The sequence below is a fragment of the Traorella sp. mt218 genome (assembly GCF_055420025.1).
This window is the reverse complement of the sequence record NZ_JBVAYM010000002.1, coordinates 1-57,671: the sequence shown is the minus strand read 5'-3', so window position 1 is coordinate 57,671 and position 57,671 is coordinate 1. Positions and strand designations below refer to the sequence as shown.

Annotated in this window: 60 protein-coding genes (1 of these 60 running past the window's edge); 11 read left to right on the top strand and 49 right to left on the bottom strand. The window is 35.8% G+C overall.

The genetic code is table 11. The annotated features are described in order from the left end of the window. The 9 genes from ACZYT3_RS01420 to ACZYT3_RS01380 form a co-directional block, all read right to left on the bottom strand. Positions 1–237, bottom strand: partial view of a ChbG/HpnK family deacetylase gene (locus ACZYT3_RS01420; RefSeq protein WP_464087414.1) — the start only. The gene continues 561 nt to the left of window position 1, outside the view; only the first 237 of its 798 coding nucleotides appear in the window; it begins with the start codon at positions 235–237; its stop codon lies off the left edge, out of view. Further along, positions 234–1,121 carry a hypothetical protein gene (locus ACZYT3_RS01415; protein ID WP_464087413.1) on the bottom strand — a complete coding sequence of 296 codons (888 nt, stop codon included), beginning with the start codon at positions 1,119–1,121 and terminating at the stop codon, positions 234–236. The genes ACZYT3_RS01420 and ACZYT3_RS01415 overlap by 4 nt, the downstream gene beginning before the upstream one ends. 2 nt (positions 1,122–1,123) lie before the next feature. Next, positions 1,124–1,939, bottom strand: coding sequence for a ChbG/HpnK family deacetylase (locus ACZYT3_RS01410; RefSeq protein WP_464087412.1), 816 nt, complete (start codon positions 1,937–1,939; stop codon positions 1,124–1,126). Between the two features lie 84 nt (positions 1,940–2,023). Then, entirely contained in the window at positions 2,024–2,842 is an 819-nt protein-coding gene (locus ACZYT3_RS01405) for a PTS system mannose/fructose/sorbose family transporter subunit IID (protein WP_464087411.1), read from the bottom strand. Continuing rightward, positions 2,842–3,093 (bottom strand): PTS sugar transporter subunit IIC, encoded by a 252-nt coding sequence (locus tag ACZYT3_RS01400; RefSeq protein WP_464087410.1) that lies wholly within the window; start codon positions 3,091–3,093, stop codon positions 2,842–2,844. Before ACZYT3_RS01400 ends, ACZYT3_RS01405 begins: the two co-directional genes overlap by 1 nt. After that, on the bottom strand, positions 3,093–3,653 hold the full coding sequence (locus ACZYT3_RS01395) for a PTS sugar transporter subunit IIC (protein WP_464087409.1): 561 nt from the start codon (positions 3,651–3,653) through the stop codon (positions 3,093–3,095). The genes ACZYT3_RS01400 and ACZYT3_RS01395 overlap by 1 nt, the downstream gene beginning before the upstream one ends. Before the next feature lie 21 nt (positions 3,654–3,674). Beyond that, on the bottom strand, positions 3,675–4,163 hold the full coding sequence (locus ACZYT3_RS01390) for a PTS sugar transporter subunit IIB (protein ID WP_464087408.1): 489 nt from the start codon (positions 4,161–4,163) through the stop codon (positions 3,675–3,677). Between the two features lie 16 nt (positions 4,164–4,179). Then, positions 4,180–4,590 carry a PTS sugar transporter subunit IIA gene (locus ACZYT3_RS01385; protein ID WP_294561420.1) on the bottom strand — a complete coding sequence of 137 codons (411 nt, stop codon included), beginning with the start codon at positions 4,588–4,590 and terminating at the stop codon, positions 4,180–4,182. A 112-nt stretch (positions 4,591–4,702) separates the two neighbouring features. Beyond that, positions 4,703–6,733, bottom strand: coding sequence for an HTH domain-containing protein (locus tag ACZYT3_RS01380; RefSeq protein WP_464087407.1), 2,031 nt, complete (start codon positions 6,731–6,733; stop codon positions 4,703–4,705). Positions 6,734–6,870: 137 nt separating this feature from the next. On the opposite strand from ACZYT3_RS01380, the gene ACZYT3_RS01375 reads away from it, so the two are divergent. Further along, positions 6,871–7,119, top strand: a complete 249-nt coding sequence (locus ACZYT3_RS01375; RefSeq protein WP_464087406.1) for a helix-turn-helix domain-containing protein — start codon at positions 6,871–6,873, stop codon at positions 7,117–7,119. 64 nt (positions 7,120–7,183) lie between these two features. On the opposite strand, the gene atpC is transcribed toward ACZYT3_RS01375, so the two are convergent. Genes atpC through upp form a run of 11 tightly spaced genes read right to left on the bottom strand, consistent with a single transcriptional unit; the run spans position 7,184 to position 14,556 of the window. Further along, entirely contained in the window at positions 7,184–7,576 is a 393-nt protein-coding gene (gene atpC, locus ACZYT3_RS01370) for an ATP synthase F1 subunit epsilon (protein WP_464087405.1), read from the bottom strand. A gap of 1 nt (position 7,577) precedes the next feature. Further along, the gene (gene atpD, locus ACZYT3_RS01365) at positions 7,578–8,981 is read right to left on the bottom strand and encodes a F0F1 ATP synthase subunit beta (RefSeq protein WP_294561417.1); all 1,404 of its coding nucleotides are present in this window, start codon (positions 8,979–8,981) and stop codon (positions 7,578–7,580) included. 14 nt (positions 8,982–8,995) lie between these two features. Next, positions 8,996–9,829 carry an ATP synthase F1 subunit gamma gene (gene atpG / locus ACZYT3_RS01360; RefSeq protein ID WP_464087404.1) on the bottom strand — a complete coding sequence of 278 codons (834 nt, stop codon included), beginning with the start codon at positions 9,827–9,829 and terminating at the stop codon, positions 8,996–8,998. A 2-nt stretch (positions 9,830–9,831) separates the two neighbouring features. Further along, positions 9,832–11,352, bottom strand: coding sequence for a F0F1 ATP synthase subunit alpha (atpA, locus tag ACZYT3_RS01355; protein WP_464087403.1), 1,521 nt, complete (start codon positions 11,350–11,352; stop codon positions 9,832–9,834). A 9-nt stretch (positions 11,353–11,361) separates the two neighbouring features. After that, entirely contained in the window at positions 11,362–11,889 is a 528-nt protein-coding gene (atpH, locus tag ACZYT3_RS01350; RefSeq protein ID WP_464087402.1) for an ATP synthase F1 subunit delta, read from the bottom strand. Between the two features lie 2 nt (positions 11,890–11,891). Continuing rightward, the gene (gene atpF / locus ACZYT3_RS01345; RefSeq protein ID WP_464087401.1) at positions 11,892–12,392 is read right to left on the bottom strand and encodes a F0F1 ATP synthase subunit B; all 501 of its coding nucleotides are present in this window, start codon (positions 12,390–12,392) and stop codon (positions 11,892–11,894) included. A gap of 18 nt (positions 12,393–12,410) precedes the next feature. Next, positions 12,411–12,659 carry an ATP synthase F0 subunit C gene (gene atpE / locus ACZYT3_RS01340; RefSeq protein WP_281627587.1) on the bottom strand — a complete coding sequence of 83 codons (249 nt, stop codon included), beginning with the start codon at positions 12,657–12,659 and terminating at the stop codon, positions 12,411–12,413. A gap of 24 nt (positions 12,660–12,683) precedes the next feature. After that, positions 12,684–13,400, bottom strand: a complete 717-nt coding sequence (locus tag ACZYT3_RS01335; RefSeq protein ID WP_464087400.1) for a F0F1 ATP synthase subunit A — start codon at positions 13,398–13,400, stop codon at positions 12,684–12,686. Positions 13,401–13,404: 4 nt separating this feature from the next. Beyond that, positions 13,405–13,758, bottom strand: a complete 354-nt coding sequence (locus ACZYT3_RS01330) for an ATP synthase subunit I (protein ID WP_294561411.1) — start codon at positions 13,756–13,758, stop codon at positions 13,405–13,407. Then, complete coding sequence (locus ACZYT3_RS01325; protein ID WP_464087399.1) at positions 13,748–13,936, bottom strand: hypothetical protein; 189 nt, start codon at positions 13,934–13,936, stop codon at positions 13,748–13,750. The genes ACZYT3_RS01330 and ACZYT3_RS01325 overlap by 11 nt, the downstream gene beginning before the upstream one ends. Beyond that, positions 13,936–14,556 (bottom strand): uracil phosphoribosyltransferase, encoded by a 621-nt coding sequence (gene upp, locus ACZYT3_RS01320; RefSeq protein WP_294561409.1) that lies wholly within the window; start codon positions 14,554–14,556, stop codon positions 13,936–13,938. The genes ACZYT3_RS01325 and upp overlap by 1 nt, the downstream gene beginning before the upstream one ends. Before the next feature lie 367 nt (positions 14,557–14,923). Between upp and ACZYT3_RS01315 the strand changes: the two genes are divergently transcribed. Further along, complete coding sequence (locus tag ACZYT3_RS01315; RefSeq protein ID WP_071440887.1) at positions 14,924–15,124, top strand: cold-shock protein; 201 nt, start codon at positions 14,924–14,926, stop codon at positions 15,122–15,124. A gap of 49 nt (positions 15,125–15,173) precedes the next feature. On the opposite strand, the gene glyA is transcribed toward ACZYT3_RS01315, so the two are convergent. The 10 genes from glyA to ACZYT3_RS01265 form a co-directional block, all read right to left on the bottom strand. After that, positions 15,174–16,400: a serine hydroxymethyltransferase gene (gene glyA, locus ACZYT3_RS01310; RefSeq protein WP_464087398.1), complete on the bottom strand. Its 1,227-nt coding sequence runs from the start codon at positions 16,398–16,400 to the stop codon at positions 15,174–15,176. Next, the gene (locus tag ACZYT3_RS01305; RefSeq protein WP_464087397.1) at positions 16,397–17,014 is read right to left on the bottom strand and encodes an L-threonylcarbamoyladenylate synthase; all 618 of its coding nucleotides are present in this window, start codon (positions 17,012–17,014) and stop codon (positions 16,397–16,399) included. Before ACZYT3_RS01305 ends, glyA begins: the two co-directional genes overlap by 4 nt. Positions 17,015–17,356: 342 nt before the next feature. Further along, positions 17,357–17,563 (bottom strand): DUF4177 domain-containing protein, encoded by a 207-nt coding sequence (locus tag ACZYT3_RS01300; protein ID WP_464087396.1) that lies wholly within the window; start codon positions 17,561–17,563, stop codon positions 17,357–17,359. A 65-nt stretch (positions 17,564–17,628) separates the two neighbouring features. Beyond that, complete coding sequence (locus ACZYT3_RS01295; protein ID WP_464087395.1) at positions 17,629–18,987, bottom strand: ABC transporter permease; 1,359 nt, start codon at positions 18,985–18,987, stop codon at positions 17,629–17,631. Then, positions 18,984–19,664, bottom strand: a complete 681-nt coding sequence (locus tag ACZYT3_RS01290; protein ID WP_464087394.1) for an ABC transporter ATP-binding protein — start codon at positions 19,662–19,664, stop codon at positions 18,984–18,986. Before ACZYT3_RS01290 ends, ACZYT3_RS01295 begins: the two co-directional genes overlap by 4 nt. A gap of 8 nt (positions 19,665–19,672) precedes the next feature. Further along, the gene (locus ACZYT3_RS01285; RefSeq protein ID WP_464087393.1) at positions 19,673–21,133 is read right to left on the bottom strand and encodes an ABC transporter permease; all 1,461 of its coding nucleotides are present in this window, start codon (positions 21,131–21,133) and stop codon (positions 19,673–19,675) included. A 21-nt stretch (positions 21,134–21,154) separates the two neighbouring features. Beyond that, positions 21,155–21,604 (bottom strand): hypothetical protein, encoded by a 450-nt coding sequence (locus ACZYT3_RS01280; RefSeq protein WP_294562163.1) that lies wholly within the window; start codon positions 21,602–21,604, stop codon positions 21,155–21,157. An 89-nt stretch (positions 21,605–21,693) separates the two neighbouring features. Then, entirely contained in the window at positions 21,694–23,244 is a 1,551-nt protein-coding gene (locus tag ACZYT3_RS01275; RefSeq protein ID WP_464087392.1) for an ABC transporter permease, read from the bottom strand. Then, entirely contained in the window at positions 23,241–23,951 is a 711-nt protein-coding gene (locus ACZYT3_RS01270) for a LytR/AlgR family response regulator transcription factor (RefSeq protein ID WP_294562166.1), read from the bottom strand. Before ACZYT3_RS01270 ends, ACZYT3_RS01275 begins: the two co-directional genes overlap by 4 nt. Before the next feature lie 22 nt (positions 23,952–23,973). Next, positions 23,974–25,236: a UDP-N-acetylglucosamine 1-carboxyvinyltransferase gene (locus ACZYT3_RS01265; protein WP_294562167.1), complete on the bottom strand. Its 1,263-nt coding sequence runs from the start codon at positions 25,234–25,236 to the stop codon at positions 23,974–23,976. 296 nt (positions 25,237–25,532) lie between these two features. Here ACZYT3_RS01265 and ACZYT3_RS01260 point away from each other — a divergent pair, with 296 nt between their 5' ends. From ACZYT3_RS01260 to ACZYT3_RS01245, 4 genes are all read left to right on the top strand, one after another. Beyond that, positions 25,533–27,017, top strand: a complete 1,485-nt coding sequence (locus ACZYT3_RS01260) for a DUF1846 domain-containing protein (RefSeq protein ID WP_294562168.1) — start codon at positions 25,533–25,535, stop codon at positions 27,015–27,017. Positions 27,018–27,087: 70 nt separating this feature from the next. Then, the gene (locus tag ACZYT3_RS01255) at positions 27,088–27,579 is read left to right on the top strand and encodes an Lrp/AsnC family transcriptional regulator (RefSeq protein ID WP_294562169.1); all 492 of its coding nucleotides are present in this window, start codon (positions 27,088–27,090) and stop codon (positions 27,577–27,579) included. Next, positions 27,579–28,742 carry an aminotransferase class I/II-fold pyridoxal phosphate-dependent enzyme gene (locus ACZYT3_RS01250; protein ID WP_294562171.1) on the top strand — a complete coding sequence of 388 codons (1,164 nt, stop codon included), beginning with the start codon at positions 27,579–27,581 and terminating at the stop codon, positions 28,740–28,742. The genes ACZYT3_RS01255 and ACZYT3_RS01250 overlap by 1 nt, the downstream gene beginning before the upstream one ends. Beyond that, entirely contained in the window at positions 28,739–29,191 is a 453-nt protein-coding gene (locus tag ACZYT3_RS01245; RefSeq protein WP_294562173.1) for a YbhB/YbcL family Raf kinase inhibitor-like protein, read from the top strand. Before ACZYT3_RS01250 ends, ACZYT3_RS01245 begins: the two co-directional genes overlap by 4 nt. Positions 29,192–29,197: 6 nt before the next feature. On the opposite strand, the gene ACZYT3_RS01240 is transcribed toward ACZYT3_RS01245, so the two are convergent. Then, entirely contained in the window at positions 29,198–30,571 is a 1,374-nt protein-coding gene (locus tag ACZYT3_RS01240; protein WP_464087391.1) for an MATE family efflux transporter, read from the bottom strand. A gap of 86 nt (positions 30,572–30,657) precedes the next feature. Next, on the bottom strand, positions 30,658–32,061 hold the full coding sequence (locus ACZYT3_RS01235) for a DEAD/DEAH box helicase (RefSeq protein ID WP_464087390.1): 1,404 nt from the start codon (positions 32,059–32,061) through the stop codon (positions 30,658–30,660). An 84-nt stretch (positions 32,062–32,145) separates the two neighbouring features. Between ACZYT3_RS01235 and ACZYT3_RS01230 the strand changes: the two genes are divergently transcribed. Both ACZYT3_RS01230 and ACZYT3_RS01225 read left to right on the top strand, forming a co-directional pair. Then, entirely contained in the window at positions 32,146–32,511 is a 366-nt protein-coding gene (locus tag ACZYT3_RS01230) for a Spx/MgsR family RNA polymerase-binding regulatory protein (protein WP_464087389.1), read from the top strand. Further along, positions 32,495–32,872: a metal-dependent transcriptional regulator gene (locus ACZYT3_RS01225; RefSeq protein ID WP_294562177.1), complete on the top strand. Its 378-nt coding sequence runs from the start codon at positions 32,495–32,497 to the stop codon at positions 32,870–32,872. The genes ACZYT3_RS01230 and ACZYT3_RS01225 overlap by 17 nt, the downstream gene beginning before the upstream one ends. 63 nt (positions 32,873–32,935) lie before the next feature. Here ACZYT3_RS01225 and ACZYT3_RS01220 read toward each other — a convergent pair whose 3' ends face one another. The 5 genes from ACZYT3_RS01220 to bsh all read right to left on the bottom strand — a co-directional run bounded on the left by ACZYT3_RS01220 (position 32,936) and on the right by bsh (position 37,719). Then, the gene (locus tag ACZYT3_RS01220; protein WP_464087388.1) at positions 32,936–33,547 is read right to left on the bottom strand and encodes a gamma-glutamylcyclotransferase; all 612 of its coding nucleotides are present in this window, start codon (positions 33,545–33,547) and stop codon (positions 32,936–32,938) included. Between the two features lie 297 nt (positions 33,548–33,844). Next, positions 33,845–34,441, bottom strand: a complete 597-nt coding sequence (locus ACZYT3_RS01215; RefSeq protein ID WP_464087387.1) for a PDDEXK nuclease domain-containing protein — start codon at positions 34,439–34,441, stop codon at positions 33,845–33,847. After that, positions 34,431–34,874 (bottom strand): DUF1016 N-terminal domain-containing protein, encoded by a 444-nt coding sequence (locus ACZYT3_RS01210; RefSeq protein ID WP_464087386.1) that lies wholly within the window; start codon positions 34,872–34,874, stop codon positions 34,431–34,433. The genes ACZYT3_RS01215 and ACZYT3_RS01210 overlap by 11 nt, the downstream gene beginning before the upstream one ends. A gap of 390 nt (positions 34,875–35,264) precedes the next feature. Further along, positions 35,265–36,683: a deoxyguanosinetriphosphate triphosphohydrolase gene (locus ACZYT3_RS01205; protein ID WP_464087385.1), complete on the bottom strand. Its 1,419-nt coding sequence runs from the start codon at positions 36,681–36,683 to the stop codon at positions 35,265–35,267. A gap of 61 nt (positions 36,684–36,744) precedes the next feature. Continuing rightward, complete coding sequence (gene bsh, locus ACZYT3_RS01200; RefSeq protein ID WP_464087384.1) at positions 36,745–37,719, bottom strand: choloylglycine hydrolase; 975 nt, start codon at positions 37,717–37,719, stop codon at positions 36,745–36,747. A 295-nt stretch (positions 37,720–38,014) separates the two neighbouring features. On the opposite strand from bsh, the gene ACZYT3_RS01195 reads away from it, so the two are divergent. From ACZYT3_RS01195 to ACZYT3_RS01185, 3 genes are all read left to right on the top strand, one after another. After that, on the top strand, positions 38,015–39,991 hold the full coding sequence (locus tag ACZYT3_RS01195) for a DUF4910 domain-containing protein (RefSeq protein ID WP_464087383.1): 1,977 nt from the start codon (positions 38,015–38,017) through the stop codon (positions 39,989–39,991). Positions 39,992–40,101: 110 nt separating this feature from the next. Then, positions 40,102–40,554 (top strand): SWIM zinc finger family protein, encoded by a 453-nt coding sequence (locus tag ACZYT3_RS01190; RefSeq protein WP_464087382.1) that lies wholly within the window; start codon positions 40,102–40,104, stop codon positions 40,552–40,554. Positions 40,555–40,586: 32 nt separating this feature from the next. Beyond that, the gene (locus tag ACZYT3_RS01185) at positions 40,587–43,859 is read left to right on the top strand and encodes a UvrD-helicase domain-containing protein (protein WP_464087381.1); all 3,273 of its coding nucleotides are present in this window, start codon (positions 40,587–40,589) and stop codon (positions 43,857–43,859) included. A 54-nt stretch (positions 43,860–43,913) separates the two neighbouring features. Here ACZYT3_RS01185 and ACZYT3_RS01180 read toward each other — a convergent pair whose 3' ends face one another. From ACZYT3_RS01180 to ACZYT3_RS01125, 12 genes are all read right to left on the bottom strand, one after another. Continuing rightward, the gene (locus ACZYT3_RS01180; protein WP_464087380.1) at positions 43,914–44,579 is read right to left on the bottom strand and encodes a bifunctional 4-hydroxy-2-oxoglutarate aldolase/2-dehydro-3-deoxy-phosphogluconate aldolase; all 666 of its coding nucleotides are present in this window, start codon (positions 44,577–44,579) and stop codon (positions 43,914–43,916) included. Then, positions 44,576–45,631: a PTS fructose transporter subunit IIC gene (locus ACZYT3_RS01175; protein WP_464087379.1), complete on the bottom strand. Its 1,056-nt coding sequence runs from the start codon at positions 45,629–45,631 to the stop codon at positions 44,576–44,578. The genes ACZYT3_RS01180 and ACZYT3_RS01175 overlap by 4 nt, the downstream gene beginning before the upstream one ends. Before the next feature lies 1 nt (position 45,632). After that, positions 45,633–45,947, bottom strand: coding sequence for a PTS fructose transporter subunit IIB (locus ACZYT3_RS01170; RefSeq protein ID WP_464087378.1), 315 nt, complete (start codon positions 45,945–45,947; stop codon positions 45,633–45,635). After that, positions 45,944–46,408 (bottom strand): PTS sugar transporter subunit IIA, encoded by a 465-nt coding sequence (locus tag ACZYT3_RS01165; RefSeq protein WP_464087377.1) that lies wholly within the window; start codon positions 46,406–46,408, stop codon positions 45,944–45,946. Before ACZYT3_RS01165 ends, ACZYT3_RS01170 begins: the two co-directional genes overlap by 4 nt. A gap of 13 nt (positions 46,409–46,421) precedes the next feature. Further along, the gene (locus ACZYT3_RS01160; protein WP_464087376.1) at positions 46,422–48,320 is read right to left on the bottom strand and encodes a BglG family transcription antiterminator; all 1,899 of its coding nucleotides are present in this window, start codon (positions 48,318–48,320) and stop codon (positions 46,422–46,424) included. Between the two features lie 438 nt (positions 48,321–48,758). Beyond that, positions 48,759–49,742, bottom strand: coding sequence for an HNH endonuclease (locus ACZYT3_RS01155; RefSeq protein ID WP_464087375.1), 984 nt, complete (start codon positions 49,740–49,742; stop codon positions 48,759–48,761). A gap of 113 nt (positions 49,743–49,855) precedes the next feature. Continuing rightward, positions 49,856–51,049: an ATP-binding protein gene (locus tag ACZYT3_RS01150; protein WP_464087374.1), complete on the bottom strand. Its 1,194-nt coding sequence runs from the start codon at positions 51,047–51,049 to the stop codon at positions 49,856–49,858. A 142-nt stretch (positions 51,050–51,191) separates the two neighbouring features. Continuing rightward, on the bottom strand, positions 51,192–51,842 hold the full coding sequence (locus ACZYT3_RS01145; protein ID WP_464087373.1) for an HAD family hydrolase: 651 nt from the start codon (positions 51,840–51,842) through the stop codon (positions 51,192–51,194). A gap of 180 nt (positions 51,843–52,022) precedes the next feature. Beyond that, a complete protein-coding gene (locus tag ACZYT3_RS01140) occupies positions 52,023–52,499 on the bottom strand; it encodes an LURP-one-related/scramblase family protein (RefSeq protein WP_464087372.1) in 477 nt (158 codons plus the stop codon). A gap of 59 nt (positions 52,500–52,558) precedes the next feature. After that, positions 52,559–54,412 (bottom strand): tRNA uridine-5-carboxymethylaminomethyl(34) synthesis enzyme MnmG, encoded by a 1,854-nt coding sequence (gene mnmG / locus ACZYT3_RS01135; protein WP_464087371.1) that lies wholly within the window; start codon positions 54,410–54,412, stop codon positions 52,559–52,561. Between the two features lie 304 nt (positions 54,413–54,716). After that, a complete protein-coding gene (locus ACZYT3_RS01130; RefSeq protein ID WP_464087370.1) occupies positions 54,717–56,024 on the bottom strand; it encodes a cadherin-like beta sandwich domain-containing protein in 1,308 nt (435 codons plus the stop codon). A gap of 14 nt (positions 56,025–56,038) precedes the next feature. Then, a complete protein-coding gene (locus tag ACZYT3_RS01125; RefSeq protein WP_464087369.1) occupies positions 56,039–57,568 on the bottom strand; it encodes an N-acetylmuramoyl-L-alanine amidase in 1,530 nt (509 codons plus the stop codon). Between the last annotated feature and the right edge of the window lie 103 nt (positions 57,569–57,671).

Genomic DNA, 57,671 nt, shown 5'->3' with positions numbered 1-57,671 from the left:
ATCAACAAGATGAGGGGCCTCAGCAGGATCGCTTACCGGTGGTCCTGATACTATATTAAAATCAATACCGAAGCAAAAATCCGGTCTTTCTTTTACAAAAGTCGCAGCCCATGGTGCGATTGGCATATTTGTAAACATTCCTGTTGCGGTAATGATCCCATGATCGATCGCCTCAATAATTCCATAAGTCACACCTTTGGTAAATCCATAATCATCACCCTGTACTAATAATTTCATGAATCCTCCTCTATTAAACTTTTATATAATATCTCATAAATCATATTGACCTGTTCCATACTGATACGGTCATCTTTTTTTGTATCTACATAAAATTCATCATGATCCGCAGAAACAAGCAGATATGCATAAGGCATCAGACGTAAAACATTATCACAAGCTTCTGTCTTATCATATTTAACTGTCTGGAAATGATCTTTAAAACATGACTCTTTCTGAAGAGTGGCACATACGATTTTTTCACCTTTTGCCAGGGAATCTAAAATGATCACTTTCTTCTTTGAAAGGTCATGATCCTGAAGCAATTCTTTATAACCTTCATAAGAAGATACGGCATGATCCAAAAATACAAAAGCTGTTTTCCTTGGTTTTTCTTTCATCAGTTTATACATAATTGCGACAGAAGCGCTATTGCGATTCATATTCACCTTAGAAGCTTTATTTATAGACATATAGATCAACATCAAAGCAAAAACTCCCAGCATTAATACATATCCTATCTTCGTTGAAGTCGCTAACTGGTTCCAGCTAAATAAAAGCATCACTGTAATCACACAGGCAAGTATTAAAAGAATCAGATGTATCAAAAATTCCAATGTCTGGATCTGCTGATTTTTCTTTGAATGAAGCGGATAATAACGTGAAGCTGCAAAAAAGTTTCTCTGTGGTGTATCATAAGCTGTCATAAAAACAGTATCTGCATGTTGTAAGTCACCAATGATCAGATTGGTACATTCAAAAAAACGTGTTTTCATTTTTTCGCTTCGATAAGCAAGATTCAATTTTTTCGCATCTTCGATCATCATATCTATAAATGCCGTTTTTTGATTCCTGTTATAGCGAATAGGAATCATGATCGCATAACGCAATAATTCTTCTTTCATATTCATTTACGCAAAGCATTAAAATTCACGAGTTCAATATCATGTGCTTTGATCCATTCTCTGACTTGTGGGCTCGTTAAGACCTGTAAATCGCGACATCGCTGAATTGTCAGTGAAGTATGATCTAAGACATAGGCATCTAAATATCCCGGATGGAAGTGCATGACATTATATTCATAAGGACTTTCAAGAAGACCATAACCATTGCTATTAATGAAATCTTCAACTTTCTGTCCTTGTGGACTTTGTATCGCATTGATATAAAATTCACCTTTTTCACCATACACAAGTTCATGTGCATAATAAAAATCATCATTTTCTTCTTTCGTCGTCATACAGTGTAAATGATATTCTTCACTAACTTCATTAAAGGCTTTTTCAATATTTGGAGTAATTACTGAATGTCCCTCAAAATGAATTGGATATTCTCCTACCAGTTCCTTAAAACGGTTTAATTGCGCAATCGTTTCTTTTTTCGCATCTTCATAAGAAACAACTACCGTTCCTTTACATTTCGCCGCAGCATTAAAGCCAACCGGAGCCCATTGATAGGAGCGATAAAATTCACCCGTGTCATCAACCATTGACGGCACTTCTTCAGCTTTTGAAACAGGAAAGCCCTGTACAAAATTGGTATGCTGAGCCAGACAAAGACCAGGATATTCTTTTGCCAGATCAACGGCATGTTTGGCTGCTACCATATTGCTCATCAAAGATGCAACAGTTACGATACCTTCCTTATAAGCTTTAATCACACCATAGTTATAAGCTTCTGAAAAACCAAAATCATCTGCTACTACAATCAGTTTCTTTTTCATTTGAACCTCCATTTAAAACAAGACAGGAAGAAATGAAGAAAATTCAACGATTCTTCTTTTCTTCCTGTTCATACGCTTATTTCACTAGAATAATCCGATAAGTGCTCCCACTAAACCAATCACTAACGTGATAACGATAAGCCATGTAGGACGTACACCTTTGCGAATCAATGATACATACCAGAATAAGAGGCAAACACCTAAAAGTCCCGGGAAAATGGAATTGATTACATCACCGATAACAACAGATGTATCACCAATATTTAGCGTTAATGCCAAAGGTACGCTGACCATAGAAGCTGTCATGGCGCCTACCATGATAATACCTAAAATAGAAGCAGCTTTTGTAAAGGATGCCATCAAGCCTGAATTAAATACCATTTCAATGAATGAAGTACCATACGTATAACCCATTCTTACAAAAATGAATTTAAGGATCGACTGTGGAACACCATAAATCAAGATAAAGAGAACCGTACCTAAGATATTTCCCTGTGAACACAGACCAATACCTACACCGGCAGCAATGATACGCAAACAGTTGAAGAACAGTGAATCAAACATTCCCGCAGTAGGACCCATCAAAGCAGCTTTGATACTTTCGATCGTTTGTCCATCTACAGAATTATTTTCTTTATGTTCCTTTTCCATTGCCCATACCAGACCAGCTATAAATGAGAATGGAACCGCATGGGTATTAAAGAATTGCTGACTTCTTGCATATGCTTCTTTTTTACCTTCAGGATCATCTTTATAAATTTCTTCCAAAGCAGGGGCCAACGTATATGTCATACCATTAGCTTCCATCTGAACCATGTTTACTGCCATAAAAACAAAATGAGAACGCAATTGTACTTTTCTTAATATTTTTTTCTCTTCAGCTGATAATACTACCTTTTCCATTAGAAGAAATCCTCCTCATCATTATTTGCACTGACATTTCCTTCACTTACAAGTTTCGTAATCTTATTTTCCAGATCAAGCGAACGCTTTTCCTGTAAAAACAACGTTGCCGCAACAATAGCTCCTAAAATTGCAATAGCCAGCGTATCCATTGATAAGTAAGCCACTAAAACATAGCCTGCAAAGAAGAAATAACCAATTTCCTTTGACCAGATCATAGCCGTTAAGATTGCAAATCCTACAGCCAGCATCACATGGAGCTTGCAGCACTTAAACCTGTCATTACCCATGCCGGTAATGAAGCAATAAGATTCTCTAAACCTTCTACACCATAAGCAATTGCAAAAAACATGACAATTGATGGAATCATCGGGAAAAGAATATTAGCAATTTGTGCAACAATTTCAAATTTTTTTATATTTCCGCTAGTAGCCAGTTTCTTAAATAATGGCGCAAATGCAGCCTTTACAGGACTAAATAAATTATTAATGGAAATCATAATTGTGCCAATTGGTAAAGATAATGATATCGCTGTTTCCATATCAGCATTAGTTAATATTGTAAATGCGACAGCAATGATCGTTCCAGTAGCTGCATCCGCAGGGAGTGATCCTCCAATAGCAGAAATACCCATAAATACCGATTCCAAAGAAGCACCCATGATGATTCCTGTCTGAGGATCTCCCATCACAAGACCGGCAATTGGTGCAACAACAATTGGGCGAACAAGACACTGCCATGAAAGAATATAAGTATCTAACACATGAACAACCCAATAGACAAACGCAAGCTTAAAAGCAACTTCAACCATATCTTTTCCTCCTTTTTTGCTTTATTTAAATATCTTGGATATTGGCTCAGGAACATCATCTGGCACAACCTGGATATTACATTCAATACCCTTTTTAATAATTTCCCTGAATATATCAGCTTCTTCATCTGTACAGTACAATGTTGTCGTATATTTCTTTCTTACTGTTCCAGCCCCCTCGCTGATTCTTCCGTAATTACCAATATTCAGTCGCGTAACGCCTTCCACATTGTTCACAATTTCTAATAGATCTTTAGGATTTGCGACAATGATCAATATATCGTGATTAGCAGCCTTCGGATTTTTCATCAGTTCGATCACACCTGCTACACTTTTAATGGCTACCTTACATGTTCCTGGAGCTGCCATCATCAAAGACTTCTTCACGATATCGTTGCTAGCTGCCGCATCATTGGCAACAATGATCCGATCGACATTTAAAATACGTGACCATTTGATAACGATCTGTCCGTGGATCATACGCTCATCTAAACGAACCATTTTAATCATGCTCTCACCTCACTTTCTATAAAAAATCTTCATCTTCATCAGCTTCTTCCGTATTCAGTTCAACTAAACACATCATTTCTCTGCTCTGGGCTACGAGATTCGCTAATGATTCTTTCGTGACTTCTTCCTGCATCACGATTTCTAATAAAAATGCCAGATTAATTCCTGCAACCAGATACGTATTCTTTTTTGTCAGATATGTGTACATCGTCGAATTAACACTACCTCCATACAAATCTGACAATAATACGACCGTATCCTCATCAGTCACTGTTTCATAAAACTCATCAAGCTTTTGTTTCACTGATTGCTCATCTACATAAGCATCAAATACTGTCAGCTTTGAAGATTCTCCGGCTAATATATCCAAAGAACTTTTCATTCCACTAGCCAAATGGCCATGAGATGATAGAAAGATCTTCAGCATCACTTTCACCTCCTGCATCTATACAATACCATTTTTTCCAAAAATAAGTTTGTATTGTTTGTAATGCTTTAAAATGCAAAAATGAAAAATGCACCCTTTTGAGTGCATTTTCCTATCGGCGCCACCAGTTGAATTCCTGTTGGATCGCCATATTGAATATATGATTTAAACATCTTACTTTGTTTTCATATAGATCCTGAATCAATTGAGAATCATTCATCAGATAATTTAAAACACAATTGGATAATTTCATATCATTAACACTTATATCAGGGTCTATCGAAACCACTATAATATAATTGATATGCTGATTTTCCCATAAGCTCTTTTTGCTCGTTTTAAAGATTTCAATAAACTCTTTTTGTGTATAGTCATAATTACAAAATAAGACAACGATTTGATTTTTATTATCTAAATGAGAATATATCTTTTCTTTATCTTGCCAATCTTTAACTTGTTTTAATGGATCCTGACACAAAAGATGTGCGACACCATCAAAAGCTTCCTCTTTTCCAAGAACCGTGAAAGCAATATGCGTATTGGTAAATTTTACGATCTCCTCCATTCTTACGGTAGTAAATCCAAACTTAAATACATGATGGAATAAATAAGTGTGATCGTGTTTTTGATTAAAAGGGCGGTAAGGTGTGTAAGGAAGTGGATAATTATTCTCATAAAATTCTGTATCACAAATCACTAAATCATAATTCTCGAAATTAATTCTCCTAAGCTCATATTGATCAAAAATATCTACACATGAAATATAATTACTGTAACTGGATAATAGTTCTTCACTCATATGTTTTGCGATGATCAACCCACATACGGAAACACAGGCTAAACGTTGTTTTTGATAACTATACTTGATTCTTTGAAACATATATTCAAAGATGTTCGCAAATATCGTTACATAAAAATCATTGGTTTCAACTTGTAAAATGTTTTGAATATGATAAAGCAAGTTACGGGAAATTTCATTTGCAATCGGTGTAATATCTTCACTCACCGTTTCGACATAAGTAATAAGCTGGATCCTTCCTGACATTTTATAATGCTTCATCAAAACAATATTCATCAACACCGATATCAAGTCATTACGAAACAATTTATATAATTCTAACGCAAAAAGATTTTTACCAATCGTAGCCTGCATTCTTTTTTCAGCCTCATATAAAACACTTGTACTTTCTTCTAAAACTTTATAAAGCAACGGACTGAACGCATCTATTTTATTGATATTATAATCCCGATAAACAAGAAGTAATTTTGCAAAATGAATGATCTCATTTTCTGGTGGTTGTACCCATTTTTGAATGAGCGGATCTTTGAAAATATTTTTACTTAATGTATATTCATAGGTCTGTTTGATCTCTTCAGTTTCCTTCTCTTCTATATCCACATGATATCCCTTAGATATCCGGTCTTTTAGAAGCATGATATAAGTAGCCAATTTTTTAGTATTAACATCCTTAATTGATATTTTGCTTTCACGTAAAATTTTTAGAAAAGCATGTCGTAAATCAATGTAATTCTGTTTATTTTCATAAAACATTTTTTTAAATTTAGTAACAGTAAAGATTGCTGATGCTTTCAAAATATAATCCTGATTCGGCTGATTATAAAACGCTTCTACCATACATGCACGTAAATTGGCTTCTTTTCCTGATAATGAATAACCGACGACAGCCTCCGATTTTACTTCAATATCACAAGAATTAAAATAATCTTTTACCCATCTCATGACTTCTTGAAATGAATAATATGAATAATGAACACGATTTGCTATTTCGTCCAGCGTAATATTTTTTTCACTAAGCAATGTTTGAATTACAAATATCCTTTTATTAAACTCTCTCATATCATTAAAACGATAGATGAATATCAAACGATTTGTATATTTTACATAATTAATAAATTCACGTGCATCTAACGCATTCAAATAATAACCCTTTTTTTGTACTGACTTAATATTTGCGATATGCTCATCACTTAATTTTTTATCTAAAACTTTTATTTCTGATTTTACGGTTCTGACTGAACAAGAAGCATATTGAGCTAATTGTTCACTTGAAATCGGATTTTCTAAAGAGGCACTTATAAGATGATAGCATATGTATAACTGACGCGTACTTTCATATTTCATATTCCTATTTTCCTTTATTGTTATTTATTTATCCCATATTTATTAACTACGAAAAATTATACTCAATATATTAAGCATAGTCAATTGATTGAGTAGGCTAAAATATTACTATGCGTATCATATGGAGGGATAAATCAATGATTTCATACGATCCTTTTTATCAAACATTATTTAAACAAGGACGAACAGAATATGATCTGATATTTCATCATGGTATATCCAGTAATACCCTCTATCGCATGAAACAGGGAAAGCCTATTACAACAACAACCCTAGATACCTTATGCTTTGTTTTGAATTGTAATGTATCTGATATTATCAATTATATTCCTGATGAAACAAATGATATATCTGTGAAAATAACTAAAATAAATGATAATCATTAAATTAAATAAGAAAAATACGATTCTCTTTTCCAAATAATATGTTTGGTCAAGAGAATCGTTTATTTTATCCGTTTTTAATACGAATTCTATTCAACGCACGTTGTAAAGATACCTCAGCTCTTCGTATCGATGTATCAGCATCTTTCCTTTCAAGCCTTTTCCTTGCACGTTCAGCACTTTTCTTTGCGCGCTCCAAATCAATTTCTTCTTTACCTTCGATCGCATCCACCAATATATATGCCTGATTTTTATTGAAGTGAAGAATACCGCTGGATATCGCAAATTCCTTTTCATTTCCATCAACTGTCAAGGTCAGCCTTGAAATTTCAAGCATCGCAACAAGAGGCATATGATTAGGTAATAAGGTACATTCTCCATAGGCTGTATGTGCATGAAGCTTACTGGCTTCAAATGTATTATAACGTCCATTAGGCGTTACGATTTTCACCTGAATCATATCATTCACCTAAGCTTTTTGCTTTTTCTACAACTTCTTCAATAGAACCGACAAACATAAATGCCGCTTCCGGATAATCATCATACTCACCATTCAGCAGGGCTTTAAAAGAACGAACCGTATCCTCTTTGGTAACGTATCTTCCCTGCATTCCCGTAAACTGCTCACCTGCAAAGAATGGCTGGGATAAGAAATTACGTACACGACGTGCACGATTTACAATTTGCTTGTCTTCTTCGCTCAATTCATCCATGCCTAATATTGCTATGATATCCTGAAGCTCCTTATATTTCTGCAGCAGCTCTTGAACACCTCTTGCTACCTCATAATGCTCTTCACCTACGATCAGCGGATCAAGCATCCTGCTCGTAGAATCCAATCCGTCCACAGCCGGATAGATACCTAAAGCGGCAATCGAACGATCCAAGACGGTCTTCGCATCCAAATGACTAAAGGCCGTCGCAGGTGCCGGGTCAGTTAAATCATCAGCTGGTACATAGATAGCCTGTACAGAAGTAATCGAACCATTTTTTGTTGATGTGATCCTTTCCTGTAACTGTCCCATTTCTGTGGCCAGGGTCGGCTGATAACCAACAGCACTTGGCATTCTTCCCAAAAGAGCGCTCACTTCACTTCCGGCCTGGGTAAAGCGGAAGATATTATCAATAAACAAAAGAACATCCTGATGATTGACATCACGATAATATTCAGCCATCGTCAGTGCACTTAGCCCTACGCGCATTCTTGCTCCCGGAGATTCATTCATCTGTCCATAAACTAAAACCGTTTTATCCAAAACACCGGAATCCTTCATTTCATGATACAGATCATTTCCTTCACGAGTCCGTTCACCGACACCGGCAACTACCGATAAACCGCCATGCTTAATAGCAATATTATGAATCAGCTCCTGAATCAGGACGGTCTTGCCAACTCCGGCTCCTCCAAAAAGACCAATCTTGCCGCCTTTCGGGTATGGACACAGCAAATCGATCACTTTAATGCCTGTTTCGAATATTTCGGCTGTTGTCTGCTGTTCATCAAAACTTGGTGCTGGGCGATGGATCGGCATTTTCTTCACCGTTTCAGGTAAAGGTTCTCCCTCATCGATCACCTCACCTAATACATTGAACATTCTTCCTAATACTTCTTCACCAACCGGAACACTGATAGGAGCACCCGTATCGATCGCATCCATGCCTCTGACCAAACCATCGGTTCCGCCCATGGCAATACAGCGTACCCGATCATCACCGATATGCTGGGCTACTTCAACCACCAGTCTTGAAGAAGTATGTGTGTTTTCGATTTCAATTGCATTTAAAAGCGATGGCAGATGTCCCTCAAAATGAATATCAACGACAGGACCGATTACCTGAACGATTTTTCCAATATTTTTTGTCATAACGGCTCCTTTCCCTAAGTAGCACTGCCTGCGACGATTTCAGTAATTTCTTGTGTAATTGCTGCCTGCCGTGCCTGATTATACTGTAAAGTCAACGTATCCTTTAATTCCTGAGCATTATCTGACGCATTTTCCATGGATATCCTTCTGCTTGCCTGTTCACTGGTTTTTGTTTCCAGATAATAACTATAAAGAATGCTTTTCACTGCCATAGGAATAAGCTTTTCAAGAATTTCTTCTTCTTCCGGTTCAAAGATCGTATCGATCCTGTTCCCTTCCCTTTTCTTTTCCTCCACCGGAAGGATCTTCATCTTATGGGGAACAAAAGTCATTGGATTTTTAAATTCTGTATATATGACATGAATCGAGCTTACTTCATTATTCAGATACTTCTCCAACAATTGTTCCGCCAAAGAAGCGATATCTGAATAACAGTCATCTTCCAGCTGCACAAGTGTTTGCGTTACATGATAATTTTTATTTTTGATCCATCCCGCTCCGCGAGCACCTAACATGATAATTTCTTCATCTGACAAACATTCATTTTCTATCAGTTTAAATATATTGGCATTGAAGCTTCCGCATAAGCCCATATCACTCGTATAAATTATCGTGCACGGATGAGCGTCCTCTCTTTTTTTCAAATAAGGATGATCATTGTTATCCAGATCAGCAAGGATACTGTCTAACAGCTCCTTAAGCTCATTCGCATATTCTTTATTTTTGCTCATCCGCTCTTTTTGACGCTGATACTTGCTGGCAGCAACCAGCTGCATTGCTTTGGTAATCTTCTTCGTAGACTCGATCGAGCGAATTCTATTTTTAATAGCTAATTGTGAACCACTCATGATCACGCCTCAATTTCTGAAATAAAATCAGCAGTAAATGTATTAAGAACCTCTTTGATCATTCCATTCAGCTGATCATCAATTGATTCTTTATCAACGATTTCTTTTAAGATTTCCGGATGACGATCCTTCATCATTTTAAACATTTCTTTTTCATAACGATGTACATCTTTCACATCGATCTTCTTTAAATACCCATATTTAGCGGCAAATAATGATAAGATCTGTTCCTCAAGCGGCATCGGTTCATACTGTGGCTGCTTCAAAAGCTCCGTAAGCTTGATACCATGTTCCAGAATCTTTTTTGTCGAATCATCCAGATCGCTGCCAAATTTAGAAAAGGCCTGCATTTCATGATATTGAGCCAATTCAAGCTTCAGCGATCCGCTCACCTGTTTCATCGCTTTAACCTGGGCACTTCCACCGACACGCGATACTGATAGCCCGCTATCCACTGCCGGACGGATTCCTTCATTGAATAATTCGCTTTGCAGGAAGATCTGTCCATCTGTAATGGAGATGACATTGGTCGGAATATATGCCGAGATATCTCCTGCCTGCGTTTCAATGATCGGTAAGGCCGTCATAGACCCTGAACCATATTCATCGCTCATTTTAGCGGCTCTTTCAAGCAGCCTTGAATGAAGATAGAAAACATCTCCCGGATAAGCTTCTCTTCCCGGAGGACGCTTCAATAATAAAGATAATGTACGATAAGCGATCGCATGCTTGCTTAGATCATCATAAACGATGAGCACATCCTTCCCCTGCTCCATCCATTCCTCACCCATAGCACATCCGCTATAAGGCGCAATATACTGCAAAGGTGCCAATTCACTGGCTGTTGCACTGACGATCGTCGTATATTCAAGAGCCCCATGTTGTCTTAATTTTTCAACGATTTGCGCAACTGTGCTTGCTTTCTGTCCGATCGCTACATAAATACATTTTACATTCTTTCCCTTTTGATTCAAGATCGTATCGATTGCAATCGCTGTTTTCCCTGTTTGACGATCGCCGATGATCAGCTCCCGCTGTCCTTTGCCAATCGGAATCATTGAATCAATGATCTTAAGACCGGTCTGTAAAGGCTGATGAACTGATTTACGAGTCATGACACCTGGTGCTACACGCTCAATCGGTCTTGTTTTATCTGTATGAATCGCTTCTTTTCCATCAATCGGCTGTCCTAAAGCATTTACGACACGCCCAAGCAATGCATCACCTACCGGTACTTCCACGATCTTTCCGGTACGTTTCACGATATCACCCTCACTGATCAAGGTATCGCTTCCCATCAGAACCGCTCCGACATGGTCTTCTTCAAGATTAAGCACCATGCCATAGACTTCATGAGGGAACAACAGCAGCTCACCGGCCATCGCATGACTCAAGCCGTGAATCAAAGCAATGCCATCACCCACAGTTATGACACTACCCGTTTCACTTTCTTCTAATTGATCATCATAATGTAAGATCTGATCCTTAATGATCTTACTGATTTCTTCTACTTTTATGCTCATGTGTTCACCTCACCTTATTGATGCTGCTTTCATCTTCTTTAATCTATTGACTGCAGTATTGTCTAAAACCTCATCTTGAATGATGACTTTGATACCGGCCAGTAAAGAAGGATCGATCTTGTATTCACATTCAATGGAACATTTATACTTCTTTTCCAGCTTCTTCTTCAGCCTACTTTTTTCATCTTCATTTAATTCACCGGCACTATACACCATAGCCTGTATGATATTAAAATGATCGATATAGATCTGATCAAATTCATCACAGATCGCATGAATATAACGAAAACGGTTCTTATCGATCAAAACCTTAAGAAAATGAATCAATACAGGATCTAAATAATCCTCATACACCTTATCAATACATGCTTTCTTTTCCTGCTTGCTGATTTTTGGATGACATAAAAGCTGAATGAATTTCTCATCCGAGGTCTTTTTAATATCACGCATGATCAAACGATATTCATCACATTTGTCATTATCCTGTGCTATCTCAAATAAAGCCATTGCATATGCCTTTGCCACTGCATCCACCATAACTATTTATCCTCTTCGATAAACGCTTCGACATAGTTTTTCTGCGTTTCCTCATCAATTTCTTTTTCAAGTATCTTTTGAGCCGCCATAAACGCAACCTCTGTAATTTCCTCTTGAATTTTTTTCTTGGCATGATGCATTTCTGTTTCAATATCCTGTTGAGCTTTTTCCAGCTTCATCTTCGCATCAAGCCGGGCCTTCTCAACGATCTGATCTCTTTGTACATTTGCCTCTTCTCTTGCTTTATCTAAGATTGCATTTGCCTCATCTTTCGCATTTTTCAACTGCTGTGCATACTTCTGCTTATATGCTTCAGCCTCCTGCTCGCTCTTTTTAGCGCGATCCAATTCATCCTGAATCAGTTTTTTACGCTTATCCAAATATTCCAGTACATAGCGCCAAAAGTATTTCTTTGCAATCAGGCAAATCAAAAGAGTCGATATTAAAATGAGGATCATATCTGAGAAATTAAGCCGAAGATAATTTTCTATATTAATATTCATGATATCCTCACCGGCTGCTTATGCCTTTAAGAAAATAAGCAGTAAGGCAATGATCAACGCATAAATACCTGTTGTTTCTGATAACGCAATACCTAAGACCATCATATTACGGATCTTACCTTCTGCATCCGGGTTGCGTCCTACAGCTTCGCAAGCTTTGCTAGCTGCGATACCTTCACCGATTCCCGGCCCAAGTCCGGCAACCATGGCAATACCGGCACCTAAAACAGCCATACCGGCTACGAAATACTGATTAAATTCTCCCATCTTTTTTACCTCCTGTCGATGTGGTTACTCTTCCCCTAATTCCTGACCGAGGAAGAATGTTGCGATTGTAAAAAATATATACGTTTGAATAAATCCTGCAAATATATCAAAATATGCATGCAGGAAGGGCGTAACTGCAAGCAAGACGATGCCTAAACCATTTAAAATTGAATTTAACGCACTAAACAGTGAATATACAAGCCCCATAATGATCGTACCGCCTAAAAGATTTCCAAATAAGCGCAGGGAAAGCGATAAAGGCAATGTAAAATCTCCCAAAACATTTAATGGAAATAACGGCCAAAGCGGTTCACACCAGCCTTTGATTTTTCCCATAAGACCCTTTTCCTTTAAGCTTGTTGTCTGAATGATCAGCCACATGGTCAATGCTAATGTCACATTTACACTTAAATTACTTGTTGGGGGCTGAACTCCTAAAAGTCCGCTTAGATTGCTCATCAGCATCAAAATCATACAGGTTCCATAGAACCATAAATATTTTCTCGTATTCTTCCCAAGCGAATTTCCAACAATAAAGGTCAATAATCCCACTATCTGTTCAAAGACAAGTACCATGCCACCAGGCGCCTTGCTGATATCTGCTTTCTTAAATTTTCTTCCAGCTGCGACCAGCATAATACCTGCTGCTAAACAGATACCAAGCCAAACCAGCACACTGGTATGGATCGCTAATTCAAAGCCTGCCAAATGAATTACAATCCCATCGAAAGTTTCATACAAATTATCACCTCCCGCCATCGCGTATCGAATAAATGTAAACGCTTACTTTATGGCATATAAAACCTGCTAATATCCCTAACAGGTTAGCCCCCATATAATAGCTTAAAACAAACATACAGCCATAAAAGAAATATCTTAACATATAACTGAAAAAAGCAGAACGCATGCTACCTGTTTCCTGTACACGGAAGCCCCACTGAACGATCATATTAAAACCAATAAGACCGATCATACATCCGAGTCCGATTCCAATTGCAACGCTCTTATCCCAAAAAAGCAGTGACAGGAGCATGACTACAACAGTGATCCCAATTGAAAGTAAACCAACTTTTTTCAACATCCTTACTTTATTTTCCACAAGATAACTCCTTTACAAGCAGATATAAGCTCCCTAAGACAACATATAAAAGAAATAGGATCAGCAATAATGGCGACGTATTCAACAGATCATCTGCCTTCATGCCCAGCCAGATTGCCAATCCACTTCCAACAATAAGGCGGGACAGAAATCTATGAACCGCCTTAATTCCGTTCATTACTTCGTACCAAAAATACGATCACCTGCATCTCCAAGTCCCGGTACGATATATCCTACATCATTGAGCTTGTCATCTAATGCTGCCAGATAAATATCTACATCCGGATGCATATCCTCAACAGCACGAACGCCTTCCGGAACACCTACCAGACATACCAAACGGATATTACGCGCTCCCTGTTTCTTTACCATCGTAATTGCGGCATTGGCACTTCCACCGGTTGCCAGCATCGGATCGACGATCATAACGACCGCATCTTTCATGTTTTTTGGATATTTTGCGAAATATTCATGAGGCTCTAATGTTTCTTCATCACGATATAAACCAATATGAGCTACCTTTGCTGTCGGCACAAGATCCAAAATACCTGAAACCATACCCAATCCTGCTCTTAAGATCGGTACTAATACAATATCTTTTGATAAAGCTTTTGTAGTACAAGGACCCATCGGCGTTTCTACCTCGATCTTCTTAGTCGGAAAATCACGAGTGATTTCATAAGCCATAAGTCCTGCAATTTCATCAAGATTCTGTCTGAAATCCTTTGTAGACGTGTCTTTATCACGCATAATCGCCAGCTTGTGTGTAATCAACGGATGATCAAGTACTTTTAACATAATTCGTCTTCTCCTTCTTTCTGCGTTTAGTATATTCTACCATTTGTATAAGAATTTTCCAAGTAAATTCGCTGCTACCTTCATATATATCTATCAGGAATCGTAGAATAGACATGATCATTCATTTTTTTATTCATCATATCTTCATCAGATCTCTTGATTCAAAGTTACAATTATAAAAAATAAATGTGCATTGTTATTGACTTTGCCTTAGAGTGATGATAAAGTATGCATGTAACAAGCTAATAAATATCCATTCACATATGTAAATACGAGTCTGTATGTTTATTTAAAGGGTTAAAAATCGTGTTTCACATATGTTTTTTTATACCTCTAGACTTATTACAGAAATAGGAGGTACTTAACAATGAGTACAGGAACAGTTAAATGGTTCAATAGTGAAAAAGGATTTGGTTTTATTACGATGGAGGGTGCAAAAGATGTATTCGTACATTATTCATCAATTCAAAGCGACGGCTTTAAAACGCTTGAAGAAGGCGCAAAAGTGTCCTTTGATGTCGTAAAAGGAAACCAGGGAGATCAGGCAAAGAACGTCGTTCTTCTCTAATCTAATAGACATTAGAAATGCCGCAGCGTAAAAACTGCGGCTTTTTTTATTATTCAAAACGAATCGGATATTTCTCTGTACATTCAAGCACTTCTTGTTTGATTTTTGATAATTCTTCAAGATCATCTTTATGTTTGATTGCTCTTCCGATCCAATGCCCTAATTGTCTGAATTCTGCTTCTTTGAATCCACGTGTCGTCATGGCCGCACTTCCTAAACGAATCCCGCTCGTTACGAATGGTTTCTGTGTATCAAAAGGAATCGTATTTTTGTTGCAGGTAATACATACGCTATCTAACAACTTTTCCGCCTCTTTGCCGGTAACATTGAATGAAGACATGACATCAACTAAAAGAAGATGATTATCACTGCCGCCACTCACGATTCTGAACCCTTCTTCTTTTAGTGTTTCACATAATGCCTGACAGTTGCTGATGATTTGTTTCGCATATTCCTTAAATGACGGCTGCAGTGCTTCACCAAAACATACGGCCTTACCGGCAATTACATGCATCAATGGTCCACCCTGAATGCCCGGGAATAAATGTTTATCCAATTCCCTGGCATATTTTTCTTTACATAAGATGACACCACCACGAGGACCACGCAATGTTTTATGAGTCGTACTTGTTACAAAATCACTGTATGGAACCGGTGAAGGATGCAAGCCTGCCGCTACCAGTCCTGCAATATGAGCCATATCGACCATTAAATATGCGCCAACCTCATCAGCGATTTCTCTAAACTTCTTAAAATCGATGATCCTTGAATAAGCACTGGCCCCTGCCACGATCAGTTTTGGCTTTTCCTTCTTTGCGATTTCCAGTACCTCATCATAATCAATCATCTCTGTTTCCTTATTTACACCGTAGCTTACAAAACGATATAAAGTACCCGAGAAGTTCAAAGGATGGCCATGGGTAAGATGTCCTCCGCTTGAAAGATCCATGCCCAGCACCGTATCATTTGGCTCTAAAACAGTAAAATATACTGCCATATTGGCCTGACTTCCTGAATGCGGCTGGACATTCGCATGCTCTGCACCAAACAGCTCACATAAACGCTGACGGGCAATCTCTTCGACCTCATCCACATATTGACAGCCGCCATAATAACGTCGATGAGGATATCCTTCCGCATACTTATTTGTCAATACGCTTCCTACTGCTTCCAAGACATCATTTGAAACATAGTTTTCAGAAGCAATACACTCAATATTATGCAATTGACGCTGTTCTTCTTTTATGATCGCTTCTCTTATCTGCTGATCCTTCACTTTCTTCCCTCCCATTCTTTGATGATATCTTCCTGATCGATCGGTCCTTGACGAACAATTTTCAATTCATCACCTGTCGCATCGACGATCGTTGACGAAACGCTTCCTTTACATTCACCTTTGACGATCATATCAATTCGACCATCAAAATCTTTCTTCACATCATCAAAATAAACACCTGTCGGCTGTCCGGATAAATTCGCACTTGTCACCAACAGAGGCTTGCCAATACGTCTGATCATCTCTAAAATGAATGCATCATCCGGCATTCTAAGAGCAATCGTATCAAATCCGTTTGTAACCTCATCATTCACACATGCTTTTTTCTTGAGAATGATCGTAAAACCTCCGGGCATAAACGCTTCAATCAGCCTTTCTACCTTTTCATTGGTAAAGGCAACATGTTCCAGCTGCTCTTTACTTCCGATCATCATCGGAATCGGCTTTTCTTCAGGACGTCCCTTACTGAGCTTCAAACGCTTCAACGCCTCCAATTCATCATAAACAACACCCAGTCCATAAACGGTATCCGTAGGAAATGCTGCGACTCCTCCCATCTTTAAACATTCTACTGCCTGTTCGATCTCTTTTCTTTCTATAATTTTAGTTTCCATGTTTCTAGTGTATCACAAATAAAAAGAAGATTCACCGTTTATATGATTTTCATTTTTCTTTCATCAAATACTGATATCTACTCTTTTATACTGCTGTTGAGTCATATTTAATTTTTGTTGTTTTAATTTCATTGCTCGTTACTGTTTCATTTAATGCAAATTCCATAACTTCATCTCCTAATCCCAATACCCTAATATTTAAGATTTATCAATGTTAATTATCCTTATATTTAGGATATTCCTAACAATGTTATTGAAATGTTCTGATATAATCCGCATCAATACTAAGTTAGATACTTTTTATAAAATAAAGCCAAGACAGCTTTACTATATCTTGGCTTTTTATTCATCCCTTTCAAAAATAAGCGACATCGTTTCAATATCACCCGTTCCTCTTGTTTCCAAAGGTATATAACCCTTATATGACCAGCCATCCTCCACTCGTTCCTGAATGATCTTTTCAACATCTTTGAACTTATACTTCGTTCCTTTTTCAAAACCATATCCACATAATTCTGATTTAACCCGCACAAACATAAGCTTTTTCATTATCTGATCCTCCACTTTATAAATATTATAACATATTCACCCTCCAGCCCATCTTACTATATCCATTATTTTTTCATCAATATATCTTTCGGATCATATGTAATGATAACATGAAATGGATAAAACATTGCTACAATGATCGTACATACGCTCAGCCCATAAATAGAAAGAATATATTCATGATCGATCGATATCTCATACGATACATCCATTTGACTTTGATAATCCAAAAAAGAATGACTTACTCTTTCTCCTGCCTTTTTAGAGCTTACCAATGAACAGGATACGCTCAAAACAGTCACAAGCAAAAGCTCACAAAATAATTGTATCAAAATATTTCTCTTTTTTTCTCCAAGTACCAAATAGATACCGATTTCATGTATTCTCTCTTGTAATACATTGATCATGACGATGCACAAGATGATCGAGAAAGCAATGATACCCCCTATACAAAGATAATTTCCGAAATGATTCAATATCCTGATCGGCTCAGCCACAGAAAGATAGTCATCATCTGAAATGAGAAACTGTTCCTTTGGTTGCTGCATCAGCGAATCCTCCACTTGTTCAGATGCAATGACAGTTTCAGCTTCTTGTTTAAATGCTTCAAGATCATCACTGCTTTTCAAGCGAATGATGGGCACATCGATTGCCATCTGTTCTACTTCAAAAACATTTAATTCCTGTATCAGCTGATGTCTTCGCACAAATAGATCCCATAATGTTTGATTAGGGATGTACATTCTTCCTGGAACATCAGAAAAACCAACATTTACATGATCAAAAGCCTTATCTATTTTCTCAAATATACCTATAACTTTTAATGAATACTCTTCATCATAAACAACTACGCTCTCACATCGATCATTCTCATCACATATATTTTTATCAAATACTAATTTCATATGGATCGTATCACCTGCATGAATTTCTTGACCATTCACTCTAAAATCATTTGATACGATAACAACCCTTTCCCCATTCTCTAATTCTTCTTCTGTAAACTCTCTTCCCTCAATGATACGAATAATATTCTCTTTTACATCCGCCATAGGCGCATGACTCACACCATAACCATAACGAACCTGTCCATCTCTGTCATCCAGCAGCAACATATAAGAATAATTCCCATATGAAACATATGTGCTGTTTATCAATTTATGAACGATTCTTTCATATCGCTTAAAACACTCCCAATCCTGTTGAGTATCCATTGAAAAACCGGCATCATTAACTGCTTCATTTATATAGGTAGCCGTTGAACCCAACTGACTTTTCATCTCATATGCAAGCACTGATGAAACTTGTTTTAAAGAGATAGCCAGACCATATATATTGCCAAGAATAAATATGATCAAGAACAAAACGACTGTGTGACTTTTTTTTCGTGACAGATAAAGAAATGCGCGTTTTAATACTTTCATTCAATGACCTCAAAATTTTGAATATCGGTATTCAGCTTCAATACGATATCACTCTCACCTGCTATCTTCTCTGAATGTGTCACCATGATCACACACTTCTCCTGTTCATGTGCCAGCTCTTTAAAGATTTCAATGATCGTTTCGCTCGTCTTCCCATCCAGGTTCCCTGTCGGCTCATCTGCCAGGATCACCTTCACATCTGTGGAAATCGCCCGTGCGATTGCTACTCGCTGCTGCTCCCCTCCGCTTAACCGGTTGATCCTTCTTGTTGCCTTGCTCCCATCGATCCCGACACTTTCCAGTATCTCCAGCGCTCTTTCTTTCATATTTCCTTCCCAGTGATGATCACTGATCGACATCGCCACCATCACATTTTCTAAGGCATTCATATAAGGTATCAGATTATAGCTCTGAAACACGATCCCGATATCATTCCTTCGATATCGCTCATAGCCTACCTTTTCAATATTTTCACCGCAATATAAGATCTCTCCCTTTTCAGGCTTATCCAGTGCCGCTATCAAGGAAAGAAAGGTCGTCTTCCCGGATCCGCTGCTTCCCAGGATCGTATAAAACTTTCCCAGTTCAAACGACACGCTCACATCATTCAGGATGATCTTTCGTCCATCTCCATCCGGATAAGTAAAATATAAGTCTTTTGTTTCTACAATATTCATGGTGCCCCCTACATCAAATTATCATTCGGCTTTTGATTCACGATCAGCCATATAGATATCAAGCTTCCAAACAGACATTCACCCAAGATCATCAGCACACATGAAGCAAAACCACTATCATCTTGTATCACTACTTTCTTATAATCAAATCTTTCCGCAAGCCCATTAGGATCAACAACATAATCAGAATCTGTAAACTCAGTTTCATCTTCACGATCTATTTCAATAGTATGAATCACATTTGTGATGATCCATTGATTTATTCTTCTATAACTAAAACCTAAGCAAAGTATGACAAGACATCCAATCAATAATATTTCTCCGCAAAACTGCTTGATGATATTCCCTTTTTTCTCACCCAAGGATAAATATATACCGATTTCATGAGTTCTCTTTTTACTGTTCAGCCATATGAATAAGAAAACGATCATACTTATCAAAACAATTGAAATCATCATGATAAGATCTGCAAGATCACCGATTTGATTCATAGGCTCTAAGATACGTTCAGCTGTCTGTGCAGTAGAAACAAAATGATAAATATTCGAAATACTGCCAGCCTTCTTTAATTCATCTTCACAATACGCTTGAAATTCATCTAATAAAGAATAATTTTCAAGTTCAAAATAAGGTGCATAGATACCACATGGAAGAAAGTAATCATAACCCGTTACTTCCCAGCCATTCACTTCTTTTCGTATCTTCATCAGATCGTCGATCTTAAAATAATTTTCTAAATTCTTTCTGGCTTCCTTTGAATAAGATAAAACAACAGAATTTGGCACGTATATTCCATCAAAAATCATAATGTTAGTAAAATCAACTTCTTTTTTCACTTCATATTTACCAATGACAGTAAGTTCTATTTTCGGAAACTGAAAATCACCATGTAAATATTCACGTCTATCATTATAGAAAATGGTTATTTTGTCACCCAATTCAATCTCTGATCCATCCTGATATTGAAGTGTATTTCGAATGACAGCAACATTCCCTTCCATCAATTCCTCTTCTGTAAAGCTCCTTCCTTCTACAATTTCCAAATAGCCGGTTCTTTGATTTTGAAGCTGAATATTACTGCTTCCAATCAACCACGCTCCAAATCCGGAATCATCTGCATCAATCACACCGTCTACTTTCATGAGAGGTTGAAAATAAGAATAGCTGCTGTATTTTAACGTGTCACTTTGGCTGCATTTTTCAATCAATTGCTGATAATCATGAAAGATGCGATCATAATCTTCAGGCTGGCTATAATAGCCGTTTTTATTTAAGCTATTCTCCTCACCTTGAATGGTCGCAACAGCTCCAAGACTTTCTTTAAAAAGATTTTCTATCGATTTAGCACTATTTTTTAAAGACAAGCTTCCTAGTAAAACACTATTTAGTAAGAAAACCACCAGAAACAAGATCAAATATCGAAGCGGTTGTCTTATCATGCTTTTAAAAATTCTTTGATACCATTTCATAGCGGTCTCCTTTTTATTAAATTATTTTAAATTAAATTCAAAACCATAGGATTTTGTAGCAACTAAATATTTTACAGTAGTTCCTCTAGTATAATAAATATTTACCTCGCCAGTAACGTACACCGTTTTACTTGCCAAGTTAACATTCAGTTTAGGATTTCCATATGTTTCAACAACAAATGATCCTGCATAATATGGCTGAGCTTTTGCACTAAATGAATCATATGTAATATTACTACCACGAGTATGTTTTATATAATTCAAAGTTATTTTAATTCCTACACTACTAGTAGATTCACCACTATAAGAAACGCTATAATTTTGTGATTTAGTTTCTGACATTGGCTCATTTGTAACGATTACGAATGGTGTTACTTCACTTGCCTTTACATCTTGTAAGTAACCTCCTATTGGTAACAAGGCCATGGCCATAACCAAGCTTAATAATCCTGCAAATACTTTTTTCAACATATCTTATTCCCTCCTTTGTATCTGCATTTCCCTTTTCACCATTTATATAACATATTTCATGATAAAAAAAAGAACCGAAGCAAATTCGGTTACTTTTTATGCATATTCGGTATCAAAATCGTACAAATATATTTATCATTGAATGTTTCAAAAGTAATTTCACCCTTTATTTCCTGAATGATCTGTTTCATGCTGATAATACCGTAACCATGTTCATGTTGTGGTGATGCATTTTTGATAACTGTATTGAATGCTATGCTATTTATGATGATAAAGCGATAGTAAGGTTCAACATAACCAATATTAAGACTCACCTTTTTTCGCTGATCACAGTGAGTAAATGCATTGTCTAAGCCATTCGATAATAAAATATAAAGCTTTCGTTCAGAGATAGGAAGTTTTTGTACGGTAATCCCTGAATAGGTAAAATCGATGTTTTCTTTCTTAGCTCGAGTGACATAGTGATTGATAACCATATCAAGCGTATCATTTTGTGTATATGCCGGAACTTCTAATGTTTGAATATCTTCCTGATATTCAAGTAATAGTTTTAGTACCTTTTCTTTTTCATCATTTTTAACCAGTTGCGTGATTTGTGAAAAGAAATGCTTTAAATCATGTTTAAGCTTATGAATGTCCTGATGGATCATCAGTATATTTTGAACATTTTTTTCCTGCTCACTTAAGAGTTGAATTTGAAAATCTCGTTGATTTTTTCTGTTCATAAATATCACAAGAATTTCCATAAAGCTACCTATTCCTACACTTAAAAATAAGCATATACTAGATATAACCAGCTTTTGAGTGAGAGATTTGGTATTAAAATCAATGATACTATGCTGATGCTGATCCAAGCGTTCAATCATATAGTTAAAAAATATACTTGTTTGATAGTCATTTATTTTTTCTTTGATTAATTCATAATCTTTTTCACTTTGACATTCAAATATAGGAGATAAAATACCACATGGAATAAATTGTTCATATAGATCCTTATCCGGCTCAATCTGACTCATCCAAAGATCAGATATTTTCTTAATTGCTGAATCAGGCATATAAATACGATTGTTTCTTGAATATTCATAGCTTGTCGCATCATCTTCAATCCGATCATAAAAACCAATAATTTCTGCTTCTACATTCAGATCACCTCTGTAAGGTGCTTCTATCCGTATCCTATCTCCTAGTTTCAATTCATTTGAATCATTAGAAATAATTGCAACCAATTTTCCTTCATCCAATTCCTCCTGTGTAAACATCCTGCCTTCTGCCAACTCATGATTTCTTTCAAAATCATAGCGGGAGGCTCCAGTTAAATATTGTATATATCCTGCATCTACTTGCATATAATATGTAATAATACTTTTAGTAATCAAATCATTATTTGCAATGAAATCATAAAGGAATTGTACTTGATCAAATGTTTCTTCATATTCTTCTTGAGAAGGGTAGTTGGAAACTTTACTTAATGATCCTGTTCCGCCTTTTATTTCAAATTGAATCGTTGCTTCTTCATTCAGATAAATGTCGTATTCTTTTTTCTTTTCTTCTATTTGAGTATAAAAATCAAAAGATAGATATCCACTGATTCCCACAGATATGAGCGTTAAAACAAGAATAATTATTTTTAAAGTTTTCATTCGCTCACCTTCTTATTTAAATAGTTTATATAAGACTGCTTTGTTTTTTGATAGAATCGTTTGCTTATCTGTACTTTTTCATTATCTTTCATTATAAAATCTTGTTTATCTAAATATTTTACATAAGATAAATTCACTAAATAAGACTGATGACATTGAATGAATTGATTATGGTCAAATTCATGAATGATATTTTTTAAAGATTTATATTCTGATAATATTTTTTTATCGTTTAAATGGATTTCGATATGATGCCCTATCTTCTCAATATACATGATATTCCGGTATGGAATATCAAGTGTTAAATCTTTTGTACGATATTGATATTTTTGGCTGACAGATTGAAAATGCTGATCTAAACGCATTTGCGCAAAGCTCATGTCTTCTTCAAAGTGATCTTTACGCACAAAGAAAAAAACGCCAAATTTAAATGATTCAAATACAAGATCGTTTCGCTTGCTGTAAAGGATCAAAACTCCGTGGGGATGTTTCTTTCTTAAATCTCGCGCAACGTCTAAACCATTGATCTTTGGCATTTCTATATCAATCATATATAAATCATATTCATGATAAAAGGACTCATCGATATCTTGATAAGTAGTAACGCTGTATTTTAACTGACATGATGAAACATGATCAAAATAATCCTTCACCCGATTTAAATCATTCATCTCATCATCTAATACAGCTACTTTTACTTCTATCATACATATCCCCTGAATCTTATATCTATACCTCTTCTCTCCAAATATTTGCACCTAATGCTTTTAATTTACCATCTAAATTTTCATAGCCGCGATCGATATGATATATACTATGAATTTCTGTCAATCCCTGGGCAATCAGGCCGGCAATAACCAGACAAGCACCGCATCTCAAATCTGTTGCCTCTACAACAGCACCATAAAGTGGTGTCGGACCATTAATAAATGAAGAAGGATTTCGAACATCGATATCTGCTCCCATTTTATTCAGCTCATGACAATGTTTAAAGCGTTCCGGATAAATCGTTTCCGTAATGACGCTCTGTCCCCCTGCCTGTGTCAATAAAGCTGTCAAAGGCTGCTGGATGTCTGTCGCAAAGCCCGGATAAGGCAATGTCTTGACATCTACCGGCTGTAAAGCATTATTTGATTCACGGATCGTCACCGAATCAACATTGACATCCATATCGATACCAATTTCCTTCAGCTTGCTCAACAAAGCTTCCAAGTGAGTCGGAATGATATTTTCAATAGTCATCTCTTTCGCTGCCGCTGCCGCCAGAACAATATACGTAGCCGCTTCAATACGATCAGGAATGATTTCATGGAAGCATCCGCCAAGCTCCTCCACACCATCAATTGTAATCACATTGGTTCCCATTCCACGTATCTTTGCACCCATTCGATTTAAAAGTGTCGCAACATCAATAATTTCCGGCTCCTTCGCCGCATTTTCGATCGTTGTTCTGCCTTTCGCATAAACAGCTGCCATCATGATATTGATCGTAGCTCCTACGCTGGAAATATCTAAAAAGATCTTTGTTCCAATAAGTTCTTTTGCTTCGATGCGCATGATGCCATGATGATTTTCTACGGTCGCTCCTAAGGCCTCAAAGCCTTTCAGATGCTGGTCGATCGGACGAGGTCCTAAGTAACAGCCTCCTGGCATCTTCATTTCTACTTTTTTATATTTGCCAAGCAAGGCACCCATGAAATAATAACTGGCTCTTAATTTCCCGACCGTTTCAGAAACCATTGGTCGATTATGCATATGTGTCGGATCAATAATAAGATGATCATGAGCTTTAAATACCACATCTACACCCAAATCATTCAAAAGGATTGCCAGCGACTGTACATCACTGATAGATGGTACACCTACGATCGTAACCGGACCGCTTGATAATATGGCCGCAGGAATCAATGCCACAGTTGCATTCTTTGAACCGCTGATACGAACCGTACCCGATAATTTTTTTCCACCTTCTATTTTAATGACTTCTTCCATTTTGCCTCCTCATTGCTCCCATTTCCAGATATCTTTCCTTGATATCTTCATTATATATTATTTATCTTTGTATATCTAGTGATTATGTTTATAATATTTTTTTATAAAAGATGTAAAATCAATGCAATCATATCTTATATTCTGAATGAAATCATAAACGAATGCTTTTATTCAACATATTTTATTAAAAATCAGATCCAGGACAAAGATCAAACACCGCTCCAAATCAAAAGCTGGAAAAATAAATCTCCAAATCATGTAAATTTATGGTAGAATAAAAAAGTTGAGGTGATTATATGAAAGAGATTGGTTTTGATAATCAAAAATATTTAGAAATGCAAAGTGCTCATATCAAAGAGCGGATTTCATTGTTTGATAATAAATTATATCTAGAATTTGGCGGTAAATTATTTGACGATCATCATGCATCACGTGTTCTTCCGGGATTTCAGCCCGACAGTAAGCTGAAAATGCTGTTGACGCTTAAAGACCAGGTTGAGATTTTGATCGTTATCAATGCTTCAGATATTGAAAAAAATAAGGTAAGAAGTGATTTGGGTATCACTTATGATGATGAAACGCTTCGTCTTATTGATGCATTTAATGGCGTAGGACTTTATGTTGGTTGTGTGATCATTTCACAATACCAAAATCAGCCAAGTGTCGATGCTTTCATTTCCTATTTAAACCAGCTGGGCATCAAGACAGCCAAGCATTATCCGATCAGCGGTTATCCGAATAATGTAAAGCTTATTGTCAGTGAAGATGGATTTGGGAAAAACGATTATGTAGAAACGACCCATCCTTTGGTTGTCGTAACGGCACCGGGTCCGGGAAGCGGTAAGATGGCTACTTGCCTCTCACAGCTCTATCATGAAAACAAACGAGGAATCAAGGCCGGATATGCTAAGTATGAAACTTTTCCTATCTGGAATCTTCCGTTGAAGCATCCGGTCAATCTGGCTTATGAGGCAGCAACGGCCGATCTGAATGATATCAATATGATCGATCCTTTTCATTTGGAGGCCTATGGCGTAACGACCGTCAATTATAACCGTGATGTAGAAATATTCCCTGTTTTAAATACGATCCTTGAAAAGATCATGGGTGAATCTCCTTATAAATCACCGACTGATATGGGAGTGAACATGGCCGGAAACTGCATCATTAACGATGAAGTCTGTGTTCAGGCCTCTAAAGAGGAAATCGTCCGTCGTTATTACAGTGCTCTGGTGGATCATAAGATGGGGCTTACCGGTGAAGATACGGTTTCTAAAATTGAATTGGTCATGTCACAAGCAGAAACATCCATCGAAGATCGTAAATGTGTAAAAGCATGTCTGGAACGATTCCATGAAACAAACCAGCCTGCCTGCAGCATTGAATTGAACGATGGACAAATCATTACCGGCAAGACCACATCGCTTTTAGGAGCCGCCAGTGCCTGTATCTTAAATGCTTTGAAGGTGCTTGGAAAGATCGATCATGATATTTTTCTGATATCACCAAGCATCATCGAACCTATCCAAAAATTAAAAACAGAAAATCTCGGTAATAACAATCCGCGTCTTCATGTCGATGAGATCCTGATTGCGCTTGCCATTTCCGCAACGACCAATCCGTTGAGTCATACGGCCTTGAAGCAGCTGCCTAAATTAAAAGACGCCCAAGCTCATTCAAGTGTCATTCTCAGTGATGTTGACTTAAATATTTTTAGAAAATTAGGCATTAATCTGACATGCGAGCCTGTCTATCAAACTAAAAAACTGTATCACAAATAAATTGAAACCTAAAAAGGTTTCTTTTCTTTTAGGGTTTTGGTAAAATAAGAAAATAAAAAGAGGTGATTTTATGGAAGAGAGCATCTTGTTATCTTTGCTTGAGAAAAATGCTCGCAGAGAAGTGAGAGATCTGGCGGATATCCTTCAGGAAAGCGAAGAAAATATTTTAGAAACCATGACACAGCTGGAAAAGGAAAAAGTGATCAACGGTTATCATACTGTCATTAATTGGGAAAGGGCAAATGTCGATCGTGTCAGTGCTTTGATCGAGGTCAGCTGCCAGCCAGAAAGAGATTATGGATATGATCGTATTGCCAGTATGATTTATTCTTATAGCGAAGTTGAAACGATGTATCTGATGAGCGGGCGCAGTGAATTCATTGTTATGGTCGAAGGAAAGACAATGCAGGAGATTTCCAATTTTGTCGGTTCTAAACTTGCTGTTGTTGAAGGAGTTACGGGTACCAGTACAAATTTTGTATTGAAGAAATATAAAACGGCCGGCATCATTCTTTCAGATGATCAGGATGATGAGGATGACCGTATGGTCGTAACACCCTAATGTACGAAGAATTATTAAATAAACAGGTAAGAGAATTAAAGCCAAGTGGTATCCGTAAATTTTTCGATCTTGCTAATACAAAAGAAGGCGTTATTTCTCTTGGTGTAGGTGAGCCTGATTTCGCAACTCCGTGGAATATCTGTGAAGCTGCTATCTATTCAATCAAATCCAAAAAAACACATTATACAGCAAATGCCGGTCTTCTTTCATTACGTAAGGAAATCTGCAAATATCTGAAAAGACGCTTTGCACTTGAATATGACCCTAATAAGAATGTTCTTGTCAGCGTAGGCGGCAGTGAGGCAATCGATTTGTCATTAAGAGCCATTATTGAAAAAGGGGATGAGGTCATCTTGCTTCAGCCTTGTTATGTAGCTTATGAGCCTGCAGTTATCTTGGCGGGAGGAACACCTAAGTTCATCGAGCTAAAAAGCGAAAATGAATTTAAATTGACAAAGGAAGAGCTTTTAGCGGCCATTACCCCAAAGACAAAAGCCATCATCTTAAATTTTCCGTCAAACCCGACAGGCGGGGTCATGACAAAACAGGATTATGAACCATTGATCCCTATTTTAAAAGAGCACAACATCATCGTTATCTCCGATGAGATCTATGCTGAGCTCAGCTATGAAGAAAGACATTGTTCACCTGCTAATTTTGATGAAATCAAAGATCTCGTCATCTTAATCTCCGGTTTTTCAAAAGCTTTTGCGATGACAGGATGGCGTCTTGGTTATTTATGTGCAAATGAAACCTTCTTGCGAGAAATCTTAAAGATTCATCAGTATATCATCATGTGTGCCCCAACGGCCGCCCAATACGGTGCCATTGAAGGTCTTAAAAACAGTCAGAAATATGTAGATGAAATGGTGGAACAATATAAATTAAGAAGAAATTATATCGTCAGCGGATTTAATCGTATCGGTTTGCCAACACATCTGCCACAAGGAGCTTTTTATATCTTCCCTTGTATCAAAAAGACCGGGCTTACATCACTTGAATTTTGTGAAAAGCTATTAGAAGAAGAGAATGTTGCCTGTGTACCGGGAAGTGCTTTTGGTGAAGCCGGTGAAGGTTTTATACGAGTTTCTTATGCTTACAGTATTGATGAAATTAAGGTTGCTATTGAGAAAATCGGACATTTTATGGAGCAGTATTTATGAAAGTAACAAGTATTGGATTAAAAAACGGTGTCTTTGATGATAAATATGGAAAAAGAGGTCCTGAGATCTCAATTCCTTTTCAAATTGAAGATGCCCCTGAAAACACAAAAAGCTTTGCCTTTCTATTTGAAGACAAAGATGCTATTCCCGTATGCGGATTTAGCTTTATCCATTGGGTCGGCTGGAATCTGACAAGAAATGAAGTATATGAAGGTGAAAGTGAAACCGCCCATGATTTTATTTCCGGTTATCATTCCCGTTCTAAAGAAATGAAAGAACATTATGTAGGAATGGCTCCACCGGATAAAGATCATATTTATGAACTTCATGTTTATGCTTTAGATTGTATGATCGATCTGGATGAGCATCATTATTTCAATGATCTTTATTGGAAAATGGAAGGACATATTCTTGAAGAAGCTGTTTTAAAAGGTATTTATAAAGTATAAGCCTCGCTAGTTAGCGAGGCTTTCATCTAATTTGATTTTATGCGAAACCTTTCGAAAAACGAATATAAAGGTAATCATATGCGCAAGTGCCGTAATGATCCAGCTTACCGGATATGAAATATAAACCATCTCAATTGTATGGTAGAGATTAAATACAGTAGCTAACCAAAGGATACGCAGACCACAGGCTCCAACAAGAGATACGATCATCGGGAAAATCGAATATCCCAGACCTCTTAAAGATCCTACCATGACATCCATGATCCCACATAAGAAATACGTTTTCGATACATATCCTAAACGTACGATACCTGCCGCAATAACAGCCGGATCATCAGAATAGATAGATAACAGAATATCACCAAAATACCATGCTCCGATACCTAAAATCAAGCCTGTTATGATAACCAGCAGCTGACATGAAAACAGCGTCTGTTTAATTCTATCAAGACTTCTGGCTCCCATATTCTGACTGGTAAAGGTCAAGCATGACTGATAGAAGGCATTCATTCCTGTATAGACAAATCCTTCGATATTCTGGGCAGCACCATTACCTGCCATGATCGTCGAACCAAATGAATTGACAGATGCCTGAATCACAACATTGGACAATGAGAACACACAGCCTTGGATACCTGCCGGAAGTCCGATTTTCAAAATATCAATAAACTTTCTAAAATCAATATGCATTTCTTTAGGGTGAAGCTGTAATCCCCCTCTTTCATGCGTCAGACAGATAAATACCAGCGTTGCGGAAATGATCTGCGAAACAACCGTTGCAATACCGACACCCGCAACCCCTAAATGAAAAACGATGACCAATATCAGATTTAAAATGATATTAACAACGCCTGCCAACGCCAGATAATATAGCGGACGCTTCGTATCACCCTTTGCACGCAAAATGCTTGCACCATAGTTATAGATCAAAGAAGCTGTGATTCCTAAAAAATAGATACGTAAATATAATACCGCAAGATCAATGACATTATCAGGCGTATCCATCCATTCCAGCATAGGATGGGCAGCTGCAATCCCAAATACAGTCAAAATGACCCCTCCGATGATACTTAACATCATCGCTGTATGTACGGTCTTACTGATTTCCTCCTGTTCATCTGCTCCGATATGACGAGCCACCACAACATTCGCTCCAATAGAAAGACCAATAAAAATATTAACGATCAAATTGATCAAGGCTCCCGTTGAACTGACAGCAGCCAATGATTCATGACCATCAAACTTTCCTACAACGATGATATCTGCAGCATTAAACAAAAGCTGCAGCACCCCACTGGCAATCAGCGGCAAAGAAAACAATAATATTTTTGGCAAGAGCTTCCCCTCTGTCATGTCGATCCGATAATGATCGCCGGCCATTTTACCACCCCTTTACATATTATGTGTAAATATTTTACGATTTTCCTTTATGAAATTCAACCATCTGAAACAAAAAGAGCCAAAATTTATTTGGCTTTTTCTACAACGATCTTCTTATTTTTGATTTTCCGATTTTTTAAATCTTCCAATACCATTTCACCCTTGCCATTTAATATATCTACATAGCTTTGATGTTCCAATACTTCAATGACCCCAATATCTTCAAATGTCACATTTTTATTCTCAAGAATAGCTCCGACGATATCACCCGGACGTATTTTTTTATTTTTACCGCCTTTAAGATAAAGCTTGGTCACCTGTTCTTGAATCTTCTCTTCCTTTAAATGAACACGCTCACTCGTTTTCATTTCATAACTCATAGCAGCATCTGTCGCATAAGCTTCTATGAAATGAGCATCCAGCTCTTCTTCCATACGTTCGATATATTTCATCTGTGTATCCAAAACAAGCGTATATGACTCTCCTTTGCGGTCAACTCGACCGCTTCTGCCGATACGATGTATCAGATTCTCCGCTGTTGTAGGACAATCATAGTTATAAACATGTGAGTTTTTTTCGATGTCGATTCCTCGTGCCGCAACATCACTGGCAATCAGAAAACGAAACATTCCCTTTTTAAAATCCTGCATATTTAATAAACGTTCATCCTGGTCTAAACCGCCATGGATCATACAGCATGAATATCCCTTTTCATAAAAAGCATCAAAAACAGCTTCCACATTCTCACGAAAATTACAGAAAATAATAGCCTGTGAAGGTTTATGTGCATTTATGAGATGAAAAAGTGTTTCCAGTTTATTTTCCTTGGTCACTTTCACATAACATAAAGAAATATTGGTATTATATTCTTTTGCCTCTTTGATTTGAACTTCAACAGGATCATGAAGATATGTAGCTGCAATCATCCTTACATCATCATTCATCGTAGCACTGAAGAGGGCCATATTACATACAGGCAAAGACTGCAATATTTTCTCAAGATCCTCTAAGAAACCTAATTTAAAGCATTCATCAGCTTCATCAATGATGCAGGTATGGATCCTTGAAAGGTCAAGCGTCCCTCTTTCGATGTGATCGAGAATACGCCCAATCGTTCCACAAACCACATGCACCTTTTGTTTCAGGGCAATGATCTGTCCTTTGATTGGCTGTTGGCCAAATATCGGTAAAGCATTGATTCGCTTATAAGAGCCGATTGATTTAAATTCACCTGCCACCTGTTTTGCTAATTCCCTGGTAGGTGTTAATACCAGTACCTGTGGCTGATTAAGCATCCAATCGATCTTTTCAATTTCCGGTATGGCATAACTTGCAGTCTTTCCGCTTCCTGTCTTAGAGCGGACGATCACATCTTTTTTATCTAAAAGAAGGGGGATCACCTTTTCCTGAACAGGAAGAACCTCTTGATAATCTAATATATCTAAAGCCTTTAATATCTCATTACTTAAGCCTAATTCATTAAATTTCATATTTTCCTCCCTTTCTATTTTACCACATTAGCAAATTATTTTGAAAACAAGTGCAAATATTGTATAATAGATACAGGTGATTCTATGTACTTTATCAATTACAACAAATGTTCAACATGTCAAAAAGCAAAAAAGCATCTTGAAAGAATGGGTGTTGAATTCATTGACCGCCCTATCAAAGAAGGTGTGACCAAAGAGGAATTACAAGCATGGATTCCTTTATCAAATAAACCCATTCAGAAATTTTTTAATACGAGCGGCCAGCTTTATCGCAGCGGCAACTATAAGGAACGACTCCCTAAAATGAGCGATCATGAGAAAATTGAAGCTCTTACCAGTGATGGCATGTTGGTAAAACGCCCTTTGCTGGTGGGTGATGATTTTGTGCTTGTAGGATATAATGAAAAGGAATACGATGAAATAGGTGAGAAATATGGAAAAAAGCAGTGAAAGCTTAGAAATGTATCTTGAAACAATGTATTTATTAGACTTAACAGCCGGAAAGATACGTTGTGTGGATATTGCCAAACAGATGCATGTATCTAAACCAAGCGTCAATAAAGCTGTCAACGTGTTAAAGGAACAGGGTTATCTGACCCAGGAAACTTATGGCAATGTGCATTTGACAGAAGCCGGCCGTAACAAAGCTATGAAGATTTATGAAAGACATACGATCCTTTCATGTTATCTGGAGGAATTTTTAAACATTTCCCATGAAACAGCTGAAAATGATGCCTGCAAGATGGAGCATATCCTGAGTGAAGAAACGTTTGAAACCATCAAAAAAATTGTGAAAGAATCACAACAATAATCAATATACTTATGATATAAAAAGAGGAAAATGCTTATAATGCATCATTCCTCTTTTTTGCATCTATGTGTTAAGCGTCCACTTTCCTTTGATCTTCGATTCCAAATATTCATTTCCATCATCTATAAATTCATAAAAGCCACAAACAAGCTTCTTTCCCTCTATATCAACTATAATATTCTTATAAAGATATCCTTCCTCCAAGATATCAATTTCTTTTTTCGTATCATGACTTATTTTATAAATTTCACCAACAACCTCTTTTTGCAGATCATCTGTCGGTACAGCTCCCGGATAATCTTCAATTTCTAATAATCGATAACCACGAATGATTCCATCTCCGATATATTTACTCCCTTTTAAATAGAAATGATTACTTTCACCCTTCATCAAAGTTCCATATGTAAACAAATAATGATACTCTTTTAACTTCATTTTCTGTTCATGGGCCATCTGTTTGATTTCATATTCTCTTTTTCTGGCACTGATTTCATCCGGAAAGCTCTCATAATAAAAAATTTCGATAGGCTTATGTGCTTTGGTATATTTAGCACCCTTGCCACTTTGATGAATCTTAAATCTATTGATCAAATGAGTTGTCCAGCCACAATATAAAGAATGATCTTCACATCTTAGAAGATATACATAGCAGCCTTTTTCCTGAGGTATTTTCATTCTATGATTTTATCATAAAATCTATTATCCTTCTATTAAAAACTAATTTCATCATCACCAAACAACTCATACATATAAACCGTATGCTTATAATTGCTCCTATAATAATCGTATCATTTGTTCATAAAGAAGAATATCTTTTTTAGTTACTTTCTTATTATCATGATAATGTCCAAAAAACCAAATTTGATATTCGATCGTATTCTTTATCTCTTCTAAATAATCCGTTAGTATATCTCTTTTATACATAATGACACAATCATCCTTTGTCATATATAAATCATATTTTTCTTTTTACTATCCTTGTTCCAATTTTAATTTTGCATTTGAAATAGCTTCTGCCAGCTTTGCTTCTAATAATTCCTTTGGAGGCATTTTAGTCAAATACTGAACGACATGAATACTGTCTTGATTCAATTCAAGCAATTCAATTGTTTCCTGTGATTTTTCAGCACACAAAATTAATGCAATCGGACTTTCTTCACCTTCAATTCTTTCATATTTATTCAACCACCTAAGATACAATTCTACTTGCCCTTTATACTCTGGTTCAAATTCCCCTAATTTCAATTCTACTAAAACCAATCTTCTCAAATTTCTATGATAAAAAAGAAGATCGATATAATAGTCTTTACCATCTAAAATAAAATGTTTTTGCTTTGCCATAAAAGCAAAGTCAGTCCCCATTTCTAAAATGAATTTTTCTAACTCTGCTAAAATTGCATTTTCAAGATCTTTTTCATTAAAGGTATCTTGTAATTCCAAAAAATCTAAGACGACTGGATCTCTAAAAAATAAATCGACATTCATTTTATTATTTTCATACAATTCCTTTAACTCATTTTTTATTGTTATCTCAGGTTTTTTTGAAATCGCTGTTCTTTCAAAAAGCATTGATTTTTTTCTCTCTTAATACTCTTACATTCCACCCTTCTTTACAACACATAATTGCATAAAAATCTCTTTTCACATCATTTTCTATTGGCAGTAACTCTACGAAATGTGACCAAGTTAGTTTTTGAGATAAAGCATGGATTATATTGATATAGGTAAATTTTTGATAAAACTGTATCATTCTAAATACACTGGAACGCATATAGCCTCGACCATATTTTTGCGTTAGTTTTTTACTTATTTCATCTATAACATATTTTCCATATTCTGCTTTTTCATTTTTTAGAATTTCTGTTGTTATTCTTTGACCAATTTGCCAATATAAAAAAATCATATTAGAATTAACAGCTATACTTGCCTTTTCTTTACTATCTTCAATTAATAATGAAATATCTTTATATAAAATATCAATAGTTGTAGACATGATTTTCATATCAATATCTTCCTTTCAAATTGTTGCGACACGACGCGACATTCTCAATACTTCTCTCTACTATTTTATATGCACCAAATCTTCAAAATTCCCAATTTTTTTACATTTTTTATGAAATTATCATTATTTAAATAGCGATTGAATGATACATGATTCACCTTTAGCTAATTAAAGCTACTTTATTTCATAAATTTGTATATATGTACTTAATTAAGTGTTAAGATAAATATTGATCAGCTGTTTGTATAACTTTCATCTATACAATTATCAAATTTTTAATCTGATCCAACTGTATGATCCTACCCTTCTAATCTCTTCATCTCATAATTTAATGTAATGATAAGGCTTAAAAAAAGAATAAAAAAAGAGCGACTCTTTTGAATCACTCTTCTACATTCCTTTTAATTCTCGATATAATAAACGTGCATATCCATCTGTCATACCGGCAACATAATCAGCGGCCAACAAAAGCTTATCATAAATCTTTTCATGATCACTTTTATTTTGTACAGCATCATGATAATTTTCCAAATAATTCGATGAAAGCAAAGCTAAATACTTCTTTTGAATTTCATTTGGTTTATAGTAGTCAGAATCATAATGCAAAGCAGCATCCGTAAACTGATCTAAAAAGAAAGTCAGTATTTCATTTCCCATGATTTCAACACGTAGAATTGATTTGTCACAATAAACCTTACGATAAGCAAAGCTTTTTAACTCCTGTATGATCTTGCTTTCTGAGCTGCACAAGATAAGCTCCTGATCAAATTCACCGTTCATGATTTCATCATAATGATCAATAAAAGCATCTTTGACAGCAGTCACACAATATAATTGTTTGCTTGTCAGCCATTGAAAAATAGCCTGACGGTATGGATCATGTTCAACACCTTCATAAACTTTTTCTTTTTTGGCATTTTCGAGCTTATACTCTAATTGCTTCCTGCCATTCTCATCACCGCTTTTTTCAATCACGCTCATTAATTCATCATAAGTGTACATGCCTTTCTTATAACCATCTTCCAGATCTGCGAAAGTATAAGCCAGATCATCTGCGGCCTCTAAGATAAAGGTCAACGGATTACGGCAGCCAAACGTTCCTGTATTTTCTTTGATGGTTTGAAAAACATCTTTTTCACTTTCATAATACCCTACTTTTTTCGCAATTAATCTGCGATCTTTCTTTTCTTTTTCTTCTTCCTTCGCTTTTTCCAAAGAATTTACAGGATATTTGATGATCGTATCCAACACGCCGCTTGTTAAGTGCATGCCATATTTACCATTCAGGCGATGAAGCTTGGTAATGATACGAAGAGCCTGTGCATTTCCTTCATAATAATATAAGTCAAGCTTTTGCTGTTCACTGAGATATTCATTCAGCTTTTTACCATGATATTCGATCACCGGCAGATTCTTTTTGAACCACTCACGAATCGAGGATTCCCCAAAATGTCCAAAAGGAGGATTGCCGATATCATGAAGCAATGAAGCACAATTAAGTGTTTCCACAACATTGTGGACATTGATTTCATCCTGTTCTAACTTTTTATCTTGAATCTCGCTGCATATCTGCTTTCCGATCAGTTTCGCAAGAGAAGCTACTTCCAAAGAATGGGTCAATCTCGTACGTACGAAATCACTGCTGTCAAGGGGAAAGACCTGTGTTTTATCTTGAAGTCTTCTGAAAGATGCACTCGTAATGATACGATTGTAATCACTTTCCACTTCACTTCTTAAGTTCGTCAGCCTTTTACTTTTAGATTCAGGTATTCTTTTTTCACTTGTGATGTTCTTCCAATCCAATCTCATGATACATCTCCTTTAATCTTCTTTATTGTATCACATTTTTTATTTTATCTATATAGATTCGCTATTGCATATAACGAAACTGCTGATCATGAATCAAAGGATAACGAATGGCAGATGAACCTTCTAAATCTTCCTTTGACATTGAAATCACTGTAATCTGATTATTCTCATAAGTCTTATAGTAATAAATTCCTTTAGATAAATTAATACAGCATGAATAAACGGTGATATCATGATGCCCTTGAGGTGTGATGACACTTCCTTTGACCATGGCAACACCATCTAAGATATGAAAAAACTGCGATACATTAGCATTTTCACTTTTCTCAGATACTGCATTATTCAAAAGAAACGCTGCTTTCACAAAACGCGAAGCACTTGAAAAATCACCCGGTAATCCAATCGCGCCCATTCCTTGTGCATATGGCTGCAGCACTAATTTCTCACTAAAAACATTCTGTGCATTTTTAGAAGATAGATGCTGATAGTTATTGATATTCCATTGATGATATTCATATGGTGGATTATTCGTTAATACACCTATCTTATCTTCATAAATATGTAAACCATCCTCCATTGATTCAACGATCAGGCTGTCATGCTCATCACTGATCATCCAATGTAAAGGAGCTAACGGCAAATTTTCACTGAATGGAATATTCACCAGATTGATCTTTGATAAGTATTTCCTTGCTTCCTGTACGCTTGCACATTGGCCCAGTATCCATGGGATAAATTCAAAAGGAGCAATATTATCCGACTCTTCGGCCACTTCATGATAAACTGCATTGCCCGGAAAATTCAAGCCTGCCATGGCTAATCCTTTCTCATTGGCAGCTTCATAATATAAAGGAACATCATTTACAACTGTTGCCATTCCGATACAGGCATAATGATGATGAAGCGTTTCTTTCATTCTAAAAGACAACGGCATCTTTCTTGGAATGATGACCACTTCCTCATTGTAGGAGTATTCTAAATCCAGATTTCTTCCAAAATAACAATCACCATTTCTGTATATAATACTTGTACACATAACCATCTTCCTTTCTTTGTTAGTATGAGCTTGAACTTTTAAAATACACTCCTATTCGATGTACGTGATCGATATTATTCATAAAATGATACCTCAAACATTCATCTGTTATTCACAACATCGTAAGGTCTGTTTTATGTCCCCTATTATGGACTATTTATATATATCTATTATCATAGTATCTTTTTTTAATAAGATTTACAATATATATGGAATAATTATTTTTGTAACTTTTTACATTTATTGTAAATCGTTTTCAATTAAGCTATAATACTGCCATTAGGAAGGTGATCTTATGTTTTATGAAAATGTAACATTCATTAAAAACAATGTAAGTCAGAAAAGACTGTATCAGGGAGTGAAAGAAATCTCTTCTTATCATCGTATCCAGGCTTCCACAGGATTTAGAAAAGCAGCCCGGCATGCTTTAGAAATGCTTCAAGAAAGAGGAATCGAAAGTCGTATTCTGGAATTTGAAGCAAGAGCGGATCAATGGTATCTGGAGCAAAAGATGTTTCAGGAGTGGGATTGTAAAGAAGCTTATTTAGACTTATTAGGTGAAAACACACAACGCTTATGTGACTTCAGTGAGGAAAAATGTTCCATCATCCAGAAAAGCTATCCATGTGATTATCGCCAACATCCTTTAGATGTCGTATTAGTTGAGAAAAATGATGATGAATACTTAGCTTCCTTGGATTTAAAAGGAAAGATCATTTTTATTCATGAGATGCCGGCTCCTTATGTAGAGAGTGCTGTCAGGAAATATGGTGCTGTTGGCATTATTACTGATTTCATGCGCGAAGTCGAAGGCGTCCGTCACCGCTATGAAGCTTTTGATACATTTAATTATACTTCATTCTGGTGGAATCACCGGGAAGATGAGCCGCATACATTTGGCTTTGTCTTATCGCCACGTTTAGGTGATAAGTTAAGAGCCTTATGTTTAAAAATGAAAGAAGAACATCGTCTTGATCCTTCTAAGCCTTTGTATCCACAAATAACCTGTTATATTGATTCATCTTTATATGATGGAAAAGCAGAAGTCGTGGAGGCTTATTTGCCGGGAGAAAGCAGCGATGAAATCTTAATGACTGCTCATCTGTGTCACCCAAATACAAGTGCCAATGATAATGCTTCAGGTGTCAGCGGCGGTATAGAAGTCATGACCGTATTGAAAAAGTTATTGGACGAGAAGAAATTATCACCATTAAAAAGAGGGATACGTCTGATCCTTATTCCTGAATTTACCGGCACACATTGTTATTTGTCTACGATCAACGATTATTCAAGGATCAAGGCAGGTATCAATTTAGATATGATCGGCGGACGACAAAATGGCAGCTATGGCCCGATTACGATCACACGTACCCCTTATGAAAATCATAGTTTGGTCAACGCTCTATCTGATTTGGTCCTAGAAGAAGTAAAGAAACAAGTACCTGACCTTGCTGAGGGTGAATACACAAGTCTTGTGAACAGCCGCATTGCCCCTTATTCCGGAGGCAGCGATCACACGATCTTATGTGATCCGACCATTGATGCACCTTGTGTCATGGTCGGTCAATGGCCTGATAAATATTATCATACAAGCAGTGATACCTTGGAATGTATCGATCCTATGGTTTTAGCTTTCTCTACAAGCTTCGCAGCCGGTTATGTATATACACTGGCTACTTTAAATGAAGCTGATGCTGCTTTAATATTTCATCGTCATGAAGTCATGATGATGGATGACCTTTCAAAAATATTGAATAAGGCATCTGTAAATCATGAAAAAGCATCCGATACCTATTTGAAACTTACTTATATAGCTGAAACCTATCAAAAAACAGCTTTAGATGTATGTCGATTCAATTTAAATAAGGAGATGGCACTAAAAGAAGAAGCTTATCTATCTCAATTGTCAACGCCTCTCTTAAAACGTTTTGTTTGTGAACATCCCGATGCCTTAGAAGAGCGATCCTATGATGTTCTTTTAGATCGTAAGGTTCAACGCTTATTCATAGGTCCGATTCGTGATTTAGAGGATTATATTTCAAAGGATAAAAAATATGAACCTGTTTTAGAAAATTTCAAAGAAAAGCATAAAGATATTTCTTTCATGACGGCACATAATTTAGAATCGCTCATTCCTTATTTTATGGATGGCAAAACAAGCTTAAAAACTGCCAGTGATGCGATTTATGTGCAAACGGGAATACGCAACGACCAATATATCCTTGATTTTGTATCCTTATTAATAGATCTTGATCTGGCAAAAGAAGTGTAATTTAATCACATAAAAATATTATTTTTAGGTTTTTGTTCATTCATTTGTTTATTTCGTTGATAATCTATTTTTATGCTTTTATAATAAATAATAGAAGAGAGGATGATAATATGAAATTTCTTAATTTGGCAAGTAATTCTTCCCTTTGGCGAGGAATCGACTATCATCACGAAAACAGAGTCTTATCTTGCAGCATGTTGGATGATGTTCATATTGATGGTGAAGTAAAAGGAAGTGAAGACCATATTTATCAAGTGCATATTGATATCGATCATCCAAGAAAATCAACCTGTAACTGCCCCTTTGCAGATGGAAGAAGAGTGATTTGTAAACATATGATTGCACTTTATTTGCATGTATTTCCAGAAAAAGAGCAGCAATGGATGGATTATATCGAAGAAGAAAACATAAAATATGAAGAGAATTTAAAATTAAGATTTAATCAGCGCAAAGCAGATATCGTGAAATCTGTAAAGAAACTTTCTAAGCAAGAACTTCAGGAAAAACTGATTGAAAGAATGATTGAGGATTTAGAAAAAGAGTACTATGATGATTATTACTGATCACTTTATAAGAATTATATAGGGATATGATTATGGAAACAAACGAAAGACAAACAACTAAAAATAATATATCTGAGATTCCTCAGCTTTTAGATTTGAAACATTTTATGGATCATTTGCTTTCTGAAAAGCAATATATCGCAAGAAGCCGTTTTAAAGAAGAATTAGAAGCTAAGGATCAGATCATCCAATTTTTTCTTGTATTAAAGAATAGTGATATGTTAGATATCTTCTGTCAGAAAAATGGTCTTGATCTTAAAGAAATCGAATCAGCTTTAGATGAATATCAAAACTTTGAATCACTCATCGATGATCACAATGAGAATTTCATCCAAAAAACAATGAAAGATGAAAAAGATTATCTTGACCGTATTCTTCTTGAATCTGATCCGAAAATTGTATTAGATGAAGATCAGCGCCGTGTCGTGCTAACCGATGAGGATTACTGCCTTGTAATTGCAGGAGCCGGGGCAGGTAAAACTACGACCGTTGCTGCAAGGGTAAGATACCTTGTAGAAAAAAAGGGTATCGATCCCTCCGAAATACTTGTTGTTTCCTTTACCAATAAAGCGGTTCAGGAATTAGCGGATAAAATTAACAAAGATCTGTCTATTGACTGTCCGATATCTACATTCCATTCAGTTGGAAATGCCATCTTAAGAAAGCATACCCCTGAAAAATTAAATATCGTAGATTCATCAAAGCTTTATTTCATCCTTCAGGATTATTTTAAAAGCGCCATTCTTACCAATGAAACGCTGGTCAATAATCTCATACTATTCTTTTCATCTTATTTTGACGCACCAATGGATGAGAATGATCTAAGTAACTTTTTCAATAAGATTGCTAAGTCAAATTTTTCTACGATGCGGAGTGATTTGAATGAGTATAAAAAACGGGTCATGGATATCCGTTCAAAGAAAATGGTAACGATTCAAAATGAAATCTTACGTTCTCACCAGGAAGTTGAAATCGCCAATTTCTTATATTTAAATCATATCGATTATGAATATGAACCCATTTATAAATATGATATACCACATGCCAGAAAACCTTACACACCGGACTTTAAGATCTGGCAAGATGATAAATATTCTTATCTTGAACATTTTGGTATTTCTGAAAGTGGTAAAAACAATCGTTTTAGTGATGATGAATTAAGGGCTTATAAAAAAGCCATCCAAGATAAAATAAAGCTTCATCATAGACATCAGACACCACTGCTCTATACCTACTCTGAATATAATGACCATCAGCCGTTGCTTAAACATTTACAGGATGAATTAGAAAAGAATGGATTTGAATTACGTCCTCGTTCCAATAAAGAAGTGATGGAAAAACTTGTATCCTCAGAAGAGAACAGATATATCCGGCGATTGCTGACCTTAATTTGTCGCTTCATTACCAATTTTAAAACAAATGGATATCAAGAAGATGATTTTAATCGTATGTATCATTCTACATTGAATGTACGAACACGTCTTTTCTTAAACATTACCCATGATTGTTATTTAGAATATGAACGACAGCTTAAAGAAAGTCATGCTGTTGATTTTCAAGATATGATCAATGATTCTGCGAAGCTTTTACGACAGGTCAAAGAAATGAAACAGAAACTTGATTACAAATATATCATCGTGGATGAATACCAGGATATCTCCCGGCAGCGTTTTGATTTAGTGAAAGCCTTGTCTGAGGTTTGTGATGCGAAGATCATGGCTGTAGGGGATGACTGGCAGTCAATCTATGCTTTTAGTGGTTCAGATATCACATTATTCACTCAGTTTGCGGAAAAGATGGGATATGCGAAATTATTGAAGATCGTAAAGACCTATCGTAATTCACAGGAAGTCATTGATATTGCAGGTAACTTTATTCAGAAAAATACTTCTCAAATCGCTAAAACTTTGATATCACCTAAAAACATTACAGATCCTGTCATTATTTATACATATGATGCCACACCTAAAAAAGTACATGGTGATAATCGCAGTGGCGTCAATTATGCGATGGCACATGCCGTAGAAACAGCGCTTGAACAGATCCATATGTACAATGAACAAGAAGAAAAGGAAGAAGATTCTTCGATCCTTCTCATTGGCCGCTTTGGATTTGATGCTGATCGTTTAGAAAAGTCCGGCTTATTTGAATTTACACAATATAAAAGTCGGCTGAAAAGTGTAAAATTTCCTAAAATGAATATTACCTTCTTAACTGCTCATGCATCAAAAGGATTGGGATATGACAATGTAATAGTCGTTAATGGAAAAAATGAAACCTATGGATTTCCATCAAAGATAGAAGATGATCCGGTTTTATCTTTTGTTGTCAAAGGGGATCGTTCGATTGATTATGCTGAGGAAAGACGTTTGTTTTACGTTGCCATGACACGCACGAAAAACCGTGTCTATTTCATTGCCCCTGAACAAAATCCTTCGGAATTTTTACTAGAGATCAAACGCGAATATAAAAATGTATCCCTGCGCGGCAGTTGGAATGAAAGCTATCAGCCAAATAATGCCGGTAAAAAAGTTTGTCCTATCTGTGGCTATCCGTTGCAATATCGCTATAAAAATTCATATGGCTTGCAATTATATATATGTACCAATGAACCGGAAATTTGCGGATTTATGACTAATGAGTATAAAGCAGGCAAACTTTCGATCTTAAAATGTGACTGGTGTCATGATGGTTATCTCGTGGTAAAGCCGGCAAAAGATGGTAATTATTTCTTAGGTTGCACCAACTATAAATCAGATGGCAGCGGATGTAAACGTGTTATTTGGAAAGAACAGTTCTACAGCATGATGAATTATTCTTCTGACCCTGCCTCATCTAAATCGAATAAACAAGTCATAAGTGAACCAATAAAAATCATCTCTCAAGAAAATATATCTAAGAAAAAAGAATCTGTAACAGAAATAAAAAAAGCTGATCTCCAGCCTGTCTTATATAAAGGAAATGATTTGAACGAGGTTGTCTATACTATCTTACAGGCTTTATCAAATATCAGTATTCACCACTATTATGGTATTAATATCCTTGCAGATGTACTTCGAGGAGCTAACAGCAAAAAAATTAAAAATGCTAAGCTAGATGAAGTCAAGGAATATGGGAAGCTTAAGACAATTGAAAGAGAAGATCTAATAACGATCATAGAATGGCTGATCGATCGTCATTATATCCTCAAAACAAAGCATTCACTTTATCCTGTATTGCACCCAACCTATGATGGTCTTCATTATGGAGAAAGTCTGACCACTCGTAAGCTTCAAGGATTATTGAAAATTTTAGAAAACAGATAAGAAATGATAAAAAAAACTCTATTAGGACATATTATCTTAATAGAGTTTTTCATTTTATTTATTATATTTGTTTGCGATCCTTACATATTCCTTTACCTTGCTTCCGATCAATTCATAATTTTTACTTTCTAAAATTTCACGTGAATTAATACTGCTGCTTACTCCTGCACCAACAAATCCTGCATCTAAGCATTCTTCGTAAAATTCCAACGTCATTTTCCCAACAGCAAAATATTGAATGAATCCCAGAGGTTTCATCAATGCTTTACCATAATCAACGCCCAACTCACCTGTCGGGAATAATTTTACGATATGCGCATGATTCCGATATGCTTCATAAGCTTCTGTCGCACTCATGACACCTGGCATATAAAATACATCATGATCATGAGCATATTTTAATACCTCTAAATTTAGAATAGGGGCAACAATAAAATCACTCTGTGCTGAAATAGCTTTATTAGCTTCTTCCACAGTTAATACAGTACCACAACCAACATAAATATCTTGACCGACCGCCTTTTTCACACTTTGAATCACTTCAAAAGTTTTATCTTCATACTCTTGATGATTATATGTGATTTCAATAAACTTTGCGCCATTTTCAACACAAGCCTTACTTGCATCTACGATCGTTTGAACCTCAATATCATTGACTCGAAAAATACACATCAATTTTGATAAGAGTAAATCCTGTTCAACTTTTTCAATATTTGTCATTCGATATTTACCTCAAAATCTTCATCGCTATCTTCAAAAGGATTTCCTTCTTTGGCCTCTTTCTTTGTAAAATGAAGAACGATCATTGTCACGATAACTCCTACACCAATTGCAAGAAACGCTCCAGGCCATACATTTTCCATTACCGGAAAAGCAAAGAAACCACCCATCATTACTGATGATCCAACATCAAAATACATAGCGATAGCTCCTGTCACAGCACTACCGATAATCGTTGCCGGCATGACATGTAACGGATCACGAATCAAGAATGGCAAGCCACCTTCTCCTACTTGCGCAGAACCAAGGATGATGGCTGAAACAGCCTGTTCTCTTTCTTCTTCAGTATATTTTTTCTTTTCTATTAAAGCACTGATCCCTAAAGCAATAGGAGCCACGCAGCCGATGCATACTTTTGCACCTTCCGGGCCAATGATACCATCAGCAACCAAACCATTCGCAACCGTTGTTCCTGCTTTTGTTACCGGTCCTCCTAAATCAACACCCATCAACACACCTAAGACGATACCAAACAGTACTTTCGAACCAGATGTCATAGAAGTGAACAGATCAATTAAAACTTGTTGTAAACCACCCAAAATAGGACCTAAGACATAGTTCATCAATAATACTGAAAATAAGCCCCCGAAGATAGGAAGTATCAACAATGGCAATAAAGACTTTAAGCTTGCAGGAAGAGGTAATTTCTCTTTTACAAACTGTATGAAATACCCTACTAAAAGACCACCGATGATACCGCCAATGAAACCGATATTCTTATTTACTGACAGTAAACCTACGACAAATCCCGGCGCAATTCCTGGACGATCACAAATAGAATAGGCTGTATAAGCAGCTAACGTAGGAACGACCATTGACATGGCTAATGATCCACCATTATATAACATATATGCAAATGTTTCAGTATTATTCGTTACGGTTGCTCCTCCAAGCATCGTACCAAAAGACTGTAAGATACCACCCAAACAGATAACCGGGATCATATAACCGACACCGGTTAAAATATGTTTATAAACATCCTTTAATTTCATACTATTTCTCCTTTAATTTTGCTTCGATTTTTTCTAAAAGTTTTTCTGGCTGCTTAATAGCAACTTCTGACTTAACTCTAACAATAGGCTTATCTTTAAATCTTTCCTCATTTGTTACAGCAACATCAGCAGCGAAGATAACGATATCAGCTTCTTTGATCTCATCCTCCGTTAAGATGCTTTCACAACCGATTGTTCCTTGTGTTTCCACGCTGATACGATGACCTCTTTTTTCAGCAGCTTGTACTAAACGATCTTTGGCAATATATGTATGTGCCACCCCTACTGTACAAGCTGTCACAGCAACAATCTTCATGACCGGTTACCTCCTTTCTTTAATAGATTCAACAGTTCATCTGCTGTTTCTACATACCCTAATTTTGAAATTACGCTTTGATCCATCAAAGATCTTGCTAATTCAGAAAGCATTTTTATATGTACATCGTCTTTCGTATTGTCAGGAATTGCCAATAAAAATATATATCTTATCTTATTTCCATCGATGGACTCCCACTCAATCCCCTTTTTGGTTCTCACAAATGCCACACAGGGTTTTACAACTACATCACTCACTCCATGAGGAATCGCAACTCCATCAATGAGTCCCGTAACTGATAATGCTTCTCTATCATATACTTTATTTTGAAAGATTTTTTTATCTGATATCATTCCATTTTGATAAAGAGAAGAACATAAGTAATCAAATACTTCATCTTTACTTGTCAGATCCTTATCTAAATGGATGCTTTTCTCGTTAAGCACTTCTTCTATCTTCATAGCTGATAATCTCCTATATATCCAATATATCTTCTATTTCTTCTTTTGAATTAGCTTGTAAAATTCGATCGTGTATTTCTTGACGATAAAGCAACTGATACAACTGTCGTAACTTTAAATTCACAGTTTTGACTTCTTCTCTGGTAACCGCCAAGAAAATCAACAAATCTACTTCATCTTCTCCCCACAATATACATTCATTGAGTGTAACAACACATATTGCTGATCGTTGTACACTTTCTAAATAACCGTGAGGAATCGCTATTTTGCTGCCGATAGCTGTTGAGCATTTCTTCTCTCGTTCTGCTACATCATCTCCATACTTAGGTTTTACATAGCCTTTAGATGAAAGCACTTGAGAAACGCTGCAAATCACGTCATCTGCCTTTGTTAATTCACAATGTAGAATCGTTTCTAAATGAATCTTTCTAAAAAGTTTAATTTTATCTGATGAATAACGATCAATAAACGCTTGAATCTTTTTATAATCTTGTTGATAAAGCAAAGGATTTACAATGATACGATTGATCGTTGTTTCAACAGGAAATGTTGAGATACAAAGATCGATCTTATCGGGCTTATATTTATCGATACAATTTTCCGCAATCACGTCTATGATCTTTATCTCATTGAAAGCTTTCTGTATCTTAGAAGCCAATAGCTGCGATATACCAACGCCCTGTGAACATACGATGATCGTTCTTATCAGTGTTTTTTCCTGTTCGATCATGGCTTCTATATGTATTGCAAGATATGCCAATTCATCTTCTTGAAGCATCACACCAAAATATTTCTTAAATAAACTGTTGCACATCCATGAGATACCGTAAGCATCAGGATATTCTTGCTTGATTTGATTCAGCAATGGATTTTTTAAAGTTACTGAATTTGCCATTCTATTCGTTAATGGTAATAAATGGACAACCAAATTATCCACAATACTTTCATCATCTAAATGAATATTCCGCGTATCCTCAACAATTTGAACAATTTCTCTTGCAAGTAATTGACAAGTATTACGAATATCATTATCTCCATAGATCTCTTGACCACTTAATACATCATTTGATGATATCAGATATTGATATATCAAGTGTCTTTCACTTTTTGAAAAATGAGTTCCATAGGTCTTTTCCAGTTTATTGCAAAGTTGAATGATCTCCTGATAAATCGATTCAAAACTGATTGCCAATTGATCATCATTATTCAATAAATTCCCCTGTCTGATACGAATGATCGAAATTGCGATATGAAGCAATAAAGTATTAAAAGAATTATCACTTAAGCTTAAGCCGATCCTTTTTAATGTATTCCTTAAATAACGATGTATAGGTTCAATATCTAACTGACATATTGAGATGATTCTTTCTTGAATCGTTTTATATGATGATTTAAACCCATATGGATCTAAGATATCAGCTTGTATCGCAAGTATTTTCGATAAAAAGTTTCTTAATTCTTTTTCCTCTCCTACTAATTGGACTCCTTTTCCTTTATTAAATTCCAGGACAACTTTTTCGTTTTTCAACAGTTTATTCAATCGATCCAAATCATTTCGAATCGCTGATTGACTTAAATAAAACTGCTCTGCCAATTCACTTATTTTTACATAGCTTCCTTTATGTGTTAACAAATAATATGCGATATAGTAACATCGATCTAAATGACTCTTATCGGTATTTATCTTATCCAATACCTCCTGTATATTCTCGTCACTACCCTCTATTCGTACCCCGCTTCCACGAATACTTGTAATCTCTACATCATAGATTTTTAAAAACTCATTCAAGTTTTTTATTTCATCTCGAATCGTCGATACAGATACTTGGTGCTGATCCGCCAATTCTTTTTTAGAAATAAGATGTCGATGTGTAATCAAATAGTTAAGGATATCCTTCTCTCTTTGTTTCATAAACCCTGTTCCTCCATGATGAAGTGACGTGCATCTGAAAAAGAATATTTTGACCCTTCGATACGATACCGATATTGGTGAAATTTTCTTAAAAGTTGACGGAATTTAAGAATTTTCAAAACAGAAATCACAAGAAATATTAAGAAGAATATTATTGCGATCATTACTTTATTAAATACACATGATAAAAGGGATATAATTGCAAATAGACATATAAGATAATTCATATGTGTATTTTCATAGATCACATGTCTATTTCTTTCATCACTTTTGATTGTAAATAATTTAAAATAATCTTTCATATTTCCTCCAATTTCATTATATTTGATAAATACTTTTTGTATTTTTTTATTTCTGTCAATTAATGACATATTTTTATACAAAAGAAAATAAGTGCTTACTCAGAGCACTTATTATTCATTATTTTCATATAATTCACTAAAAATAATATTTTTCAAATATTTCTTCCATCATATGAGAATCGATGCCTTTATTTTCATATAATTTCTTCCTATCATTATATATTTTTTTAAATACTTTTTCTTTAGCTTCTCTATTCCCATAATGAATTTGTGCATGACAACCAGGGCATAATGAAAACACATTAAATAAATCATCAAGCCATATACCTCTTAGATCTTTTTGAGCTTTCATCGGAATTAAGTGATGACACTCCATATATTGATGCTGTCCAGTTGCATTTATAAATGTTTTATGATCTTGACTTATCTCACACATAAAAGATGCCTTTTGTAAGCATGTTGCCTTAATTCTTGCATCTGTTTTACCTCTTTTACTACTTGATTCTATTTCTTCATAAGTCTTATTTTTAATAGTTTCTTGATGTTCCAATAACTCTTCATCCGTATAAGGTTTAATTCTACCGCTATAAATTTCCTTATATTGCCAATTTTCTTCAATGTGCTCTTCATTTTCTTGGTTAAAATCTGATCTTAATACTTTTAAAGTTTCACTTGGCAAACTCGAGACATTGATACAATTTAGTAACAATTCTCCTTGCCCTTTACTTAATTCAAATAAATACCCTTGATTTGCACCATAATCTTTCTTGAATGCTCCATGCTTTTTTCTTTGAAGATTATATAGTTCTTCGCCAATTTCCTTGAATTTAAATGGCTCTTTCAACATAATAATCTCAACATCTATTCTTCTCCCCTCTTTACCCCATTCATTTGAAATATATGGACAATCTGAATCATAGCATTTATCTTTTGCAATACAAAGTGATACAATTTTTCCTGATCCATTATTGCAAAATATAATATCATTTTTTTCTACTTTCAAAAGATTATCCCAATAAAATATAGATTTCCCAGATTTATCTTTAATAGGAGCCCATAAACATTCAATATTAACTACTTCTTTATACGATGTTCCTATATTAACAAAAAAATAATTCATACGTATTATAACAACTCCTTTACTACAATCTTTGAAATTTTTGTTATTTTAATTAAAATATGAGATTGAATATTCCTGTTTTCTCTTATCTTTTAATAGTCTAAGATTAACCATCAAAATAGATCATCTATTAAAAACTTCATCATTGGAATATGATTAATACCATTTCTTTCACCTAACCGAATTGTATCATAAGATATTACATATTTAGGATAATGGTCAGATATAGAATCAAAAGCCCCAAACTCTCGCTTTATTGTTTCTTCGTTGTTTAATAAATAGGCGACCTGAATATAACTTTTTTTATTATTTTTTTCTACGATAAAGTCTATTTCGCCTCGATATGTTTTTCCAATATAGATTTTATATCCTCTTGCTGCTAGTTCATTATACACAAGAGTTTCCATCATACTTCCAAATTCATCTTTTACTTTATTCTTTTTTAAATGGAAGAAGCCTAAATCACAAACATATGTTTTTTCTTCAAAAGCTAATACTCTTTTCCCTCGTATATCATACCTTTCAACTTTATTGATAATATAAGCATCTAAAATGTAACGGATATAGTCATATATCGTTGGTTCGCTTACTTTCTGTTTTTCATTCGCCAATACTTTTGTAATATTCTGAGCAGAAAGAATCATTCCTGATGTTGATACTAAATAATCAATTACCTTCTCTAAAACATTAACGGATTTAATCTTATTTCTTTGAACGATATCTTTTAAAATAATCGAATCATATAAGTTCATTAAAATAGTTTCCTTCATATCATCATTTTCTGCCTGACAAACAAGAGGAAAGCCTCCCCATGTACAATATTCATCAAGCAAATGATGATCAGGCTCTTTTCCTTTAAATTCACAAAACTCTTTAAAGGTGAATGGATACATCGTAAAGGATATCGTTCGACCCCCAAGATGTGTTGCTAGCTCTCCTGAAAGCAATTTTGAATTAGAACCCGTTAAAAAAATACTTACATCATGTGTTGCTCGAAATGAATTTACAACTAATTCAAAATTATCAACATTTTGTATTTCATCAAACATTAAATACATTTTTTCATTTTTTATTATATTTTCGATATACGTATAAAATTCATCTGGATCCTTTAATTTGCGATATTGATAATCTTCAAAATTTATATAAACAATTGCTTCTTCTTTTACTCCGCCTTCTATTAATTCCTCTTTTATTTGTTTCAACAGCACTGATTTTCCACATCTTCTAACACCTGTGATAACTTTGATTAATTCAGAATGATAAAATGGGCGTATTTTTTTTAGATATAATTCTCTTTTGATCACTTTTCCACCACCTTTAGAATCATTCTAACATCCTTTTCTTTATTATTCAATAGTTTTAAATGTATTTAAATCTTTTTGCTTATTTATTAAAAGTTTTAAGTGTATTTAAATCTTTTTTAAAAGCATACTCACACGTATGCTTCTATTTCAATATTTTGATTACTTCACTTAAATCATTTAAAATACGATACACTTGATCTTTAATTTCATCTGTTGGCTGCATTAAATCAGGAATCATCACCGTCTTTGCCCCTGAGGCAATTCCGGCCTTTACACCATTGATTGAATCTTCAAGCACCATGCATTTTTCAATAGCAACACCTAATTTATCTGCTGCCAATAAAAAGATTTCCGGATCAGGCTTTGAATGTTTCACCATCGAACCATCTACGATCACTTCAAAATAATCAAAGATATTCTCTTCTAAATAAGGAATATACTGCATGAAGCGATCTCTTTCTGTTGAGGTTGCCAAAGCACAGTGAATCTTTTTTTCCCTTGCATATCGCAAAAGATCCAAAGCACCTTTTTTAATCGGTATGCCCTCATCTTTAGCCATTTCCATAAAATATGCTCGACGCCACTTCAACACCGTCTGATAATCAAAATTCTTACCAAAATATTTCTCATGTACTTTTAGACTGGCCCGGATATTGATACCTCTCATTTCTTTTTTAAACGCTTCATTAAAATCATAATGAAAATGCTCCTTTGCTTTATCCCATATCTTATCCTGCATTCTTTCCGTATCCAGCAACAAACCATCCATATCATACAGCAATGCTTCTATCATAAGATCACCTCTTTATTTTTATTAAAATGACATTTACTTTTAACTTCTAACGCTGATTCTGTGAAATAATCGTAATGTCACTTTCTAAGCTTTATATGTCAAATTTATTTTCATTTTACCATATGCCTGTAAATTGAAACAAGTGTACATAAAGAAAAACTGCAGATACCTGCAGCTATTTTAATTTTTTTGTGAACAAACCGCCATATCCACAGCCAGTGCTATCAACAGACAAAGTTTTTCATTCTCATCATCAAATATCGTAAGGCAATAATAATCGGTAAAACGAAATAAATCTTTCGAAAAAGACATGATCACATGGCCCTGGCCATCAAACACTTCATAATCTAAACCGAATAAGTCACCTTCTATACGCCAATCATTAAAATCTAAATAATATCTTGGCTTGAAAAAAGTAAGCTCCTTTACAATATTACCGATAAATTTATCATTTAAATAAAAAGAAAATTCCGGTTCAAAAAACTTGAATTGCTGTTCTACATAACCAAACTCAACATCTCCGTCATAAACTCTTAACCGATGTAGCATTAAGGTAAAATCACATTGCGCAAAATATTTAGGATATTCATTTTCATCATAAATATCATAAGTATCTGTTAATGCAAGAAATTTTTGTTTGATATATAATTTTTTCATCGTCTATCTCCTATGCTTCCATTATAACAAAATCATATGGAAATAGAATAACATATTTGTTATTTATGCTGTTTCAGATAAATTGCCAATACAGCAATATCCGCAGGATTTACACCGGATATACGGCTTGCCTGCCCTAAGGTAAAAGGCTGAATAGCTTTTAGCTTAGCTCTTCCTTCTAAAGAAAGATTTTCTACCTCATCATAATTGATATTGACGAGCTTTACCTTTTCCATCGACTGTAAACGTGCCGCCTCTTTTTTTGCTTTCGCAATATATCCTTCATACTTTATTTCAATTTCAATCTGTTTCGCAACTTCATCAGAAATCTCCAGATCCATATATGGCGATAAGCCTCGAATCGTAATATTCGGACGACGTAAAAGCTCAAGTGCGCTCATACCATCATGCAAGGCGTCAAAACCATTTTCCTGAAGATATTCAGATACAGAAGATTTCGGTGTGAAACGAATTTCTGACAGTTTTTCCGTATATTCTTGGATTTCTTTTTGTTTTTTTCGATAAGCATCAATTCTATACTGAGGCAAAAGACCTACGGCATATCCTTTTTCGCTCAAACGGGCATCGGCATTATCATGACGTAACAAAAGACGATATTCAGCACGCGAAGTTAAAAGACGATAAGGTTCTTTAGTTCCTTTTGTTACCAGATCATCGATCAAAACTCCAATATACGCTTCATCACGATTTAAGATCAAAGGATCTTTGCTTTGCAGCTTTAACGCACAATTGATCCCGGCCATCAATCCCTGTCCGGCAGCTTCCTCATAACCGCTTGTACCATTGATCTGACCGGCACAGAATAAATTTTCGATCTCTCTCAATTCAAGGGTTGGTTTCAACTGTAAAGGGTCAATAGCATCATATTCAATCGCATAAGCATATTTTTTTATACGACAATTTTCAAGACCCGGCAAGCTTTTCAACATTCTTTCCTGAATGTCATGAGGCATTGAGGTTGAGAATCCTTGAATATAGGTCGTATCCAGATCTTTAGATTCAGGTTCCAAGAATATCTGATGTCTTTCTTTATCGGCAAAGCGTACGATCTTGTCTTCAATAGACGGACAATAACGTGGTCCAACACCTTTTACCAAGCCTGAATACATGGCACTTTTTTGTAAATTATCCTGAATGATCTGATGGGTTAACGGAGTGGTATAGGTTAAATAACAATTCCACTGTTTTTCATAAGGAAGTACATCTTCTTTTTTTGTATCATAAGAGAAGCAGACAAAATCTTTTGTTCCCGGTTGTACCTCAGTCTTTGAAAAATCAATCGAATCCGTATAAACACGAGCCGGTGTTCCCGTTTTCAAACGGAAGGTACGGATGCCCTGATCCCGCAAGCTCTGTGATAAGTTTTTTGTTGTCGGTTCATCTTCCGGACCTGATTCTGTCGAAGTATGTCCAACAAGAATATTACTGCTCATGAAGGTTCCGCTTGTTAGAATGAGTGCTTTACACTCAATCACACTGCCATCATGCAAGGTAACACCTGTAACTCTTTTATCCTTAAAATTGATTTTCTCAACGATACATTCCTTAACTTTTAAATGATCGGTATGTAAACAAACATCCTGCATATATTTCCGATAAGCCAGCTTATCTGACTGTACACGTAAGGACTGTACACCCGGTCCTTTATTGGTATTCAACATTTTTAACTGCAAAGCCGTACGATCGGCTGCCTTACCCATTTCACCGCCTAACGCATCAATCTCACGAACAACGATTCCTTTGGCAGGACCTCCTACACTTGGATTACAAGGCATCGATGCAATCATATCAATATGCATCGTTAAAAGCATTGTTTCCTGTTTCATACGGGCACAAGCCAATGCAGCCTCTACGCCGGCATGTCCACCACCTAATACAATTACATCAACCATCTAATCACCTCAACTTAGCTCAACTATCATACCACTTTTAGAATAGAAAAAAAAGTATGAAATACAAAAGCACTTCTGTTGCTTCATTAAGATATACATGCTTTGTAAATCTACTTTTTATATGATTCCATAGAACCTCTCCTCTGATACCTGTTATGGCAAAGCCTATATTTTACAATAACTTACTAATATTTCTTCCACTTCATCTGATTTCTTTTTTTATCCCAGTCAATCTAAGTATATCATCGATCAGCAAACACAAAATTTCTTCATTCAACAACTAAAAAAGGTCCTTCAAAAGGACCTAATGACTTCCAGACATCTTCTTTTTATAAAAATAGAATCCAACACCTGCTCCCAATATGATCACCGCAATGACACTTACTGCAATCAAGGCTATTTTCATCATATTCATTTCATCACGTAATGCATCCACACTTTCCTGTCTGAGTGCCGCAGCACCTGAATATAACTGAATGACACCTTCGGTTGATTCATACTGATACAGATGAATATCACCCTTTTCATTCATTAGATACAATAAAGAATAATTACTGAAAGAATCATCTTCAAAAACCCAGCCATCATATTCCACATCATGAATCATAATTTTCTGTTGGATAAGTCCTGTCATATTTTTCATATCATCCGGTATTTCCAGGGAAATAAATGTTCTTCCGGCAATCGTCACAGGCAAATATTTATATAACACCTCATCCTTATAGACATAAAAAGCTTTTTCACCACTTTCTTCTACCATATACAATAAGATCAATCCCTGCTCATTCACCTTACCTAAAACCTGCTGGTCTTGAATGGTTACCTCAGTATTTTCAAAGCCTTCTAATGTTTCACTGCCATGAAAACTTGGATATACGCCTAACTCTGTATCCTTATATTTCAGAAAGACTTTTGGTTCTTCTTCTACATATACCTGAATACGATACGTTTTTGTCGTACTTGTTTCAGGATGATGCGTCGTTAATTCAATAACATTATTTCCTTCATGCACTTCATGTGTCCCGATACCCTGAACAGAAACTTCAGAATCAGCAGCACTGGCACTGATCGTTACAGAAGTTGTTCCCTTAGGTAATTCAACACTGTAATCTACCGTATCTCCTGAAAAATCCGGAGTTAAGGATGCTCCCTCAACCTGAATGGCACTCAGATTTAAATTAAATGTTTTTACCGGTGTTGTATTCGATGAACTTGGTGTTGAAGGTCTTGATGGATTTGATGAGGTGGGCTGCTGGATTGTTACTGAAACAGTGGTACCGCTGGTATCTGGAACTGCATTTCCTTGTGGATCTGAGAGTCCTTCACCAGGAATTGCTGTAACTTTCACATTTCCACTTGACCCCGCTGTGATTGTTACTGAAACAGAATTATTCTCTATCCAAATTTGGCTTTCAGACGCTCTTTCATTTTCTACATTAATAAAAATATTTCCTGTTACATTACCACTAAGTGTAACTACAAATGTACCGTTAGGAGAAACAGTCTTTGTTGAAGCACTCATAGAAAAAGCCGCAGCCTTTACTGAAATCACTAAACCAAAACAAAAGATAATTCCTATACTAAATAAAGTTATTTTTCTTAACAATTTCATTTTTATATCTCCCATTAATTTTTATTCATTATATAGTTTTTTATTCTAACATAATCTGTTGGTAATATCTTTCCATCTTCATTATAATCAGCGGCTTTTGCATAAGCACCTTTTAATGTTGCACCACTTTTCATAATATGATTTTTAATTAAAACATAATCTGTCGGTAAAATCTTTCCGTCACCGTTAACATCCCCTTTTACTGATAGAATAAAAACAAATTCCTGATTAGATTCATTAGTATTTAAAATTACTTTCATTCTATAGCCAGTCATCAACACCCCATCATTAATAGACTCTCCATTAGCATTCATCATTGATACCATAGCATTTTCATCAACAAATTGAACTTCCTCCATAAATTCTTTCAATTGAGTATCAACCGGAATATTGTAAAGAAGATTACCTTCATTCTTATATGTAAGTTTTTCGACAAAATCATTAAATTCCGCTGGCAATTCAACAATTTCATCCTGATTCTCTTCTACCAGCTGGTCATAAATCTGACCAACCAGTTGTACGAACGCACTCCATCCCATCGTACCCTTCGTACCATCATTGATATTATGCGGACAATTTTTTCCTGACCAGTCGCCATGCTTACGAACAGCATCTTTAGGCATTCCGTTTTCATAAAGGATCTGAGCTGTCAGATAAGCCGCATTTCTTTCCGCCTGGGCGTAATTACCATCGTTATTCTCACAGATTTCAATTGCGATCGTATTTCCGTTCCCCATCATGGAACCATCTCCTGCATGCCAGGCCACCTCATCCATCGGAATGCTCTGATAAATGGAATGATCATCTACCTGAAAATGCCAGCTTGTCCAAATATCCGCAGAATTACGACGATTGTATTGAATTTGTGCATGTGCCAGTGCATCTGCGCCATTGCTGGTATTTGCGGTATTATGTATCGTTACATATAAAGGAACATTTGAGTAGCCCGGCCGTACCACTCGATTGTAATTCGGGATCATATAGTTTGTATTGACCGGAATACCATTGATTTGAGAAACGCTCAATGTCTGCACATCATTTTCAAAAAATGTAAACTTTCCACTTACATAATTATAATCATTGTCGCGATTCGGATTCACCCATACATTCGTCCCATCCTCTTTAAGGATACCAATCCATCCGACACCGATCTTATTGACCTGATACGTACCGGCCTTGATCATTTCACCCGTTTCAAAAGCATGGTATTCTAAAGGTACACGATGTCCCATGCAATCTTTTGTTAATGTTACTGTCTGTGTATCTATGCTGACTGCCTGTATTTCTATATAATCCCCATTATTCGGATTTTTTACGATCCTTAACTGACTGCCGTCTTTTTTGGTAAAGTATTTTACGATACCACTGCCATTTTCCCAGCGAACGCTTAAATGAGTGGCTTCGATCAATGTACGATTAGGATCATTATCATTCACGAGATAAAATTCTCCATCCCTTTCATGACTTCCCTCAAATGCAATGACATGAACAGGAAATAACGCAACAAGCAGGCAAACGCATATTAAATAAATAATTTTTTTCATATCTTTATTATAGATGAGTTTATATTTTCAAACAACTCCAAAATACTTAATTTCACAAGAAAATGATTTTGTAACCAAAATCATATGCAAATAAGTAACTCCC

Bases quoted from the DNA above. Each gene is read 5' to 3' on its own strand.
- ACZYT3_RS01275 (WP_464087392.1), bottom strand. From the start codon at position 23,244: ATGAAAACTTTAAAAATAATTATTCTTGTTTTAACGCTCATATCTGTG.
- ACZYT3_RS01265 (WP_294562167.1), bottom strand. From the start codon at position 25,236: ATGGAAGAAGTCATTAAAATAGAAGGTGGAAAAAAATTATCGGGTACG.
- ACZYT3_RS01245 (WP_294562173.1), top strand. From the start codon at position 28,739: ATGAAAGTAACAAGTATTGGATTAAAAAACGGTGTCTTTGATGATAAA.
- ACZYT3_RS01215 (WP_464087387.1), bottom strand. From the start codon at position 34,441: ATGCTTTTTGAAAGAACAGCGATTTCAAAAAAACCTGAGATAACAATA.
- ACZYT3_RS01210 (WP_464087386.1), bottom strand. From the start codon at position 34,874: ATGAAAATCATGTCTACAACTATTGATATTTTATATAAAGATATTTCA.
- ACZYT3_RS01130 (WP_464087370.1), bottom strand. From the start codon at position 56,024: ATGAAATTGTTAAGAAAAATAACTTTATTTAGTATAGGAATTATCTTT.
- ACZYT3_RS01290 (WP_464087394.1), bottom strand. From the start codon at position 19,664: ATGAATATTGTAGAAACAAAAGACTTATATTTTACTTATCCGGATGGA.
- atpA (WP_464087403.1), bottom strand. From the start codon at position 11,352: ATGAGCATAAAAGTAGAAGAAATCAGTAAGATCATTAAGGATCAGATC.
- ACZYT3_RS01410 (WP_464087412.1), bottom strand. From the start codon at position 1,939: ATGAAAAAGAAACTGATTGTAGTAGCAGATGATTTTGGTTTTTCAGAA.
- ACZYT3_RS01195 (WP_464087383.1), top strand. From the start codon at position 38,015: ATGTTTTATGAAAATGTAACATTCATTAAAAACAATGTAAGTCAGAAA.
- ACZYT3_RS01260 (WP_294562168.1), top strand. From the start codon at position 25,533: ATGAAAGAGATTGGTTTTGATAATCAAAAATATTTAGAAATGCAAAGT.
- ACZYT3_RS01315 (WP_071440887.1), top strand. From the start codon at position 14,924: ATGAGTACAGGAACAGTTAAATGGTTCAATAGTGAAAAAGGATTTGGT.
- ACZYT3_RS01300 (WP_464087396.1), bottom strand. From the start codon at position 17,563: ATGAAAAAGCTTATGTTTGTGCGGGTTAAATCAGAATTATGTGGATAT.
- ACZYT3_RS01390 (WP_464087408.1), bottom strand. From the start codon at position 4,163: ATGATTAAAATGGTTCGTTTAGATGAGCGTATGATCCACGGACAGATC.
- ACZYT3_RS01380 (WP_464087407.1), bottom strand. From the start codon at position 6,733: ATGAAATATGAAAGTACGCGTCAGTTATACATATGCTATCATCTTATA.
- ACZYT3_RS01165 (WP_464087377.1), bottom strand. From the start codon at position 46,408: ATGAAGATAGAAGAAGTGCTTAACGAGAAAAGCATCCATTTAGATAAG.
- ACZYT3_RS01155 (WP_464087375.1), bottom strand. From the start codon at position 49,742: ATGAATTATTTTTTTGTTAATATAGGAACATCGTATAAAGAAGTAGTT.
- ACZYT3_RS01145 (WP_464087373.1), bottom strand. From the start codon at position 51,842: ATGATAGAAGCATTGCTGTATGATATGGATGGTTTGTTGCTGGATACG.
- ACZYT3_RS01415 (WP_464087413.1), bottom strand. From the start codon at position 1,121: ATGAAAGAAGAATTATTGCGTTATGCGATCATGATTCCTATTCGCTAT.
- atpC (WP_464087405.1), bottom strand. From the start codon at position 7,576: ATGATTCAGGTGAAAATCGTAACGCCTAATGGACGTTATAATACATTT.
- ACZYT3_RS01280 (WP_294562163.1), bottom strand. From the start codon at position 21,604: ATGTTGAAAAAAGTATTTGCAGGATTATTAAGCTTGGTTATGGCCATG.
- ACZYT3_RS01170 (WP_464087378.1), bottom strand. From the start codon at position 45,947: ATGAAGATTGTTGCTGTGACAGCTTGTACAGTAGGGGTGGCACATACA.
- ACZYT3_RS01305 (WP_464087397.1), bottom strand. From the start codon at position 17,014: ATGGAAACTAAAATTATAGAAAGAAAAGAGATCGAACAGGCAGTAGAA.
- ACZYT3_RS01160 (WP_464087376.1), bottom strand. From the start codon at position 48,320: ATGAAACAAAGAGAGAAGGATATCCTTAACTATTTGATTACACATCGA.
- atpE (WP_281627587.1), bottom strand. From the start codon at position 12,659: ATGGGAGAATTTAATCAGTATTTCGTAGCCGGTATGGCTGTTTTAGGT.
- atpG (WP_464087404.1), bottom strand. From the start codon at position 9,829: ATGAGTGGTTCACAATTAGCTATTAAAAATAGAATTCGCTCGATCGAG.
- atpF (WP_464087401.1), bottom strand. From the start codon at position 12,392: ATGAATATTAATATAGAAAATTATCTTCGGCTTAATTTCTCAGATATG.
- ACZYT3_RS01230 (WP_464087389.1), top strand. From the start codon at position 32,146: ATGTACTTTATCAATTACAACAAATGTTCAACATGTCAAAAAGCAAAA.
- ACZYT3_RS01240 (WP_464087391.1), bottom strand. From the start codon at position 30,571: ATGGCCGGCGATCATTATCGGATCGACATGACAGAGGGGAAGCTCTTG.
- ACZYT3_RS01175 (WP_464087379.1), bottom strand. From the start codon at position 45,631: ATGAAATTAAAGGATGTTTATAAACATATTTTAACCGGTGTCGGTTAT.
- ACZYT3_RS01395 (WP_464087409.1), bottom strand. From the start codon at position 3,653: ATGGTTGAAGTTGCTTTTAAGCTTGCGTTTGTCTATTGGGTTGTTCAT.
- ACZYT3_RS01375 (WP_464087406.1), top strand. From the start codon at position 6,871: ATGATTTCATACGATCCTTTTTATCAAACATTATTTAAACAAGGACGA.
- ACZYT3_RS01180 (WP_464087380.1), bottom strand. From the start codon at position 44,579: ATGACAAATATTGAAAAAGTTGAACAGGATTTACTCTTATCAAAATTG.
- ACZYT3_RS01250 (WP_294562171.1), top strand. From the start codon at position 27,579: ATGTACGAAGAATTATTAAATAAACAGGTAAGAGAATTAAAGCCAAGT.
- ACZYT3_RS01325 (WP_464087399.1), bottom strand. From the start codon at position 13,936: ATGAACGGAATTAAGGCGGTTCATAGATTTCTGTCCCGCCTTATTGTT.
- ACZYT3_RS01125 (WP_464087369.1), bottom strand. From the start codon at position 57,568: ATGAAAAAAATTATTTATTTAATATGCGTTTGCCTGCTTGTTGCGTTA.
- upp (WP_294561409.1), bottom strand. From the start codon at position 14,556: ATGTTAAAAGTACTTGATCATCCGTTGATTACACACAAGCTGGCGATT.
- atpH (WP_464087402.1), bottom strand. From the start codon at position 11,889: ATGGTGGATGCAGTGGCAAAGGCATATGCAATGGCTTTATTTGAGATA.
- ACZYT3_RS01285 (WP_464087393.1), bottom strand. From the start codon at position 21,133: ATGAAATGGTATCAAAGAATTTTTAAAAGCATGATAAGACAACCGCTT.
- mnmG (WP_464087371.1), bottom strand. From the start codon at position 54,412: ATGGTTGATGTAATTGTATTAGGTGGTGGACATGCCGGCGTAGAGGCT.
- ACZYT3_RS01255 (WP_294562169.1), top strand. From the start codon at position 27,088: ATGGAAGAGAGCATCTTGTTATCTTTGCTTGAGAAAAATGCTCGCAGA.
- ACZYT3_RS01225 (WP_294562177.1), top strand. From the start codon at position 32,495: ATGGAAAAAAGCAGTGAAAGCTTAGAAATGTATCTTGAAACAATGTAT.
- ACZYT3_RS01185 (WP_464087381.1), top strand. From the start codon at position 40,587: ATGGAAACAAACGAAAGACAAACAACTAAAAATAATATATCTGAGATT.
- ACZYT3_RS01235 (WP_464087390.1), bottom strand. From the start codon at position 32,061: ATGAAATTTAATGAATTAGGCTTAAGTAATGAGATATTAAAGGCTTTA.
- ACZYT3_RS01385 (WP_294561420.1), bottom strand. From the start codon at position 4,590: ATGCTGAAGATCTTTCTATCATCTCATGGCCATTTGGCTAGTGGAATG.
- atpD (WP_294561417.1), bottom strand. From the start codon at position 8,981: ATGACAAAAAATATTGGAAAAATCGTTCAGGTAATCGGTCCTGTCGTT.
- bsh (WP_464087384.1), bottom strand. From the start codon at position 37,719: ATGTGTACAAGTATTATATACAGAAATGGTGATTGTTATTTTGGAAGA.
- ACZYT3_RS01190 (WP_464087382.1), top strand. From the start codon at position 40,102: ATGAAATTTCTTAATTTGGCAAGTAATTCTTCCCTTTGGCGAGGAATC.
- ACZYT3_RS01400 (WP_464087410.1), bottom strand. From the start codon at position 3,093: ATGCTGGCTGTAGGATTTGCAATCTTAACGGCTATGATCTGGTCAAAG.
- ACZYT3_RS01140 (WP_464087372.1), bottom strand. From the start codon at position 52,499: ATGAAAAAATTATATATCAAACAAAAATTTCTTGCATTAACAGATACT.
- ACZYT3_RS01270 (WP_294562166.1), bottom strand. From the start codon at position 23,951: ATGATAGAAGTAAAAGTAGCTGTATTAGATGATGAGATGAATGATTTA.
- ACZYT3_RS01220 (WP_464087388.1), bottom strand. From the start codon at position 33,547: ATGAAAATACCTCAGGAAAAAGGCTGCTATGTATATCTTCTAAGATGT.
- ACZYT3_RS01205 (WP_464087385.1), bottom strand. From the start codon at position 36,683: ATGAGATTGGATTGGAAGAACATCACAAGTGAAAAAAGAATACCTGAA.
- ACZYT3_RS01295 (WP_464087395.1), bottom strand. From the start codon at position 18,987: ATGAAAGTATTAAAACGCGCATTTCTTTATCTGTCACGAAAAAAAAGT.
- ACZYT3_RS01405 (WP_464087411.1), bottom strand. From the start codon at position 2,842: ATGGAAAAGGTAGTATTATCAGCTGAAGAGAAAAAAATATTAAGAAAA.